50 protein-coding genes, 2 tRNA genes and 1 pseudogene are annotated in these 57,671 nt (G+C 60.3%); 15 read left to right on the top strand and 38 right to left on the bottom strand.

Annotation, left to right across the window (positions count from 1 at the left end):
- The first annotated feature begins 128 nt into the window (after window positions 1–128).
- From GL286_RS16470 to GL286_RS16460, 3 genes are read left to right on the top strand one after another with little or no spacing between them, the layout of a single operon-like run.
- A complete protein-coding gene (locus GL286_RS16470) occupies window positions 129–833 on the top strand; it encodes a type 1 glutamine amidotransferase (protein WP_155096674.1) in 705 nt (234 codons plus the stop codon).
- Window positions 830–2,188 carry a glutamine synthetase family protein gene (locus tag GL286_RS16465; RefSeq protein WP_155096673.1) on the top strand — a complete coding sequence of 453 codons (1,359 nt, stop codon included), beginning with the start codon at window positions 830–832 and terminating at the stop codon, window positions 2,186–2,188. Before GL286_RS16470 ends, GL286_RS16465 begins: the two co-directional genes overlap by 4 nt.
- The gene (locus GL286_RS16460) at window positions 2,185–3,495 is read left to right on the top strand and encodes an NAD(P)/FAD-dependent oxidoreductase (protein ID WP_155096672.1); all 1,311 of its coding nucleotides are present in this window, start codon (window positions 2,185–2,187) and stop codon (window positions 3,493–3,495) included. The genes GL286_RS16465 and GL286_RS16460 overlap by 4 nt, the downstream gene beginning before the upstream one ends.
- On the opposite strand, the gene GL286_RS16455 is transcribed toward GL286_RS16460, so the two are convergent.
- The 3 genes from GL286_RS16455 to folK form a co-directional block, all read right to left on the bottom strand.
- Window positions 3,492–5,609 carry a RelA/SpoT family protein gene (locus tag GL286_RS16455; RefSeq protein WP_155096671.1) on the bottom strand — a complete coding sequence of 706 codons (2,118 nt, stop codon included), beginning with the start codon at window positions 5,607–5,609 and terminating at the stop codon, window positions 3,492–3,494. The genes GL286_RS16460 and GL286_RS16455 overlap by 4 nt on opposite strands.
- A gap of 30 nt (window positions 5,610–5,639) precedes the next feature.
- Window positions 5,640–5,996: a DNA-directed RNA polymerase subunit omega gene (rpoZ, locus tag GL286_RS16450; RefSeq protein ID WP_155096670.1), complete on the bottom strand. Its 357-nt coding sequence runs from the start codon at window positions 5,994–5,996 to the stop codon at window positions 5,640–5,642.
- A 68-nt stretch (window positions 5,997–6,064) separates the two neighbouring features.
- Window positions 6,065–6,658 (bottom strand): 2-amino-4-hydroxy-6-hydroxymethyldihydropteridine diphosphokinase, encoded by a 594-nt coding sequence (gene folK, locus GL286_RS16445; RefSeq protein WP_155096669.1) that lies wholly within the window; start codon window positions 6,656–6,658, stop codon window positions 6,065–6,067.
- Window positions 6,659–6,670: 12 nt separating this feature from the next.
- On the opposite strand from folK, the gene GL286_RS16440 reads away from it, so the two are divergent.
- Together GL286_RS16440 and GL286_RS16435 are read left to right on the top strand one after the other, a co-directional pair.
- Entirely contained in the window at window positions 6,671–7,228 is a 558-nt protein-coding gene (locus GL286_RS16440; RefSeq protein ID WP_170295245.1) for an NYN domain-containing protein, read from the top strand.
- Window positions 7,229–7,321: 93 nt separating this feature from the next.
- Window positions 7,322–8,293, top strand: a complete 972-nt coding sequence (locus tag GL286_RS16435; protein WP_155096667.1) for a glycosyltransferase family 8 protein — start codon at window positions 7,322–7,324, stop codon at window positions 8,291–8,293.
- On the opposite strand, the gene GL286_RS16430 is transcribed toward GL286_RS16435, so the two are convergent.
- The 3 genes from GL286_RS16430 to GL286_RS16420 form a co-directional block, all read right to left on the bottom strand.
- Complete coding sequence (locus tag GL286_RS16430) at window positions 8,290–9,702, bottom strand: peptidoglycan -binding protein (RefSeq protein WP_155096666.1); 1,413 nt, start codon at window positions 9,700–9,702, stop codon at window positions 8,290–8,292. The two genes, GL286_RS16435 and GL286_RS16430, sit on opposite strands and share 4 nt — an antisense overlap.
- Window positions 9,692–11,362, bottom strand: a complete 1,671-nt coding sequence (locus tag GL286_RS22935) for a hypothetical protein (RefSeq protein ID WP_155096665.1) — start codon at window positions 11,360–11,362, stop codon at window positions 9,692–9,694. Before GL286_RS22935 ends, GL286_RS16430 begins: the two co-directional genes overlap by 11 nt.
- Before the next feature lie 87 nt (window positions 11,363–11,449).
- A complete protein-coding gene (locus tag GL286_RS16420; RefSeq protein ID WP_170295244.1) occupies window positions 11,450–12,022 on the bottom strand; it encodes a gamma-glutamylcyclotransferase in 573 nt (190 codons plus the stop codon).
- A 95-nt stretch (window positions 12,023–12,117) separates the two neighbouring features.
- Between GL286_RS16420 and GL286_RS16415 the strand changes: the two genes are divergently transcribed.
- Window positions 12,118–13,143: a DUF2125 domain-containing protein gene (locus tag GL286_RS16415; protein WP_170295243.1), complete on the top strand. Its 1,026-nt coding sequence runs from the start codon at window positions 12,118–12,120 to the stop codon at window positions 13,141–13,143.
- Here GL286_RS16415 and GL286_RS16410 read toward each other — a convergent pair.
- The 11 genes from GL286_RS16410 to yajC all read right to left on the bottom strand — a co-directional run bounded on the left by GL286_RS16410 (window position 13,140) and on the right by yajC (window position 21,412).
- A complete protein-coding gene (locus tag GL286_RS16410; RefSeq protein ID WP_155096663.1) occupies window positions 13,140–14,075 on the bottom strand; it encodes a prephenate/arogenate dehydrogenase family protein in 936 nt (311 codons plus the stop codon). The genes GL286_RS16415 and GL286_RS16410 overlap by 4 nt on opposite strands.
- A complete protein-coding gene (gene hisC / locus GL286_RS16405; protein WP_155096662.1) occupies window positions 14,072–15,178 on the bottom strand; it encodes a histidinol-phosphate transaminase in 1,107 nt (368 codons plus the stop codon). The genes GL286_RS16410 and hisC overlap by 4 nt, the downstream gene beginning before the upstream one ends.
- Window positions 15,179–15,317: 139 nt before the next feature.
- The gene (locus GL286_RS16400; protein WP_343038915.1) at window positions 15,318–15,857 is read right to left on the bottom strand and encodes a DsbE family thiol:disulfide interchange protein; all 540 of its coding nucleotides are present in this window, start codon (window positions 15,855–15,857) and stop codon (window positions 15,318–15,320) included.
- Window positions 15,850–15,993 carry a heme exporter protein CcmD gene (gene ccmD, locus GL286_RS16395; RefSeq protein WP_155096660.1) on the bottom strand — a complete coding sequence of 48 codons (144 nt, stop codon included), beginning with the start codon at window positions 15,991–15,993 and terminating at the stop codon, window positions 15,850–15,852. The genes GL286_RS16400 and ccmD overlap by 8 nt, the downstream gene beginning before the upstream one ends.
- The gene (locus GL286_RS16390) at window positions 15,990–16,715 is read right to left on the bottom strand and encodes a heme ABC transporter permease (RefSeq protein ID WP_155096659.1); all 726 of its coding nucleotides are present in this window, start codon (window positions 16,713–16,715) and stop codon (window positions 15,990–15,992) included. The genes ccmD and GL286_RS16390 overlap by 4 nt, the downstream gene beginning before the upstream one ends.
- 51 nt (window positions 16,716–16,766) lie before the next feature.
- Complete coding sequence (gene ccmB, locus GL286_RS16385) at window positions 16,767–17,423, bottom strand: heme exporter protein CcmB (protein ID WP_155096658.1); 657 nt, start codon at window positions 17,421–17,423, stop codon at window positions 16,767–16,769.
- Window positions 17,420–18,052, bottom strand: coding sequence for a heme ABC exporter ATP-binding protein CcmA (ccmA, locus tag GL286_RS16380; RefSeq protein WP_155096657.1), 633 nt, complete (start codon window positions 18,050–18,052; stop codon window positions 17,420–17,422). The genes ccmB and ccmA overlap by 4 nt, the downstream gene beginning before the upstream one ends.
- Window positions 18,049–18,405 (bottom strand): Mth938-like domain-containing protein, encoded by a 357-nt coding sequence (locus tag GL286_RS16375; protein ID WP_155096656.1) that lies wholly within the window; start codon window positions 18,403–18,405, stop codon window positions 18,049–18,051. Before GL286_RS16375 ends, ccmA begins: the two co-directional genes overlap by 4 nt.
- Window positions 18,405–19,391 carry a protein translocase subunit SecF gene (secF, locus tag GL286_RS16370; RefSeq protein ID WP_155096655.1) on the bottom strand — a complete coding sequence of 329 codons (987 nt, stop codon included), beginning with the start codon at window positions 19,389–19,391 and terminating at the stop codon, window positions 18,405–18,407. The genes GL286_RS16375 and secF overlap by 1 nt, the downstream gene beginning before the upstream one ends.
- 12 nt (window positions 19,392–19,403) lie before the next feature.
- Window positions 19,404–21,068: a protein translocase subunit SecD gene (secD, locus tag GL286_RS16365; RefSeq protein ID WP_155096654.1), complete on the bottom strand. Its 1,665-nt coding sequence runs from the start codon at window positions 21,066–21,068 to the stop codon at window positions 19,404–19,406.
- Window positions 21,069–21,082: 14 nt separating this feature from the next.
- Window positions 21,083–21,412, bottom strand: coding sequence for a preprotein translocase subunit YajC (gene yajC, locus GL286_RS16360; protein ID WP_155096653.1), 330 nt, complete (start codon window positions 21,410–21,412; stop codon window positions 21,083–21,085).
- A gap of 244 nt (window positions 21,413–21,656) precedes the next feature.
- On the opposite strand from yajC, the gene mazG reads away from it, so the two are divergent.
- Complete coding sequence (gene mazG / locus GL286_RS16355; protein WP_170295246.1) at window positions 21,657–22,451, top strand: nucleoside triphosphate pyrophosphohydrolase; 795 nt, start codon at window positions 21,657–21,659, stop codon at window positions 22,449–22,451.
- Here mazG and dusA read toward each other — a convergent pair.
- From dusA to GL286_RS16330, 5 genes are all read right to left on the bottom strand, one after another.
- Window positions 22,448–23,488, bottom strand: a complete 1,041-nt coding sequence (gene dusA / locus GL286_RS16350; RefSeq protein ID WP_155096651.1) for a tRNA dihydrouridine(20/20a) synthase DusA — start codon at window positions 23,486–23,488, stop codon at window positions 22,448–22,450. The genes mazG and dusA overlap by 4 nt on opposite strands.
- A 219-nt stretch (window positions 23,489–23,707) precedes the next feature.
- Window positions 23,708–23,791 (bottom strand) — tRNA-Leu (locus GL286_RS16345).
- 48 nt (window positions 23,792–23,839) lie between these two features.
- Window positions 23,840–24,790 (bottom strand): lipoyl synthase, encoded by a 951-nt coding sequence (gene lipA, locus GL286_RS16340; RefSeq protein ID WP_155096650.1) that lies wholly within the window; start codon window positions 24,788–24,790, stop codon window positions 23,840–23,842.
- Window positions 24,791–24,909: 119 nt separating this feature from the next.
- Complete coding sequence (locus GL286_RS16335) at window positions 24,910–25,650, bottom strand: TerC family protein (protein WP_155096649.1); 741 nt, start codon at window positions 25,648–25,650, stop codon at window positions 24,910–24,912.
- A gap of 73 nt (window positions 25,651–25,723) precedes the next feature.
- The gene (locus GL286_RS16330; protein ID WP_155096648.1) at window positions 25,724–26,932 is read right to left on the bottom strand and encodes a DUF6456 domain-containing protein; all 1,209 of its coding nucleotides are present in this window, start codon (window positions 26,930–26,932) and stop codon (window positions 25,724–25,726) included.
- A 210-nt stretch (window positions 26,933–27,142) separates the two neighbouring features.
- Between GL286_RS16330 and GL286_RS16325 the strand changes: the two genes are divergently transcribed.
- Window positions 27,143–27,487 carry a DUF6477 family protein gene (locus GL286_RS16325; protein WP_155096647.1) on the top strand — a complete coding sequence of 115 codons (345 nt, stop codon included), beginning with the start codon at window positions 27,143–27,145 and terminating at the stop codon, window positions 27,485–27,487.
- Here the strand turns inward: GL286_RS16325 and GL286_RS16320 are convergent.
- Window positions 27,450–29,024: a helicase HerA-like domain-containing protein gene (locus GL286_RS16320; protein ID WP_155096646.1), complete on the bottom strand. Its 1,575-nt coding sequence runs from the start codon at window positions 29,022–29,024 to the stop codon at window positions 27,450–27,452. The two genes, GL286_RS16325 and GL286_RS16320, sit on opposite strands and share 38 nt — an antisense overlap.
- A gap of 504 nt (window positions 29,025–29,528) precedes the next feature.
- On the opposite strand from GL286_RS16320, the gene GL286_RS16315 reads away from it, so the two are divergent.
- Window positions 29,529–30,248 carry an invasion associated locus B family protein gene (locus tag GL286_RS16315; protein WP_155096645.1) on the top strand — a complete coding sequence of 240 codons (720 nt, stop codon included), beginning with the start codon at window positions 29,529–29,531 and terminating at the stop codon, window positions 30,246–30,248.
- Window positions 30,249–30,344: 96 nt separating this feature from the next.
- On the opposite strand, the gene GL286_RS16310 is transcribed toward GL286_RS16315, so the two are convergent.
- The 5 genes from GL286_RS16310 to GL286_RS16290 all read right to left on the bottom strand — a co-directional run bounded on the left by GL286_RS16310 (window position 30,345) and on the right by GL286_RS16290 (window position 35,994).
- A complete protein-coding gene (locus tag GL286_RS16310) occupies window positions 30,345–31,892 on the bottom strand; it encodes a DegQ family serine endoprotease (RefSeq protein ID WP_155096644.1) in 1,548 nt (515 codons plus the stop codon).
- 833 nt (window positions 31,893–32,725) lie between these two features.
- Window positions 32,726–33,253 (bottom strand): 5-formyltetrahydrofolate cyclo-ligase, encoded by a 528-nt coding sequence (locus GL286_RS16305; protein ID WP_343038914.1) that lies wholly within the window; start codon window positions 33,251–33,253, stop codon window positions 32,726–32,728.
- A complete protein-coding gene (gene mgtE / locus GL286_RS16300; RefSeq protein WP_155096643.1) occupies window positions 33,250–34,635 on the bottom strand; it encodes a magnesium transporter in 1,386 nt (461 codons plus the stop codon). The genes GL286_RS16305 and mgtE overlap by 4 nt, the downstream gene beginning before the upstream one ends.
- A 63-nt stretch (window positions 34,636–34,698) precedes the next feature.
- On the bottom strand, window positions 34,699–35,550 hold the full coding sequence (locus GL286_RS16295; RefSeq protein WP_155096642.1) for an inositol monophosphatase family protein: 852 nt from the start codon (window positions 35,548–35,550) through the stop codon (window positions 34,699–34,701).
- Between the two features lie 84 nt (window positions 35,551–35,634).
- The gene (locus GL286_RS16290; RefSeq protein WP_155096641.1) at window positions 35,635–35,994 is read right to left on the bottom strand and encodes a helix-turn-helix domain-containing protein; all 360 of its coding nucleotides are present in this window, start codon (window positions 35,992–35,994) and stop codon (window positions 35,635–35,637) included.
- 434 nt (window positions 35,995–36,428) lie between these two features.
- On the opposite strand from GL286_RS16290, the gene GL286_RS16285 reads away from it, so the two are divergent.
- On the top strand, window positions 36,429–37,199 hold the full coding sequence (locus GL286_RS16285; protein WP_155096640.1) for a Bax inhibitor-1/YccA family protein: 771 nt from the start codon (window positions 36,429–36,431) through the stop codon (window positions 37,197–37,199).
- A 1,726-nt stretch (window positions 37,200–38,925) separates the two neighbouring features.
- On the opposite strand, the pseudogene GL286_RS16280 reads toward GL286_RS16285, so the two are convergent.
- Window positions 38,926–40,047 (bottom strand): annotated as a pseudogene (locus tag GL286_RS16280) (transposase).
- 89 nt (window positions 40,048–40,136) lie between these two features.
- On the opposite strand from GL286_RS16280, the gene GL286_RS16275 reads away from it, so the two are divergent.
- Entirely contained in the window at window positions 40,137–40,370 is a 234-nt protein-coding gene (locus tag GL286_RS16275; protein WP_155096639.1) for a helix-turn-helix domain-containing protein, read from the top strand.
- 568 nt (window positions 40,371–40,938) lie between these two features.
- Here GL286_RS16275 and GL286_RS16270 read toward each other — a convergent pair.
- The 7 genes from GL286_RS16270 to GL286_RS16240 form a co-directional block, all read right to left on the bottom strand.
- On the bottom strand, window positions 40,939–41,484 hold the full coding sequence (locus tag GL286_RS16270; protein WP_155096638.1) for a carboxymuconolactone decarboxylase family protein: 546 nt from the start codon (window positions 41,482–41,484) through the stop codon (window positions 40,939–40,941).
- A 27-nt stretch (window positions 41,485–41,511) separates the two neighbouring features.
- The gene (locus GL286_RS16265; RefSeq protein ID WP_155096637.1) at window positions 41,512–42,219 is read right to left on the bottom strand and encodes a hypothetical protein; all 708 of its coding nucleotides are present in this window, start codon (window positions 42,217–42,219) and stop codon (window positions 41,512–41,514) included.
- Window positions 42,220–42,238: 19 nt separating this feature from the next.
- Window positions 42,239–43,093 carry an alpha/beta fold hydrolase gene (locus GL286_RS16260; protein WP_155096636.1) on the bottom strand — a complete coding sequence of 285 codons (855 nt, stop codon included), beginning with the start codon at window positions 43,091–43,093 and terminating at the stop codon, window positions 42,239–42,241.
- Between the two features lie 95 nt (window positions 43,094–43,188).
- On the bottom strand, window positions 43,189–44,118 hold the full coding sequence (locus tag GL286_RS16255; RefSeq protein ID WP_155096635.1) for a helix-turn-helix domain-containing protein: 930 nt from the start codon (window positions 44,116–44,118) through the stop codon (window positions 43,189–43,191).
- A 15-nt stretch (window positions 44,119–44,133) separates the two neighbouring features.
- On the bottom strand, window positions 44,134–45,615 hold the full coding sequence (locus GL286_RS16250; protein WP_155096634.1) for a catalase: 1,482 nt from the start codon (window positions 45,613–45,615) through the stop codon (window positions 44,134–44,136).
- A gap of 1 nt (window position 45,616) precedes the next feature.
- Entirely contained in the window at window positions 45,617–46,258 is a 642-nt protein-coding gene (locus tag GL286_RS16245; RefSeq protein ID WP_155096633.1) for a cysteine hydrolase family protein, read from the bottom strand.
- A 102-nt stretch (window positions 46,259–46,360) separates the two neighbouring features.
- A complete protein-coding gene (locus tag GL286_RS16240) occupies window positions 46,361–46,924 on the bottom strand; it encodes a cysteine hydrolase family protein (RefSeq protein WP_155096632.1) in 564 nt (187 codons plus the stop codon).
- Between the two features lie 430 nt (window positions 46,925–47,354).
- Between GL286_RS16240 and GL286_RS16235 the strand changes: the two genes are divergently transcribed.
- Complete coding sequence (locus GL286_RS16235) at window positions 47,355–50,150, top strand: winged helix-turn-helix domain-containing protein (protein ID WP_155096631.1); 2,796 nt, start codon at window positions 47,355–47,357, stop codon at window positions 50,148–50,150.
- A gap of 124 nt (window positions 50,151–50,274) precedes the next feature.
- Here the strand turns inward: GL286_RS16235 and GL286_RS16230 are convergent, their stop codons facing one another.
- Window positions 50,275–51,786, bottom strand: coding sequence for an AbgT family transporter (locus GL286_RS16230; protein ID WP_155096630.1), 1,512 nt, complete (start codon window positions 51,784–51,786; stop codon window positions 50,275–50,277).
- A 446-nt stretch (window positions 51,787–52,232) separates the two neighbouring features.
- Here GL286_RS16230 and GL286_RS16225 point away from each other — a divergent pair, with 446 nt between their 5' ends.
- Both GL286_RS16225 and GL286_RS16220 read left to right on the top strand, forming a co-directional pair.
- The gene (locus tag GL286_RS16225; RefSeq protein WP_155096629.1) at window positions 52,233–54,038 is read left to right on the top strand and encodes an SLC13 family permease; all 1,806 of its coding nucleotides are present in this window, start codon (window positions 52,233–52,235) and stop codon (window positions 54,036–54,038) included.
- A 30-nt stretch (window positions 54,039–54,068) separates the two neighbouring features.
- On the top strand, window positions 54,069–55,445 hold the full coding sequence (locus GL286_RS16220; protein ID WP_155096628.1) for a M20/M25/M40 family metallo-hydrolase: 1,377 nt from the start codon (window positions 54,069–54,071) through the stop codon (window positions 55,443–55,445).
- 105 nt (window positions 55,446–55,550) lie between these two features.
- Here GL286_RS16220 and GL286_RS16215 read toward each other — a convergent pair whose 3' ends face one another.
- Window positions 55,551–56,498, bottom strand: coding sequence for an MYG1 family protein (locus GL286_RS16215; protein ID WP_155096627.1), 948 nt, complete (start codon window positions 56,496–56,498; stop codon window positions 55,551–55,553).
- Window positions 56,499–57,197: 699 nt separating this feature from the next.
- Here GL286_RS16215 and GL286_RS16210 point away from each other — a divergent pair.
- Window positions 57,198–57,273, top strand: a tRNA-Ile gene (locus GL286_RS16210).
- Window positions 57,274–57,671 lie beyond the last annotated feature (398 nt).

Raw genomic sequence — 57,671 nt, 5'->3', positions numbered from 1 at the left:
TTCCTCCGAATATTTCGGGGCGCAGCCTAGCTTGCAGAGTTCCCGGCCACCAGCCCCACGAAGGAACGAGGACTTGCCCGTGCCCACGCGCGCGACTACCTTTGATTCGAACAATCAACAGGCCAATCATGCGCATCGGCATACTGAAATGCGGTCAGTCGCCCGAACTACTTCGCGGCGAACTGGGCGATTACGACACCATGTTCGAAAAACTGCTCAGCGGACGCGGTTTCGACTTCACCAGCTACCATGTCGAGAACATGGACTTCCCCGGGGATGTCCACGACGCGGACGGCTGGTTGCTGACCGGCTCGCGGCACGGCGTCTACGAAGATCACGCCTTCATTCCTCCGCTAGAGGACTTCATCCGCAAGGCTTACGCCGGTCATATTCCGATGGTCGGCATCTGCTTCGGGCATCAGATCATCGCGCAGGCATTGGGTGGCAAGGTTACTAAATTCGACGGCGGCTGGGCGGTCGGGCCGCAGGATTACGAATTCGGCGACAGCCAGATCACTTTGAACGCGTGGCATCAGGATCAGGTGGTCGAGCGCCCGAAAGGGGCCGAGATCGCCGCCACCAATGATTTCTGCGAGAATGCGGCTCTTGTTTATGACGACCGCGCCTTTACGATTCAGGCCCATCCCGAATTCCACGACCATTTTGTCGAGGGCCTGATCGAGACCCGCGCCAAAGGCGTTGTTCCCGATCCCGTCCTGAAGGGCGCCCGCGCCCGCATCGGCACACCGCTGCAATCGGGAACCATTGCCGACCGTATCGAGAATTTCTTCAAGGCGCCCCGCTCCGCGCTGCGAACCCAAGGTGCCGCATGAAACCCCGCTGGATTGAAGAGACCCCTCAGGCAGCGCAGGACTTTGTCGCGGGCAGACGTCTGGATGAGGTCGAGTGCATCGTAGCCGATATCGCCGGAGTCGCCCGTGGCAAGGCCATGCCCGCCTCGAAATTCGCGCATCAGGAGCGGTTCTACCTGCCGAACTCGATTTTTCTCCAGACGATCACCGGCGATTGGGCGGACAACCCTTCGGGCGCATTCACCGAACCGGACATGATCCTGACACCAGATTTCTCCACCGCGACGGCAGCGCCGTGGACGGCGGATGTCACACTGCAGGTTATCCATGATGTCTCGACCCAATCGGGCGAGCCGGTCCCCACGGCCCCCCGCAACGTGTTGAAACGTGTTGTAGATCTGTACCGCCAGAAAGGCTGGAAGCCAATTGTCGCGCCCGAGATGGAGTTCTTCCTTGTTGCGCGCAACATCGACCCGAACCAGCCGATCATTCCGCCGATGGGTCGTTCGGGGCGTCGGGCTGCGGCAAAGCAGGCCTACTCCATGTCCGCCGTCGACGAATACGGCAAGGTCATCGACGATATCTACGACTTCGCCGAGGCGCAGGGTTTCGAGATCGACGGCATCCTGCAAGAAGGTGGCGCAGGTCAGGTCGAAATCAACCTTAACCACGGCGATCCGGTGCAGCTGGCCGACCAGATCTTCTACTTCAAGCGCCTGATCCGCGAGGCCGCGCTTCGCCACGATTGCTTCGCCACCTTCATGGCGAAACCCATCGAGGACGAGCCGGGCAGCGCCATGCACATCCATCACTCGGTGGTCAGCACGGATACCGGCCGGAATATCTTCTCGGATGAACAGGGTCGTGAAACTCCTGCTTTCATGCACTTCATAGCGGGGATGCAGAAGCACCTGCCTGCTGCAGTTGCGCTGCTGGCCCCTTACGTCAATAGCTATCGCCGATATGTCCCTGATTTCGCAGCACCAATTAACCTTGAATGGGGCCGCGACAACAGGACGACGGGCCTGCGCGTGCCGATCTCCGGCCCCGAGGCGCGTCGGATCGAGAACCGGCTGGCGGGTATGGATTGCAACCCCTATCTGGGTCTCGCCTCCAGCCTTGCCTGTGGCTACCTCGGGCTGATCGAGCAGGAAAACCCGCGTGCCGAATGTCTGGGCGATGCCTATATGTCGCAAGACGAACTGCCCTATAATCTGGGCGATGCGCTGGATCTGATGGATGAAAACGAGGCCATGCGCGAGGTGCTGGGTGCCGAATTCATCGCGACCTATCAGTCCGTAAAGCGCAATGAATACAAAGAGTTTCTTCAGGTTATCAGCCCGTGGGAACGGGAACATCTGTTGCTGAACGTATGAACCTGCTGCATTCCAACGACCGGCTGGGGGAATATCCTCCCAGTCTTTATGCCGACACTCGCGACCCTTTGCGGGGCTTTCCGGCCCTGCAAGGCGACGTGAGTGCGGATGTCGTTGTGATCGGGGCTGGTTATACCGGCCTTTCGGCGGCGCTGCATCTGGCCGAAGCCGGACGCCGCGTCGTCGTCCTTGAGGCGCATCGTGTGGGCTTCGGAGCTTCGGGGCGAAATGGCGGGCAGCTTGGCTCGGGGCAACGGCTTGAAGTCGATGATCTGGAAAAGATGGCGGGGGTCGATGTCTCGCACCGGTTATGGGATCTGGCCGAGGAAGCCAAACGCCTGACGCGCCAACTCGCCGCCCGTGCGAATGTTCCGATCACGAATGGGATTGCGCACGCCTTTCGCACGCCCGAGGAATTCGACCATGCGATGGACATGATCGAACGACTGTCGCGCGACTATGGTTATCACGAAATCGAGGCCCTTGCCGGCGATGGGTTCAAGGCGATCCTGCCTTCGGACGCCTATATCGCGGGCGAGTTGGACCATGGTGCGGGTCACGTCCATCCGCTGAACCTTGCCATCGGCATGGCAAGGCTGGCCGATGGTGCCGGTGCGCGGATCTACGAATTGTCCGAGGTGACGGGGATCGATCATGCGCAGCAGGCGAGCGGCAAGACCATCGTCACGACCGGACAGGGCCGCGTCCGCTGCGACCATCTGATCCTCGCCGCGAACGGCTATCTTGGCGAACTTGAGCCGAAAGTTGCGGCACGGGTGATGCCCATCAATAATTTTATCGTAGCGACCGAGCCCTTGGGTGACCGCGCGACCGAGGTGCTGACCCGCAATATCGGCGTTCACGACACCAAGTTCGTGGTCAATTACTGGCGTCTTGATGCTGAAGGACGGCTGATCTTCGGCGGTGGCGAGAATGTCAGCTACCGCTTTCCCAACGATATCGCGGCCAAGGTCCGCAAGCCGCTGCTGCAAATCTATCCTGGTCTCGCGGATGTCAAATTCACCCATGCATGGGGCGGCACTCTGGCGATTACCATGAACCGGATGCCCTGCTTCATCCGACCTGCGCCGAACTGCCTGTCGGCCAGCGGATATTCCGGCCACGGCTTGGCGCTGGCGACCTTGGCGGGCAAATTGATGGCTCAGGCGGTCGAGGGGCAAGCCGACGGTTTCGATGCGATGGCCGCCCTGCCCTGTCCGCCGTTCCCCGGTGGCGCAATGCTGCGTTGGCCGATGCTGGTCGCCGGAATGTCGTGGTACTCGCTGCGCGACCGGCTGGGAATTTAGTCCAGATTTGCCGATGGGTCGCGGATGCGCGCGACTTGCGCCACGTCGCTTTCAGCCTCGAGCGCGGTCAACAACGCATGCAGATGTTCGCTGTCGCGCAATTCGACCTCGATTCTCAGGCGGTAGAAATCCGGCTTACGATCAAGGAATTCCAGATCCGAGATATTGGCCCCCTGCCCGCCGATCAGCGTGCAGATGCGGCCCAGAACACCCGCGTCGTGGCGAATGGTCAACAGCAGATTGGTCGAGTATGCGGGCGGATGCTGCCCTTCGCGCCAATGCAGATCGACCCAACGCTCGGGGCTTTCCTCGTACTCGGCCAGCACGGGGCAGTCGATGGCATGGATCACCACGCCCTTGCCACGATAGGTGATGCCGACGATCCGTTCACCCGGCAAAGGATTGCAGCAGGGCGCGCGGGTAAATTCCTGATCGGCCTCAAGTCCGGCAACGCCGCGTCTTGCGTCAATCTCGCTGCGCTTGGCCGCAAGTTCGGGGTAAAGTGCGGATAAAACCTCATGCGCCGAGATTTCGGCACTACCGATGCGGGCCAAAAGCTCGTCCGTATCCGGCAAGGCCATGGTCCGTGCGGCAGTCCGAAGCGCCTTGTCGGTGACACGACGGCCAACGTGCTCGAACGCGACGCGGATCAGTTCCGAGCCAAGCCGGATAAACCGCGAGCGGTCTTCCTGCCGCAAGCTGCGCCGGATGGCTGCCTTGGCACGACCAGTCACGACGATATCCAGCCAAGTCGGCTGCGGACGCTGACCCGAGGCAGCAATGATCTCAACCGACTGACCGTTCTTCAATCGCGTCCACAAGGGCACGCGAATGCCGTCCACCTTGGCCCCGACACAGCTATTGCCCAGCCGCGTGTGAATTGCATAGGCAAAGTCGATCGGCGTCGCGCCTTTCGGCAGCGGGATGACGTCGCCCTTGGGCGAGAAGCAGAACACCTGATCCGAATACATCTCGAGCTTTACATGCTCGAGAAACTCGTCGTGATCTTCCTCGCCGAAACGCTCGGTAAGGCTGGCGATCCATTCCCCCGGATCGACGGCAAAGGGGTTTTCGGTGCGCACACCGTCGCGGTAAGCCCAATGCGCAGCCACGCCGGCCTCGGCAACCTCGTGCATCTGTCGGGTCCGCACCTGAACCTCGACCCGCTTCCCATCGCGCCCCGACACCGTGGTATGGATCGAGCGATAGCCGTTGGCCTTGGGCTGGCTGATGTAATCCTTGAACCGGCCCGGCACCGCGCGCCAGCGATGATGGATCACCCCTAGCGTGCGATAGCAATCCGGTTCGGTCCGCGTGATGATGCGGAAACCGTAAATGTCTGACAGACGCGAGAAACTCAGCTGCTTTTCCTGCATCTTGCGCCAGATGCTGAACGGACGCTTGGCGCGGCCATAGACATCGGCCTCGATCCCCTCGCGCTCAAGCTCGGCACGGATATCGGCAGTGATCTTGGGGATCACGTCGCCGGAATCGCGTTGCAGGCTGACAAAGCGACGGATGATCGAGTTTCGCGCCTCGGGATTGATGACCTTGAAGGCAAGATCCTCAAGTTCTTCGCGCATCCATTGCATACCCATACGACCGGCCAACGGCGCATAGATATCCATCGTCTCACGCGCTTTCTGGGACTGCTTTTCGGGACGCATGGATTTGATCGTCCGCATATTGTGCAGACGGTCGGCAAGCTTCACCAAAATCACGCGAAGATCGCGAGACATCGCCATGAAAAGCTTGCGGAAATTCTCGGCTTGTTTCGAGTGAGTGCCGGAAAGCTGCAGATTGGTCAGCTTGGTCACGCCATCGACCAGATCTGCGATCTCTCGCCCGAACATCTGCGAGACTTCGGCCCAGGTCGAGCGCGTATCCTCGATCGTGTCATGCAGCAGCGCGGTCACGATGGTCGCATCATCAAGTCGCATTTCTGTCAGGATGGCGGCGACGGCGATGGGATGGGTGAAATAGGGTTCGCCCGAATGGCGGAACTGACCCTCATGCATCCGGCGGCCATATTCATAGGCGTCGCGGATCAGATCCGAATTGGTCCGAGGGTTGTAGTTGCGGACAAGCGCGATGAGGTCTTCGACGTCGATCATATTTGCCGAAGACCCCGTATAGATTCAGCCTTAGTTGCGGCCTTGGGCTTCCAGCATCATGCGAAGCATGCGCTCTTCCGATTCTTCGTCGGCGGGCTTGGGACGATCGACTTCCGCGCCAAGCAGAAGCGCCATCGCGTCTTCTTCGGGCTCGTCGACTTCGATCTGGGTCTGCGTCGCTTCGATCATGCGCTCGCGCAGGTCGTCTACCGGCTGGGTTTCGTCAGCGATTTCGCGCAGCGCGACGACCGGGTTCTTGTCGTTGTCGCGGTCGATTGTCAGTTGGCTTCCGGAAGTGATCTCGCGGGCGCGATGCGCGGCCAGCATCACGAGATCAAAACGGTTCGGAACCTTGTCGACGCAATCTTCGACTGTCACGCGGGCCATCGGTCACCTTCGGCTTGGAATCAGGATGCAGGGCGAAGCAGGATATTTGGCGCTTCACCACAGGAATGTCAAGCATTCAAAGGCGCTATACCCTCGCGTGCCTCGGCTGGCAAGATGGACAAAAGCTCGGACACGCAACGTTTCAGTTGAGGATGTACCCAATTGGGCGCGATCTCGGCCAAGGGGAACAGAACAAAGCCGCGATCCTGCATGCGCGGATGTGGCAGGATCAGGGTTTCAGGGGCAGACAGCGCCTGTTGTTCCGGCGGCAAGCCCAGCCAACGTAGCTGAGTTTCCGCGTCCGGTAAGACGGCACCGCCATAGGCAATCAGATCTATGTCGATGCCCCGCGATTGCCAGCGCGGCCCCTGTCGCACCCGACCCAGATCGGCCTCGATCCGATGAAATGCTTCCAGAAGCGCCTCTGGTGCCGAATCCGTTTGCAAGCAGGCTGCCGCATTAACATAATCGGGACCACTGCCTTCCGGAAATGCGGGCGTTCGCCAAAAGCGGCTGACGCCTGTCAGAGCCACACTTGGAATACCGACAATTTGCCGTAATGCGGCGCGAAGCGTGTCCTCAGGGGTACCTGCCAAACTATGCAGGTTCCCGCCTAAAGCGATCAGGGCTAGCTTCGAGGAAAGTAAAGAATTCTGATTCATATCGAGGTTATCGTGTTTTACAAAGACGACAGGCTAGCTTTGTTTATTGATGGTTCGAATCTATACGCCGCGGCAAAGTCGCTCGGCTTCGACATCGATTACAAGCTGCTTCGCCAGGAATTCGAACGGCGTGGCAAGTTGATCCGCGCATATTACTATACTGCCCTGCTTGAGAACGAAGATTACTCACCCATCCGTCCCTTGGTCGATTGGCTCCATTACAACGGTTTCTCGATGGTGACCAAGCCGGCCCGCGAATACACCGACGCTTTGGGGCGCCGCAAGGTCAAGGGGAACATGGATGTCGAGCTTGTCGTGAATGCGATGGAGCTTGCCCCGCGGCTGGATCATGCGGTCCTGTTTTCGGGCGACGGAGATTTCAGGCCGCTGGTTGAATCCTTGCAGCGGCAAGGTGTGCGGGTTTCGGTCGTCTCGACCATGCGCAGCCAACCACCGATGATCGCCGACGAGTTGCGCCGTCAGGCCGATAATTTCATCGAGCTCGATGCGCTGCGCGAAGTGATCGGCCGTCCGCCGCGCGAAGTGACGACCCCGAATCCCGAGGCTTGAGCTAGCCGTTGGACAAGTCACGGCCAAGAACCTAGAACTGCCGCACCAATACTTACGTGCAAAGGTTCCAGCCGTGATGCCAACGAGGGCCGAATGAGCCTGACTCCGATTTTCAGCCCCGGCTTCAAGCCTGCATCCGATCTGGCCGTGATCGTGGCCTGCGATGCGAATTATCTGCCATATGCTTCGGTTCCGGCCTTGGCGATGGCAGCGGCAGGCTATCCCCATGACATTCTGATCGGCGGCCCCGAACCGGTCGAGTTGCCAGAGGTGCTGATGCAGGCCGGTATCGGCCATGTCGCCGCGCGCGATGAAGCTTTGCTTGACGCGCTGCCGCTCGACGCGCGGCGTTCGCTTGCGACTTATATGGAACTGTTTCTTGGCAACGCCTTGCGTGGCCATTATCGCCGCATTCTCGTGATCGATGCCGATATTCTGTATGAACGCGGCGATCTATCGCAATTGCTTGCCTCGGATATGCTGGGACATGCTGTCGCGGCTGTCCGCGACAACCGGCAATGGCGCACGCCGAACCGCAAGGTTCAGGAATTCAGCAAGCTCGGCGAGCCTGCCCACCCCTATTTCAATGCGGGTGTCGTCATGATCGACACCGAGGGCTTTGCGACACAGGACATGCCTGCGCGCGCGGCAAGCTTCGCGCGCAAGCATCTTGCCGGTCTGGGACGGGATCAGGCCCTGATGAATGGTATTCTGAAAGGCGATTGGGCGGAAATGAGCCCGCTTTGGAATTGGCAGTTCACGTCGGCATCGGCGCATCTGACGGCGATGGCAGACCCCTGCCTGATCCATTTCATCGGGACCCGGAAGCCTTGGCTTTCGATCTCGCAGGGAATTGTCCCTATGCGGATGAGGGAAGCATTTTCCCGCATCATCAGCCAACACTTTCCCGACGCGCCGCAGGTCAAGGCGGCAAGCAGCAGACACTGGCCGGACGTCAATGACTTGCGCTCGACCCTGTTCCGGCAATGGCGGGCGGCGGGTCCAATGCTGCGCTATCTGAACCGTTTTCCCGACCAATATGCGATGGTCGATCCGCGCGCCTAGCGTTCCGTCAGCTTCAACTCGATCCGACGGTTAGCGGCCAGCGATGCCGGATCGGTCCCATCGGTAACCGGACGGGTATCGGCAAAGCCAGCCGGCAGCAGTCGGCTGGCGGGGAAACCCAGTTGATCGACCATATATCGAACGACGGACAACGCGCGCGCCTGACTTAATTCCCAATTGTCGCGGTAGCGCCCCTGTCCCGACAATGGCTGGCTGTCGGTATGGCCGTCGACGCGGATGATCCAGTCGATTTCGGACGGGATCTCACCCGAGATCTGCTTCAATTGCTCGGTCACCCGCGCGATTTGTGTTTCGCCTTCGGCTGACAGGGTTGCTTCTCCGGCAGGAAACAGCACCTCCGAGGAGAAGACGAAGCGATCACCGACCACCCGAACGCCTTCGCGACCGGCAAGGATTTGCGATAGGCGTCCGAAAAACTCCGAGCGATAGCGGGCCAGATCGCGGGCCTCGGATTCGGCCTTGGAGCGGGCCTCCTCTTCCAGCGAGCGACGTTTGCGTTCTTCTTCGGCGGCGCGCACCAACGCGACGTTCAACTGGCGGCCCAGATCCTCGACCTTCAGATCTGCGTCGCGCTTGTCGTCGCTGGCGACATCAAGGACCGATTGCAGACTGCCAAGCTGGTCGTTCAACTGGGCGACCTGCTGGTTCAACAACGCCACGCGCCGCTGATCTTCGGTCGAAAGCGCTTCCTGTTCAGAAAGCTTTTGCTGGGCGACGGCAAGCAAGCCGGCTTGCTTGTCGGCTTCGGTCGTTTGCGAGGACAGCTTGTCGCCAAGTTCCTTCTTCGCGGCATCGGCTGCGGCGAGCAGGGTCAGCGTTTCTTCGGCCTTTTTGCGTGCCTGGTCCAAGGCGAGCGTGGTCGCAGTCAGTTCCGCACCAGAACTGTCCAACCGTTCTTGTAATGCTTTGGCGGCGGCGGCATCGACCAGTCGCGCGGCTTCGGCGTCGGACAATTTCAACTGCGTCTCGCTAAGACGCTGATCCGTGTCCTGATTCTTGGTCCTCAGATCAGTGACCAAAGCCTCCAGTGCCTCGCGTCTCGCGGCGGCCAGACGGGCCGCCTCGGTCTGCGCATCGATCTCGCCCCTTGCCTGAGCGACGGCAGCTTCCGAGGCTTTCAACCGCGTGCGCTCTGCCTCAAGATCACGATCAAGGTTTTGCGCCTGATCCTGCGAGCTGGAAAGCGCGTTGCTGAGTGCCGCGACACGATCCCCCAGTTGCTCCAATTCGCTGTCTTGCGTCGAGATGCGCTGGCGCAAGACCGATTGCAGCACCATGAAGATGGTCAGCGTAAAGATCAGCACCAGAAGCAGGGTCGACATCGCATCGACAAAGCCCGGCCAGATATTAGTCGAGAAGCGTTCGCCCCCTTTGCGGCTAAGCCCCATCACGTCCCTCCAGCGCCCGGATGGCGCGGGTCAGGGCGGCCATGTCCTCGCGCAACTCGGCGATCAGCCCGTCGCGGCTGCTGGCGGTTTCCTCCAGCAATCGACCCAATTGCACGTCGATCGAGCGCAACCGCATCCGCGATTCCGGATCATCCTGCGGCGCAGGTTTCGCCTCGGCCAGTTCGACCAGACGCGACTGTCCGTCGGCCAAACGGTTCAAAGCACGGGTCAACGATTGATGCTGCGCCGCATCGGCTTCCCGATCACCCACGGCAGGTGTGGACGGGGATTGCGCCATCAATGCAAGGCGTTGCTGGCTTTCCGTGATGCGCGCCAGAGCATGAGAAAGCTCGGGCGGCAGATGCACGGTCGGCGCAGTCTGGGCCAGAGAAATCAGATGGTCCTGCCCATCGGCAAAGCGGGCCAGAACCTGTTCGAGCCGCGCGGTCAGATCTTCGGATCGCGCGGTTTCCGATGCGGCAACGGTTGTCGCATCCACCAGACGTGCCTGCTGATCGGAAATGCGCTCAAGGATGCTGGTCAGGCGATAATGGCTTTCTGCCTGAGCCTGCCGCTCGGCGGCAAGCTCGGAAGCCATTGCGTCACGATCCGAACCGATCAGGTTGGTCAGGCGATCGACGCCGCCGACTAGCGCAAGAGAACGCGCATCGGCGTCGGTCGCTTCCTGATCGCGCAATTCATCGCGCTGAACGTAGAACTCCTGCAAATCGACAAGCTGGTTCTGCATGCCGGACATGAATTCGGCCAGATGGGCCTCATTCAACCCGCCATCGCCGCCCGACAAACCGATGCGGGTAAAGGTCGACAGCCATTCCTCAAGCTCGCGGTAGAAGCGGTTCTGGCCGTGGCTGGCAAACAGTTCCAGCAGGCCGACGACCAGCGAACCCGCCAGACCCAGCAGCGAGCTGGAGAACGCCGTGGCCATGCCGCCAAGCTGCGTCTCAAGTCCGTGCATCAGCTTGTCGAACACCTCGACGCCCGATTCGCCCTGTTCGGGGGCAAGCGTCCGGATGGTTTCGACGATGGCAGGAACGGTTGTTGCAAGACCGTAGAAGGTTCCCAGAAGTCCCAGAAAAATAAGAAGATTGCCCAGATAGCGCGTGATATCGCGCGCCTCGTCGATACGGGTCGCCAGTGATTCAAGGATCGAGCGCGCCGAGTCGGTTGTAATCGTCGCGCCGACCGGCCCCCGCGAGCCCAACAATTGCGCCAAAGGTGCAAGCAGTCGCGGCGCGGTGCTTCCCGGCGCCTGCTCGTTTGTTCCATATCCCAGTTTACCTGCAGCAAACCGCTCGATCCAGCTGACCGAGTTGATCAACTGTGCCACCTGCCAGAAGCAGGTCAGCACTCCCAATGCGAAGACCACTAGAATTGCGCCGTTCAGCAAGGGGTTCGCCGCAAAGATCGGCAGGATGCGGCCATAGGCGAACCACGCACCGACGCCGACCAGCGCCAGCACGATCAGCATGAACACGACCTGACGCACGGGCTGCGAGAAATGCGGTTCAGCCGCAGGCTGACCAGCCCGCCGTGCATTGCGGGTCGCGGTTAATCGCGACGCCCGCCCTTTGCGGTTGTAGCTGTTATCGTCTTCCAGCGGGTACTCCGCGCCGGTGTCGTCGGTGTCGGCCTGGGACAACTCCGCCCCCTCTTGATGCAATCGGGACCGAGTGTAGAGCCGAAGCGCTCCGATGCAAGCGGAACGGAAGCATTTGCACGGAAAGACTTAATCCGGCTTCCCGCCATGCCCCGTATCGTGCGAGATCAGCCCGCGAACAAGGCGGGCCAGCGCATCCATGTCCAGATCGGTGACGCCCATTTCGGCCAGATGCGAGGCGGTGTTGAAAAGATACTCGTAATTCGGTCCACGCCCGCCCCGGGCGCCCGCAATGATCCGGGCCTGCTCGTCCAGATCAAGCTCTCCGGCATATTGGTCATGGTCGCGGCGGATGACATAGCCGACCGCGCTGACGTGGCGCCCATCGGTCAGCGTCAGCGGCAGGATCCGTTCCTCATAGGCGTTGGTGGTCAGTTCCCGTAGGCGAAGCCCCTGGATCGCGTCAGGCCAATCGGCATCTGCCACGCGCAGCGCCAGACCGACACAATCCGCCCCGCCATCCGCATCAAGTCCAAGCACCAATCCCGGTGCATCGACCGTCCCGCGATAGACAACCGAGCGCAGACAGAACCGTCGGCTGAACCCGTCCAGCCGCGCGCCGACAGCCTCGGCCACAGGGAAACCCGGATCCCACATCAGCGAGCCATAGGCAAAGACCCAATGTTCGCTTTGTTTTGCCACCTTGTCGTCGACCTTTCGATGCGTCCTTTCGTTCAGCTAAGACTTAGGTCAGGATGTGGCATGTTCCAAGCCACCCGAAGCTGCATGAGGGGAAATTGCGCGGATTCATCATCTTGCTGGCCATTCTCGCCGTGTTTTTCGGCGGAATCTGGTTCGGCATCCAATCATTCATGGCCCGAGAGATCGGCAGATTGGCCGAAGCAGGGACCGGTTTCACGGTCGGTTCCATCACCAAGCTAAGTGATCCAAGCCGGATAGGGGTCCACCTGACCGAGCCTCGGATTGTGACACCGAATGGCAGCCTTTCCTTGCCGGAGGCCTATTTCTCGGTCGGGCCGTTGTCACCCACCACTGCAACGTTGACTCTGCCTGCAACGGCAACGCTTGATCTGGGGACCGGTCCGCATGAACTGGGCATGGCAGACCCCAAGGCGAGCGTACATTTTATGGCCTTTTCCGGTCTCGCTCCGGGGCGGGCGGTTATCCGGACTGGTCCGCTGACTCTTGACGGTCAACCATTGGCCGCGTCGCTAGAGGTTGACACAAAGCTGGGCGAATTGGCGCAGGACATGCCGCAGGGTTCGCAGGCCGTATATGACCTGACGTTCGATCTGGCAGGATTGAACCCTGCAGCCTTGCCCCAGATCGCCGGTTTGGCCGAGCGGTTCTCGATCAGCGATCCGGTGGCATTTCAGGGCAGCGGCAAGATTTGGCTGGATGCGCTCCCGACGTCGAAGGCGCTTCAAACCCCGCCGACACCGTTGCCGACCGGCTTGCAGATCGACTCGGCCGATCTGAAAATCGGCACCGTCGGAGCGCGCCTGATCGGCCGACTAGAAGCAGATGAAACAGGCCGCGCAAAGGGTGCGCTGGCACTTTACACCAGCGATGCTCAGGCGCTGCTTCAGACTGCGGCGGATGCGGGAATGATCCCGCAAAGCGTCGTGATGATCGGGCGCACGATGATCAGGACGGTATCGTCCCTGTCCATGGAGCCCGCCCCCAACATCAGTTTTCCCGAACCGCAGGCAGGCGAACTGCGCCTGCCGATCACCTTTGCCGAGGGCCGGATGCGGCTTGGTCCGATTCCGATCGGCCAAGCCCCATTGTTGCGGCCTTAGCTTTTGGCGTTTTCTCCGGGCTTCTGGCTGCGCCCGAAATCGGGTGCGGCCGTGTCCTGACCGGCCTCGATAATGCCGCGCCGGATCGCCCGCGTGCGGGTGAAATAATCGAACAGATGCTGTCCATCCCCCATGCGGATGGCGCGTTGCAGCACGAACAATTCCTCGGTGAAGCGACCAAGGATATCCAGCACCGCGTCCTTGTTTTGCAAGAACACATCGCGCCACATGGTCGGGTCCGAGGCGGCAATCCGCGTAAAGTCCCGAAAACCTGCGGCTGAATATTGAACGACTTCGCTTTCGGTGACACGTTTTAGGTGATCGGCGACCCCGACCATTGTATAGGCGATCAGGTGCGGCGTATGGCTGGTGACCGCCAGAACAAGATCGTGATGCGCCGCATCCATCCGCTCGGTATTCGCACCCATTGCCTGCACCAGAGTTTCAAGGCGGGTGATTGCGGTCTCGTCGACATCCTCGGCGGGGGTGAACAGCCACCACCGGTTGCAGAACAGGCTGGCGAAGCCCGAGCGTGGACCGGAATGCTCGGTTCCGGCCAAGGGATGGCCCGGCACGAAATGAACGCCTTCGGGCAAATACGGCGAGACCGCATTGACCACGGCCTGCTTGACCGAACCGACATCGGTAATGGTCGCGCCAGCTTGCAGATAGGGCGCTATTTCCTCGGCGACAGCAGCCATGGCTCCTACGGGTACGGCCAGCACGACAAGATCAGCGCCCTTGACCGCTTCGGCAGCCGTATCGAAGACGCGATCGACCAGACCTATTTCCAGCGCGGTTTCACGGGTCTCAGAGCTGCGCGCGTGGCCGACAATCTCGCGCGCAAGGCCTTTCTCGCGCATCGCCAGAGCCATCGAGCCGGCGATCAGTCCCAAACCGATCAGCGCAACGCGGTCATAGATAAAGCTCATGCCCCGATTCCCGCCCGCTCGGCCATAAACTGGCCGATGACATGCGCCACGCGGCGGCACGAGGCCTCGTCTCCGACAGTGATCCGCAGGCAATTCGGCAGGCCGTAACCGGCGACCTGCCGGACGATCAACCCCTGTGCCTTCAATGCCTCGTCGCAAGCACCAGCCGTTTCGGCATCGGCAAAGCGGGCAAGAATGAAGTTCGCGCAGGATGTATCGGTGGGTACGCCTTTTTCGGCCAGCGCCTCGGCCAGCCATGCGCGCATCCGCGCGTTCTCGCTTTGGCAGCGCGCGACATGGTCACGGTCGCGCACGGCGGCTTCGGCCGCGTCCATTGCGACCGAGGACAGGTTGAACGGGCCACGAATGCGGTTGAGGACGTCGATGATCTCGCGCGGACCGTAACCCCAACCGATCCGAAGACCGCCGAGCCCGTAAATCTTCGAAAACGTGCGCGTCATTACGACATTCGGAAGGCGGGTCGCGAGTTCCGCGCCACCGTCATAATCCTCGACATATTCGGCGTAGGCCGCGTCGACGACGATGATGGCCTGCGGGACGGCCCGTGCGAGCCGCTCAAGCTCGGGTAGCCCCACCATCGTTCCGGTGGGGTTATTCGGGTTGGCCACAAAGATCAGTCGGGTCCGCTCGGTCGCACCCGCGATCAGCGCGTCGACATCGGTCACGCGGTCACGTTCCGCCACCTGTACCGGCGTCGCCCCTGCTGCGTGGGCACTGATGCGGTACATCAGGAAGCCGTGTTCTGTGAACAGGACCTCGGTTCCCGGACCGGCATAGGCCTGACACAGGAAGTGGATGATCTCGTCCGAGCCAACGCCGCAAATGATCCGGTCGGGGTCTAGCCCGTGCACCTCGCCGATGGCCGCGCGCAGGCTGGCGTGATCGGTATTGGGATATCTATGCAGGGAATGGGCGGCGCGGATAACAGCTTCGCGCGCCTTGTCCGAAGGACCAAAGGGGTTCTCGTTCGACGACAGCTTGGTGACGTTCTCGATCCCGGCAACCTTGGCGGCACCCCCTTGATAAAGGGAGATTTCCATGATGCCAGGTTGAGGGACGATGTTCGATTGGTTCTGCGACATCTCGGGCCTCTTGCATGCCCGGTCGTCTTAGCCGCAGCAGTTGGGCTTGGGAAGACGTCTCGGCCCAACGCGCGATGATCGGCAGGTCTGCGTTTCCCAAATACCCGTGGGACGGCACAAATCCGCAAAGCGGTAAGCGCTATTCCGCGGCCCGCGCCTGTTCCAGTTGCGGCAGGAAGCGATTGGTGAAGTCTTCGCGGATCAGTGGCCCGACATGCCGGTAGAGGATCTGGCCGTCACCATCGATGATGAAGGTTTCGGGCGGCGCGGTCACGCCCCAATCAATGGCCGTGCGGCCGCGCGGATCGGTCGCCAGCGCGCGGAAGGGGTCGCCATGTTCAGACAAAAAGGAGGAAGCCGCCCCCTCGGGGTCCTTCAGGTCGATCCCGTAGACCGGAAGCTCTTTCGCAAGCTCGGTCAGGGTCGGATGCTCGGCGCGGCAAGGCGGACACCAACTGGCCCAGAAGTTCACGATCTTGACGCCGGGTTGTCGCAGCATCTCGTCGGTCAGTTGCACTTTCCCCGACAAAGTCTGCTGTCCGATTGGCGGAGCCTCGCGACCGACCAGAGCCGAGGGCAATTCGCCAGGATTCTCGCGCTGCATTCCCCAGAGGAACATCACCGCCAAGCCGCCAAATACCAGCGGAGGCAACGCGATCAATGGATTGATCCTAGCCACGGTTGTCATACTCCTCAAGCGCACGGCGGGCGCGGGCGTTGGCGCGCACCGTTTGCAGAACGATGGCCACCAGCAACACAAGGCTGATGCCATAGGCGGACAGAACCGTGGTGGCGTATTTACCAAGCTCGATCATGCGCGGTGCTCCCGTGCCAGCAATGCGGCCAATCGACGACGGCGGATCTCGGTACGGGTGCGGATCAGCACCAAAGCCAGAAACAGCAGGAAAAAGCCCAGCATCGAAACGTAAAGCGGATAGCGATAGACCGAGGACATCCGCTCGCCCGGCGCAACCGAAAGCGAGGCCCCCTGATGCAGGCCCTGATTCCAGAAATTGACCGCGTAGCGCGACAGGAAGGCGAATACCGAACCGACAAGGCACAGAAGGCCGGTCAGATCGGCGGCACTGTCGGGATCCTCGATCGCCTCCCACAAGGCGATATAGCCCAGATAGAACAGGAACAGCACAAGAAACGAGGTCAGACGCGGGTCCCATTCCCACCACGTCCCCCACATCGGTTGCCCCCAGATGGCACCGGTGATCAGCGCGATCAGCGTCATCACGGCTCCGACCGGCGCGGCGGCTTTCGCGGCCAGCGCGCTGACATGGTGACGGCGGATCAGCCAGACCAAGGACGCGACAAGCATCATCATCCAGGCATTGATCGCCATAAGTGCGGCCGGAACATGCAGGAATACGATCTTGACCGTTGCGCCCTGCCGGTAATCGTCAGGCGTCAGAAATCCCCAGACCAACCCGACGACCGTACACAGCGCCGCTCCCGCCACGATCCATGGCAAGACAATGCCCGAGGCACGCAAGAACTTGACGGGGTTGGCATATTCCCAGATCGACATGTGTTCCTCCCTACCCCTTCGCGCTGGCCCGCTCAACTGTCGGTACGTGATTCATCGCAGATTGACCCGCAAAGCCGCTGCGGCAGCAAAGGGAACCAATGCCAAGGTGGCAAAGGTGATTCCGGCCAGAAATACCAGCGGTGTTGTGACCTCGGTCCCCATCAGACCACGACGTACGGTCTCGGCGCCGAAGATCAAGGTCGGCACATACAGCGGCAGAACCAGCAGAGAAAGCAGCAGGCCGCCCCGACGCAGACCGACCGTAAGAGCAGCGCCAAACGCCCCCAGCATCGACAATGCCGGCGTCCCGACTGTCAGAGACAAGACCAGCCACGGATAGGCAGCGCCCGGAAGGTGCAGCAAGATCCCCAGAACGGGCGAGCAGATCACCAGCGGCAGACCGGTCGTCAGCCAATGCGCCAAGGCTTTGATCGCGACCATGCCCTCTAGCGGCAGCGGAGCGGTCGCCAAAAGGTCAAGGCTGCCATCCTCGTGGTCCAGCGCAAAAATGCGGTCGAGCGACAGCAGGCAGGACAACAGCGCGCCGACCCACAGAATGCCCGCAGCAATTCGGGATAACTGCCCGCCATCGGCTCCGACGCCAAAGGGGACAAGAGTGCAGACGATCAGGAAGAAGGCCAGTGACAGGCCAAAGCCGCCTCCGGCCCGAATCGCGAGTTGAAGATCACGCCACAGCAGCGCCTTCATGCAAAGGCCTCGTTGAAACCGGCAGGGCGGTCATCGCGCCGCGTCAAGTTCGCGCGATATGGCGTCAGATCCAGCAACCCCGCTTCAGGCAGGCCCAGATCAATATGGGTCGCAACAAGTGCAGCGCCGCCAGCCGCCAAATGGGCGCGCAGCATGGCTGCAAACAGCGCGACCGAATTGCTGTCCAGCGAGACGGTCGGTTCGTCCAGTAGCCAAAGCGGACGTCCTGTCACCATCAACCGTGCCAGTCCCAAACGCCGCTTCTGGCCCGCCGATAGGGTATGCGCGGGGCGCGCCGTCAACTCCGTCAGGTTCATCGCCACAAGAGCGGGCCCGATAGCGGGGCCACCAAAGACGGACGCCCAGAAACTCAGGTTTTCGGACACGGTCAATGCGGGTTTCAGCCCGTCCGCATGGCCAGCATAAGCGATTGAATCGGGGGGGCAGTCGATCTGGCCCGCGACGGCGGGTTGAAGTCCCGCCAGCGTGCGCAGAAGCGTGGTCTTGCCCGAACCGTTCGGGCCGCGCAAAACCAAGGCCTGCCCGCCCGACAAGGAAAAATCCAAACTCTCGATCACGCGCAGGCCGCCGCGGGCGACGGCCAGATCACGGACCGAGATCAACGTCATAGCGGCAGCAAAGCGCAGGCGACGCGCCTGCCCTCGGACAGGGTGACATTGTAGCTGCGTGCGGCCGAGGGCGAACCCATCGGCTCGGGCATGACACCGGCAGCCTCAAGGGCCGAGGTCAAGGGGCGCGGAGGAAACGCGACATCCGCCCCCATCCCGATGAACAGGACATCGACCGAACCGGCGAGGTCCAGAAGCGGTTGGACATCATCCAGCCCGCCCCAAGGCAGCACACCGTCCTGAGTGACGATGATCGAGCCGTGATGGACCTTGCCCCCGACGCGGAAGAACCCGGGGCCATAGCCGTCAATCGGAACGGCCCCAAGGAACTCGGTAGGTGTCATCGCCGACATCAGGGCGCGTCCCGGAAGGCGGCCGGAATGTCGTCCTTGGCCTCTTTCGGATCGGGCTTCGACCAGTCACGTTTCACGCCCAGCCACAACACGATGTTCTTGGCGACATAGACCGTCGAATACGCCCCGACGAACACGCCCCAGAGCATCGCGAAAACGAAGCCACGAATGACGTCGCCGCCAAAGACATACATCGCGGTCAGCGCCAGCGCCGTGGTGACAGCGGTCATCACCGTGCGCGACAGCGTTTCGTTCACCGTCAGGTTCATCACGTCGATCAGTGGCATGGCCTTGAACTTGATCAGGTTCTCGCGCAGCCGGTCGAAAACCACGACCGTATCGTTGACCGAATAGCCCAAGGTCGTCAGCAGCGCCGCGATGGTGGTCAGGTCGAACTTAAGCTGGAACACAGCAAAAATCCCGACCGTCAGCAACACGTCATGCATGATCGAGACCACCGCACCGATGGCGAACTGCCATTCGAAGCGCAGCCAGATATAGAACATGATCGCAATCGTCGCCGCACCAACCGCATAGATTGCGGTTTTGATCAACTCTCCCGAGACTTTGGGGCCGACCGACTCGACTGCGGCGAAGCTGACTTGCGGGTCCACGGTTTTCAGCGCGGCCTCGACCTTGTTCAGTTCTTCTGGGGTAACCGAACCTGTCTCGTCCGTGGTGCCGATGCGGATCATCGCCACATGCTTTGATTCGCCGAAGCTCGGGTCGAACACTTCGGTGATCGAGACATCGCCGATCTGCAGATCATCCAGCACGCGACGGTAATCGCCGACCTCGAAAGCCGCAGGGCTTTCGGTCCGGATCGTGGTGCCGCCCTTGAAGTCGATACCGAAATTCAGACCCATGAACAGCACGGCGAAGATCGAGCCGACCATTGCGACGGCCGAGATACCGAAGGTCAGCCACTGCCAGCGGAAAAAGTTAACATTGGTCTCATCGGGGACCAGTTTCAGACGGAATGCCATATCCTCGCCCCCTTACAGAACCAGTTGCTTCGGTTTGCGCCAATCGAGCCACAGCACGATCAGCAAGCGGGTCAGGAAGATCGCGGTAAAGACCGAGGTGACCAACCCGATGGTTAGCGTCACGGCAAAACCTTTGACCGGACCCGAGCCAAGGAAGAACATCACCATCGCGGCAATGAAGGTCGTCACGTTCGCGTCGATGATCGCGCTCATGGCTTCGCTGAAGCCGTCATCGATGGCTTTGACCACGCGTTTGCCACGCCGCAATTCCTCGCGGATGCGTTCGTAGATGATGACGTTCGCGTCAACCGCCGTACCAACGGTCAGCACGATCCCCGCGATACCGGGCAGCGTCAAAGTCGCGCCCATCATCGACATGATGGACAGAATCAGGATAACGTTGACGATCACCGCGACCGAGGCGAATACGCCGAACAGGCCGTAGCTGGCGATCATGTAGGCCACGACCGCAACCGTCGCGATGATCGAGGACAGACGCCCTGCGTCAATCGAGTCCTGCCCGAGTTCGGGACCGATGGTCCGTTCTTCAAGGAAGGTCATCTCGGCCGGAAGCGCACCAGCACGCAGCAGGACCGCGAGACGGGTCGAGCTTTCGACATCCATCGAACCAGAAATCTGGCCCGAACCCGTGGTGATGGCCTGCCGGATGACCGGCGCAGAAATCACCTGATTGTCCAGAACGATGGCAAACGGCTGGCCGATATTCGACGAGGTATACGAGCCGAAACGCTTGGCGCCCGTGGGACCAAAGCGGAAATCGACCGACGGTTGGCCGTTCTGGTCGAAGCTCGGGCGCGCATCGGTCAGATCCTCGCCGGTGACGACGGGGCTTTGTTCGAGCGTGTAATAGACGCCCTGCTCGTCCATCGAGGGCAGCACGACCTGCCCTGCCGCGACGCGCGCATTCGCGTCGGTGCCACGGCTGACGACGGGGTTGAAGGTCAGTTTCGCGGTCGTGCCGATCAACTGCTTCAACTCTTCGGCGGAACCGATGCCGGGCACCTGAATCAGGATGCGGTCGGCACCCTGACGCATGATGGTCGGCTCGCGCGTGCCGACCTCGTCGATACGACGGCGAATGATTTCCAGCGATTGCTGGACAGTGCGGTCGTCCGTCGCGGCTTTCTCGGCGTCGGACAGTTGTACCGTCAGACGGTTTCCGCTGCCCTTGATGTCCAGATCGCTTTGACCCGCGCCGCTGATCGAGGTGACCGGCACAGCCAGACCACGCGCGATCTCGACCGCTTTCGCGATCTGCTCGGCATTCGAGATTTCGACGATCAGCTGGCCATCCGGTGCCGTGACACGGCGCACCGCACCGATGGTGTCGCGCTGAGCAACCAGCGCGTCACGAAGTTCCGGCCAAAGGCTGTCCATCCGCGCTTTGTAGACGTCGGCGACATGGACTTCGCCCAGCAAGTGAGCCCCCCCGCGCAGGTCGAGACCAAGATTGACCAATCCGGACGGAAGCCAGTCGGGCCATGCCGCACGGGCGGCAAGATCCTCGGGCGTCTCGACCCCGGAACGTTCCATATTGGCGATGGCGTCGTTATGCGATTCGACCTTGCCGTAAAACAGGTTCGGCATCGCAAACAGCAGACCCAAGGCGATCAGCCCCAGGATCAGCACACGTTTCCAGGCGGGGATTTGAAGCATGGCGAGCGGTTGTCTCAGCTATTGGCAGCGGCGGGTGCGGTTTTGTTCACGACGCCGGTGATGGTCGAGCGGACGACGCGGGTTTTGACGCCCGGTGCGATTTCGACTTCCAACTCGTTGTCGCGGACCGAGGTCACCTTGCCGATCATGCCGCCCTGGGTCACGACCTCGTCGCCTTTCTTGACCGCTTCGACCATGGCGCGGTGTTCTTTCATGCGCTTCTGCTGCGGGCGGATCATCAGGAAATACATGATGACGAAGATCAGGATAAGCGGCAGGAAGGAAGCAATGCTGGCTGCGCCCGAGGGGGCGGCGGCTTGGGCATAGGCGGGGGTCACGAACATGGGTTGATCCCTTTCTCAGGCATTATCCGGGCGGTCCCCCGGCGGAGTTGGCGCGCACCGTATCTGCCTGTCCGATGGATGGCAAGAAAGCGTGGAATAACGACTCCGCCAGCAGGCAGGGTGGCAGCGTGGACTTGGACCGGCACCTGTGGCAGTTCAAGGGCACAGAATGAATTCCTCTGATCGGGAAAGGTAGATCATGGCACATGACGCATTGCATCCGGCGTTGGCGGACAGATCTGCCATGGCGGACGAAACCGGTATTCCCCGGCTTCTGGCGATCATGGCGGCGCTGCGCGACCCGAAATCCGGCTGCCCGTGGGACATCGAACAGAACTTTGGCACCATCGCGCCCTACACCATCGAAGAGGCCCATGAAGTCGCCGATGCTATCGCGCGCGAAGCGTGGGACGAGTTGCCCGGTGAGTTGGGCGATCTGCTGCTGCAGGTTGTGTTCCATGCCCAGATGGCCGACGAGGCCGGAATGTTCGGCTTCGACGACGTGGTGAAGGCGGTGTCGGACAAGCTGATCTCGCGCCATCCCCATGTTTTCGGCGACGAATCCCGCGACAAGTCGGCCGAACAGCAGGTCAAGGACTGGGAAGCGATCAAAGCGCAGGAACGCGCGGCAAAAGCCGAGAAGGGCGTGCTGGATGGCGTCGCGCTGGGGCTGCCCGCACTAAGCCGTGCGTTGAAATTGCAGAACCGCGCCGCTCGCGTGGGCTTTGACTGGCCTGGGCCTCAGGACGTTCTGGCCAAGATCCAGGAGGAAGCTGCCGAACTGGTCGAGGCGCGAGAAACCACGGACCACGCGCACCAAACCGAAGAGTTCGGCGACCTGTTGTTCGTCATGGCGAATCTGGCTCGCCATCTCGACATCGACCCCGAAGAGGCGCTTAGATCCGCCAATGCCAAGTTCACTCGCCGCTTCCGTTCGATCGAGGCTCAGCTTGCAGCTGAAGGCCGTCGTCCGGAGGACAGCAATCTGGCCGAGATGGACGCGCTTTGGGATAAGGCCAAAGCCGCAGAGAGGGCCTAAATGGCTGTAATTTCAGCCACTTCCGCAAGGGCGGCGTCGTAAACTGCCAAGGCTTCAACGCGGGTTGTGGCCTTGGATGCACCCTCGGACAGCAATCGGCGCCAACCGCGCGCACCGGCCCGACCGTGGAACATGCCCAGCATATGGCGACTGAACTGGTGCAACCTGCCAGCATTTGTCACATGCTCATCAATCATGGCCCGCATGACACGAGCAGCGTCGATCGGATTGGAGAAATTCGGCTCTTCGCCCCATAGCCGGTCGGCCGCACCCAGAATATCCCAAGGTTGATGATAGGCCGCGCGACCAACCATGGCGCCGTCCATGACCTGCAGGTGCCCCTGCACCTCATCGATTGACGCAATGCCTCCGTTGATCGACAGGTGCAGATCGGGGAATTCGGCTTTCATGCGATGAACCAGAGGATAGTCCAACGGAGGAATCTCGCGGTTTTCGCGCGGCGACAGACCCTGTAGCCATGCCTTGCGTGCATGCACGGCGATCCGCCGCACACCGCTATCACGCATCAACGACAGGAATGCCGGAAGGACGTCCTCGGGGATCTGGTCGTCCACGCCAATGCGGCATTTCACGGTAACCTCGACCGGACTGACCCGCATCATCGCCTGCACGCAATCTGCCACCAGTTGCGGCATGGTCATCAGGACCGCGCCGAAACAGCCCGACTGCACGCGATCACTCGGGCAACCGACATTCAGGTTGATTTCGTCATAACCCCAATCCGAGGCGATCCGTGTCGCCTCGGCGAGCATCGCAGGATCGGAACCGCCAAGTTGCAGGGCCAAGGGATGCTCGACCGCGTCGTAATCCAGCAAGCGGCCACGATCGCCATGGATCACCGCCTGCGCCGTCACCATCTCGGTATATAGCAAGGCCCGCCGCGACAGCGTGCGATGCACCAACCGACAGTTACGGTCGGTCCAATCCATCATCGGGGCAACCGAAAGCTTGGCGGCGTCGGTGGTGGTTTTCGCGGTCACTTCACGTTCGATCTTGTTGCTATTCGGCAGTGTCATTGGGGCCTCGATTATGTCCCGAGCGGCGATGGCGCGAAAACGAGCCGATTGGTCAGCGGTCGCGAGACAACTTGAATACCATTGAGATCGGGATCGCGCGGATACCAAAATGCCACGATCTTCGCAAGATGCGGGTGACGGACGGATAAGGCTTGGCCAGAACGACAAACGCGACCCGATGGGTCGCGCCGGTATCGCTTCAGCGTCAAATCCGAAGGTTGGTACCCGAGGTCGGACTCGAACCGACATACCTTGCGGCGGCGGATTTTGAATCCGCTGCGTCTACCATTCCGCCACTCGGGCCTTCTGCCACCCGACTAAGGTGCTGCGAAAGCTTTTGCAAGAGGCAGTTTACGCCCGCCCCAGCTTCTTGAGCCGTGCCGCGCGCAATTGTGCGAAATCGTCCCCCGCATGATAGGACGAGCGCGTCAAAGGAGTCGCCGAAACCATCAGGAAGCCTTTGCCATAGGCCGATTTTTCGTAGCCCGCGAATTCCTCGGGGGTGACAAATCGGTCAACGCGGTGGTGCTTCGGGGTCGGCTGCAGGTACTGGCCGATGGTGATGAAGTCGATATCGGCGGCGCGCATGTCGTCCATGACCTGCAGAACGCCCTGACGGTCCTCTCCCAGTCCGACCATGATGCCGGACTTGGTGAACATCGTGGGGTCGAGCTCCTTGACCTTTTGCAACAGGCGCAGCGAATGGAAATAACGCGCGCCCGGACGGACCTGCGGATAAAGGCCCGGAACCGTTTCGAGGTTGTGGTTGAAAACATCAGGACGGGCTTCGACAACGATCTCCATCGCTCCGGCATCGGATTTGAGGAAATCGGGAACCAGAACCTCGATGGTCGAACTGGGCGAGCGATGCCGAATCGCGCGAATGGTCTGGGCGAAGTGATCCGCACCGCCATCCGACAGATCATCACGGTCAACCGAGGTGATGACGACATGCTTCAAGCCAAGCTTCTGCACGGCATGGGCAACGCGACCCGGCTCGAACACGTCCAGGGCCTGCGGCTTGCCGGTGGCGACGTTGCAGAAGGTGCAACCGCGCGTACAGATCTCGCCCATGATCATCATGGTGGCGTGGCCCTGCGACCAGCATTCGCCGACATTCGGGCAGCCCGCTTCTTCGCAGACCGTCGAGAGCCGGTTGTCCCGCATGATGTCGCGGGTCTGCTTGTATCCTTCCGATGTCGGAGCCTTCACACGGATCCACGAAGGCTTTTTTGGCTGGTCCTGATCGGGCCGATGAGCCTTCTCGGGGTGTCGCTGGTCGGGTATCCGGAGATCGCGCAAGGTCCTGTCCTTTCGGTCGCGGTTGGCGAAGAAATAGACCTTTGCAGTCGCGAACGCAACGCCGTGTCCGGAATGCAAAACGCGAGGGAAATTCCCCCGCGCCGCGATCGGTTTCTGGCTTATTTGTCTTCGCGCCTCATCCGGCTGTTTCGGGCCCACATGTTCAGCGCCTCTACACCGGCCGAGAAGGCCATCGCGGCATAGATGTAGCCCTTGGGAACATGCGCGCCGAAGCCTTCGGCGATCAGTGTCGTGCCGATCAGCAACAGGAACGCCAGTGCCAGCATGACGATGGTCGGGTTCTTTTCGATGAAGTTTGCCAGCGGATTCGCCGCCAGGAGCATGACCGTCACAGCCGCGACAACGGCCACCACCATGATTTCGACATGAGGGGTCATGCCGACGGCGGTGATGATGCTGTCGATCGAAAACACCAGATCCAGAATGAGGATCTGGACGATCACGCCGCCGAAAGTCGCGACGGCGGCACCTACCAGAGTATCCTCGCGATCATTGGGATCAACGTGGTGGTGGATTTCCTTGGTGGCCTTCCAGACAAGGAACAGACCACCTGCAATCAGGATGATGTCCTTCCACGACAACTCATTGCCAAGAATGGTCACGACCGGTTCCGTCAGACGTACGATCCAGGCGACGGTCGCAAGCAGACCCAGACGCATGATCAGGGCCAGACCGATTCCGATGCGGCGGGCACGCTCGCGGTGCTGCTCAGGCAGCTTGTTGGTCAGGATCGAGATGAAGATCAGGTTGTCGATGCCAAGCACGACTTCCATCACCACCAGTGTTGCAAGTGCAACCCACGCGGCGGGGTCCTGTAAAAGGGCGAGAATGCTTTCCATAGTCCTTCCGGCAAATGTTTCCGGGGCCTTAGTTGTGCATTGCACCCCGCAGGGACAAGCGCCGCGTGTGCAATTAACCGATCAGCGGTGCGCCCGAGCCATAGGTCTGGCGGTAATGCATCTCGAGCCGCATTAGCGCCAATCGCAGCACGATCTTGCCGGAACGGGCCGACCAGCCAAGGCGACGTTCGGTCATTTCGATGCCCTCAAGGAAGCAGCAAACGCGCAGGCACATGTCGCCCAGGCCAGGCCCCAGTTCGCGCAGCGCTGCGGCGACACGGTTACGGGCGTTTTCAGAACCGCCGCCGAAACCGGTGCTACTGCGCGACACATCTATGCCGGCGGTCAGAAAACCGTCCCAGTTCTGGGTGATGCGCGGCCCCATCTGGGCAAGTTCGAAATCCTCGCGCAGACGCTCTCCTGCCGCGACAAGTTCGGCGGCAAGAAAGGGCGTCCCGTTCTGTTCGCGACGGCGGGCCAGCATCAGAAGCGGGCTTTCGGCCAGATTGACACGCGTGCGGCGGCGGCGGCCATCCTCGGGGTCGGTGATGACGCGGTCTTCCCACTGGCGATGCTGCTCGGCATGGGAAAAGCTGGCGGCTTCTTCGGCGCAACCGGCCAATTCCCCGACCGGCGAGGCATTGGCGAAGTCAGGCTCTTGCGGCAGCATTCCTGCCCCGCGCGACGCGATCAGCCCGCGCAAAACTTCGCGTCCTTGCGGCGAGATCACATAGCGGCAGACCTTGCCCTGACCCGCCATCTGTACCCATGACCGGATCGCCATATGCTCGGCCAGTTCCCGATCGAGAATGGCGGTGCGGATTTCATTGCGCACAACAATGGCTTTCTCCAACCCGTCAGCGACCACGAGTTGCGCCGCCGGTTCTGCCAGACGCCGCAGAATGCGGACGATCTGGTTCATGCCGGTACGGCCAAGCTTGAGCGATGCTTTGCTATCTTCGACCGACGTCGCGCCCTGCGCGACCCGATCGACGCCTTGATCGACAAGCGGATCGTCGCGGCGCGACTCGAAACGGCGGATACGGCGCAGGATGGTCGAGGCATGGCAACCCAGTTCCCGTGCCAGTGAGCGGATCGTTTCACCGCCTTCGACATGGCGCAGATATAGACCGAGGTCGCCATCCTCGGACGGGGCCGGAAAAGGGACGGGCAGCGGCTGTTGGATGCTGAGCGGTGTACCAAGTGCGGCCCGAACGCCGGACGGTATACCAGCCAACGCAGCACCCACGATCAAATCACCCGCTTGAATGGTCATCATCATTCCTTCGCTTTCCGGAGGCGAGCCGGCGATCACTCGCCTTTTGGTTGTTTGGTGTCGTATCGCCAATCGGTCATAGGCGGCCGAGACCCTTAGATGATTCCTAACAATCCCTAAAGAATTCTTGCTGCTCCGCGCGGCGCTCGGGATGAATACGCAACACACGTTATGGTTGTTAAACGATGGTTACACCAATGAGCCGGAGAAACCGACATGACGATGATGCCCAATGTGATCCAGTTCCAGCCGCGGCCACAAACCGCAGTCCTGCGTCGGCCGCGATTGCTGGTTCAGGCCGCGCGACACGGCGCGGCCTCGTTCAATCGTAGCAAGGAGTTGAAGAGAATCCTGCGCTGCGAGGATCTGCCTGCTCCCGCGGCAGCCCTGCCTCGTTTATACGCGCAAGAGCAGGAACTGAATGATGCGCGGCTGGAGGTGAAGGCGGATTACGATCTGCAGCGCCACATCATGCTGCTGATCGCAATCCTTGCGGAAACCGCTCTGGCCGCGCCTAGCGCTGTTACTTGCCCCGGAAAAGCGATCCCAGCACACCCCTGACCAGCGCCTGTCCGGTCTTGGTTCCCAATTGTCGGGCGAGGCTTTTGCCAAAGGCCGATGCGATCGTGTCCCGATTGGACGAACGCGCAGCAGGCTTGGCCTGATCGCGGATCTGGATCGACGGATCATAGCGTCGCCCGCGCTTGTGCTCGGGCTCGATATTCCACAGATCGGCATCCGAGGCTTTCGCCTCGGCCTGCTCACCCTCTTTTGCGGCTTGTTCAGCGCGCTTGGCCAGCAATTCCGAAGCCGATTCACGGTCCAGCGTCTTTTCGTATTTTGCGGCCATGGCCGAGGCCTTCATCATCGACACCCGATCCTCGTCGGGAATCGGGCCAAGCTGCGCTAGCGGCGGACGGATAAGCGTACGCTGCGCGATCCCCGGCACGCCCTTGGCTTCTAGCAGCGATGTCACTGCCTCGCCGGTGCCGACGGCCTGAATTGCCTCGGCGATGTCGAATTCAGGGTTGGCGCGATAGTTCTGCGCGGCAAGCTTCAGCGCCTTTTGATCCTTGGCGGTGAACGCCCGCAGCGCGTGTTGCACGCGGTTCCCGAGTTGTCCCAGCACGGATTCCGGTAGGTCAGCGGGGTTCTGGCTGATGAACCACAGGCTGACCCCTTTCGAACGGATAAGCCGCGCCACTTGCTCGATCTTGTCGACCAATGCCGGAGGCGCACCGTCAAACAGCAAATGCGCCTCGTCGAAGAAAAACGCGATGCAAGGTTTGTCCGGATCACCCACCTCGGGCAGCTGCTCGAACAGTTCCGACATCAGCCACAGAAGGAACGTCGCATAAAGGCGCGGCGAGCTCATCAGGCGTTCGGCGGACAGGATATTGATCGTGCCCTTTCCCGACGCATTTACCCGCATCATATCGGCAAGCTCGAGCGCGGGTTCTCCGAACAGAAACGAGCCTCCTTCGTTTTCCAGTACCATCAGCGAGCGTTGGATCGCGCCCACCGACGCTGTCGAGACATTGCCGTATTTCAGACTCAGGTCTTTGGCGTTCTGACCGACCCAGACCAGCATGGATTGCAGGTCTTTCATGTCAAGCAGCGCCAAACCTTCCTCGTCGGCCACGCGGAAGGCAATATTCAGGACACCTTCTTGCGCATCGGTCAGCCCCATCAGACGCGACAGCAGCAGCGGTCCCATCTCGGCCAATGTGGTGCGAACGGGATGACCGCGTTCACCCCAGATGTCCCAGAAGGTTACCGGGAAGGACTGGTAATCAAGCGTGATGCCGATTTGGGCCGCACGTTTCTGGAACGCTTCGTTCAACGGCGCGTCGGCGCTGCCCGCCTTAGCGATTCCGGCCAGATCGCCCTTTACATCGGCCATGAAGACCGGCACGCCAGCCAGCGAAAAGGATTCGGCCAATGTCTGCAACGTGACCGTCTTGCCGGTACCGGTCGCGCCTGCGATCAACCCGTGACGATTGGCATATTTCAGCAGGATTTGCTGGGCGGTGGCGTAGCCTTCCGAGCCGCCTCCGACGAATAGGGTTCCGGCATCCAGATCGACGATTTCAGTCATTCGGTTCCTCGGGCACAGAAAATTTCAGTCGCGCAACAGAAAAGAAGAATACAACTGAAACCTTTTTGTGCCAGTGTAGTTATGCCGGAGAGTCGGGTGTTTATCCCTCCCCGGCTTTCCTCCCTGTTGGACTGCCGCGCCTTCGGGCGCGGTTCTTTTTTCTGCAGATTTCATCACCTTAGAGGCAGTCCATCGAGTGATTCTTAGGTCATTTTCCGGATGCGACAATATGGCGAATAGGACAGTTGACGGCTTGGATAGCCGCAACTAGTTTTCACGCCAATGAAGACCGGCTAGTCCGGCAGGGAAGGGAAGCGAGGGGGTCCGGGCATAGAAGTGCTCGGGCCCTTTTCAATATTTGACCTTGGCTGCGTTATTTGAGCAACTCGTTTCTGACACGGAAATGAAACGCAAAGTTGACGATCCGGCACGCAAACCCGACTGACAAGTAAAAATGCGCGTGATAGGACCAAGCCCACAAACTTGGACCAAAGGAAGATTACCATGGCCAACAGGACGTCCGCGGCGCTGATCGCTGCCATCTTCTCCATCGCCACTTCGGCAGGAGTCGCAATGGCGCAAGAGACGCCGGCACCTGCTCCGGCAACCGAAGCGCCTGCTGCTGCGCCGGCGGCCACCACCCCTGCCCCCGCAGCCGAAGCGCCCGCTGCCGCAGCCCCCGCCGCTCCGGCAGCAGCAGCACCGGCAGCCACCGCCGAGGCACCGACCAATGTTGAGCCGAAGGTCGGTCAGGCCTACGCCAAGGAAACCCATGGCGACTGGACCCTCCGCTGCATGAAGACCGAGGATGGCAAGGATCCTTGCGAGCTTTACCAGTTGCTGAAAGACCAGAACGGCGCGGCAGTGGCAGAAACCTCGATCCTGCCGATGAACGGTGACGTCAAAGCCGTGATCACCTTTGTGTCGCCGCTGGAAACCGATCTGCAGGCCGGGCTTGGTCTGCAGATCGACAGCGGTAAAGTCGCGCGCTACCCGTTCATGCTGTGCGCCCAGGTCGGCTGTATCTCGCGCGTGGGGCTGACCGACGCCGAACTGACCCCGATGAAAAAAGGCAACAAAGCCACCGTTTCGCTGATGCCCTTCGGGGCGCCGAAAGAGCAGATGGTGAAACTGTCGCTGTCGCTGTCGGGCTTCACCAAAGGTCTCGACGCGCTGGCCGAAGCAAACAAGGATCTTGCGCCGCAAGCGGCCCCGAAGCCCTGATTTTGGCAGTTACGGAATAGCAAAAGGGGCGCTCATCGGGCGCCCCTTTTCGCGTTTCGGGTAAGCGGCCCCGATCAGGGGCCGCTGATATCAAGTTCAGCCGATTGGCAGCGCGACAAACCGCGGTTCACCCGAACGGCGCACCATCAGCAGGATCGACTTGCGACCGGCCTCCTTGGCCTCATCGATCCGGGCCGAGAGGTCTGCCATCGACACCACAGGACGCTGCCCCGCTTCGGTGATCAGATCGCCGGGAGCCAGCCCTTTGTCGGCCGCGGCACCTTCGGGATCGACTTCACGCACCACAAGGCCCTTGGAATCGGTCGGGATGCCGATCTCGGCGGCGAGTTCCGGCGTCACTTCGGTGACCGACATACCCATCAACTTCGACGGCGAAGCCTCACCCGGTTTACCCGGTTTGGCCGATTCGCCGCCTTCGGCCAGTTCGCGGCGTCCGAGCGTGATTTTCAGGTCCAAAGGCTTACCGTCACGTTGTACGGTCACGTCGACCGCTTCGCCCACCGGAGCGTCCGCAACGCGACGAACCAGATCGCGGGGATCTTTCACCTCACCACCGGCAAAGTTGGTGATCACGTCGCCCGATTTCATGCCCGCGTCAGCAGCGGGACCGGTCGGAACATCGGTCACCATCGCGCCTTTTGCCTCGGCCAAGCCCAGCGATTCGGCGATATCTTCGGTCACGGGCTGGATCTTGACGCCAAGCCAACCGCGACGGGTCTCGCCGAATTCCTCCAGTTGATCGACAACCTTGCTGACCACATTCGACGCCATCGAGAAGCCGATCCCGATCGAACCGCCATTCGGCGACAGGATCGCGGTGTTCACGCCGATGACCTCGCCATCCATGCTGAACAGCGGCCCGCCCGAGTTGCCGCGGTTGATCGCTGCGTCGGTCTGGATGAAGTCGTCATAAGTCCCCGACAGGGCGCGGTTCCGGGCCGAGACGATACCGGTCGAGGCCGAGAAGCCCTGCCCCAGCGGGTTGCCCAAGGCCAGAACCCAATCGCCGACACGAGCCTTGTCGCTGTCGCCGAATTTGACGAAGGGCAAGGGCTGCGGGCTTTCGACCTTGAGAACCGCGATATCGGTCTTGTCGTCTTTGCCGATCACCTTCGCAGGCAGGGTCTTGCCCGAGAAGAATTCGATCTCGATTTCATCCGCGCCCTCGATCACGTGGTTGTTCGTGACGATCAGACCGTCTGCCGAGACCACAAAGCCCGAACCGAGTGCATTCGAGCGTTGTTCCTGCATCGGACCACCGCGCGGGCTGCCATCGGGGCCTTGCGGGAAGCCGGGGAAGCCGAATTCACGGAACAGATCCGAGAAAGGGCTGCCCTCGGGCAATTGTGGGCCACCTGCAATCGGAGAGGCTACGGTCGAAGTCGTGGTGATGTTCACGACCGCCGGACTGACCTGCTCGACGAGGTCGGCAAATGTCTCGGGCATGACCTGCTCTTTGCGGGCAGTGCTATCGGCTGCGGCCAACGGCTTATTGTCGTTCGCTGCGGCTTGGGCGGCGTCGGCCTGCGATGTGGCAGGCTGCTGGGCATGGGCCGCTGAAAGCGCCACGAGCAGAGCAATGCTTGAGGCGGTTAGGAAATGACGGGGTGAGAGGTTCTTCATCGCATTGGTCTCCTTCGATACCGCGCGGCCTGGCGTGGCCCTAGCAATATGCTCACTTTCAATGATATTTTCAGGTGCGTTGCAAATGAACCACGCTCGCAAAGAATGAACTGATCGTGACTTGTTCGAGGCGCTTCTGTGAAGCGTCAAAGCAGCCCTTTGGTTCCCCGTATTCGTGTTTCCCGTAAAAGATGGACGAAAAAGGCGGCCTGCCAACAAGGCAAGAGCCGCCAGTTTCTTTACTGTCCCCGCGATGCCGATCTGGCGGATCACGTTTAGGGTGGCATGTCATGCCCCTGCTCAATGTCGGAACGATCCTGAAACAGATCGCCTTCCTTGGGTCGCTCCGGATCGTGACGTCCGGTTTATCGCGCCCCTGTGCGGTCTTCGCCGCCCGACCTTCTTGCCCTCCCGTTCAAGGGATCAAGAGTTCTTCGCTATCGGTGCATTCAGCACCCCTGATGACCAAACCAGGTGGAGCAGACCCGGCCAGCAATCTGACGATGCCAGCAGACCAGACATCCATTTGTTCTTGTTCCAATTCAGGACGCCCAGCTTTGCTACCAGATTTGGTGGGCAGCCCCTTCGGTGACCACAAACTGCCGTGTCCCCCGACACATTTCAACTGAAATATTTCAGGGAAATGACATCGAAAACGTTGACAGAAGCACCATGCCATTCGCTGAAAAGATTCGAATCCACCCTGTCAAAAGAAGTGAATTCTCAGGAGTTGGCGAAAAATTCCGCAATCCGGCCAGCTTCGAGAAAGGGCCTGAAAGTTTTCCACAGTTCCGCCCACAGGGCCGCCGGAAGCGGATGGAATGCCGGTTTTCTTACGGAAACGCCAGAATTTCGCGATCGGTCACAATGAAGTCCAGCCGCTCGTCGGTCGACTCGAAGGGAATCGCGGGGATTTCTTGCACGGCAAAGGCGAATCCAATAGCCGTCACCGTTTTTCCGGCCCGCAATCGGTGCAATGTCCGGTCGTAATAGCCACCGCCATAGCCCAGACGATGACCAGCCCTGTCAAAGCCTGCTAGTGGCACGATCAGTACGTCGGGTTCGATCTCGGGCGCGTCAGCGGGAGGATGGCTGGTACCGAAGCCCCCGCGATCTAGCCGACCGTCGAACAGACGAAAGACCAACGGGCGCGCTGGACCTGTCACAACCGGCAAGCAGACGGCACCAGAATATTCGCGCATCGCCGTCCGCGGGTCTGCCTCGTCGCGCATCGGCCAATAGCCCGCAAGAACCTTGCCGCGATGAGGAGCCAGAACCTGCATCAGGTTGCGGGTCAGTGCCTCATTGTCACCGCCGGCACTTCTGGCGGCCAGCGCCATATTTCGCAGTTCGGACTTCACAGCAGCACCACCGAGGCAAGGCCGAGGAAGGTGAAGAAGCCCACGACATCCGTCACCGTCGTCACGAACGTCCCCGAGGCCAGCGCGGGATCAGCGCCTGCCTTCACCAGTCCAAGCGGAACCAGAATGCCCCCGAGCGCTGCAACGAACAGGTTCACGATCATGGCCATTCCGATCACAAGGCTCAGCTTGAGATCGTGGAACCAGAGGTAGGTAACGGCCCCCATGATCAGGCCGAAAATCAACCCGTTCAGGACACCGACCAGCATTTCGCGGCGCACGATCCGCATCGTGTTGGCGCGGGTCAGACTTTTGGTGGCCAGACCGCGCACCGCGACTGTCAGGGTCTGCGTGCCCGCATTTCCGCCCATCGACGCGACGATCGGCATCAGCACCGCCAAAGCGACCAGCTTGGCGATAGCGCTCTCGAACAACGAAATCACCGAGGCCGAAATCATCGCCGTGCCGATATTCGCCGCCAGCCAGGGCACGCGCTGACGTGCGGTCTCGATCACCGAGTCTGAGATCGAACTGTCATCACCAACACCGGCCAGACGCAGGATGTCCTCTTCGTGCTCCTCATCCAGAACCGCCATCGCGTCGTCAATTGTGATGACGCCGACCAACCGGTCATGCTCGTCGACGACCGGGGCCGAGATCAGGTGATACTTGTTGAACGCATGCGCGACGTCCCCCTCATCCTGGCGGGCCGAGATCGTGCGGAAGCTGTCCTCGGTGATCTCGCGCAGCAAGATATGCCGCCGCGAGGCCAGCAGTTTACCCAAGGTGACATAACCGACCGGATGTCGGCGCGGATCGACCAGGATGACGTGATAGAACTGATCGGGCAGCCAGTCCTCCTGACGCAGGAAGTCGATGGCTTCGCCCACGGTCCAATGCTCGGGTGCCGTCACGACCTCGGACTGCATCAGACGACCAGCGGAGTATTCGGGATAGGTCAGCGATTGCTCGACCGCGACACGGTCGGATTCGTCCAGAGCGGCAAGGATCGCCTGCTGCTCGGGTTCCTCCATGTCCTCGATCAGATCGACGACGTCATCACTGTCCATCTCGCGGACTGCGTCCGCAAGAACGTCGCGCGGAAGCTGCTCGATGACCTCGTCGCGAACGGATTCGTCGATCTCGGTCAGAATGTCGCCGTCGATCTCGCCCGAGTAAAGGCTCAGGAACTGCCGCCGCCGCTGGGCGGTCAGTTGTTCGATCAGATCCGCGATATCGGCGGCGTGCATCGGCTCGAGAAGCGCATCAAGGCCGGGACCATCGGCTTCGTCGATGGCCCTGTTGATGGCATCCAGATCCTGCCGGCTCATTTGGAAATCGTCTTCAGAGGAGTCAGTCTCGGCTTCGCGTTGCTCGATCATGGCTGGCTCCTCTTATCGGGCGTTTCGTGCTTGCAGGCACCTTAAACGCTGCGCCCGAAAGCCTCAATCGCCTGTCGGCTGGGCGGCCAAAAGTTCCAGCGCCTCGGCGTGAAGCTCGGCAGAGCCTGCGGCGATAATGCGGCCACCCTGATGCGCAGGTCCACCTTTCCAATCGGTGACAATCCCGCCCGCTGCCTGAACGACAGCGATCGGCGCGACAACATCATAGGACTGCAATCCGGCCTCGATCACCAGATCGACATGCCCCGCAGCGAGCAAAGCGTAGGCATAGCAATCCAGCCCGTACCGCACCAATCGTGCCTGAGTGGCGACACGCTGGAAGGCCGCCTGCTCATCGGCACTGCCAACTTCGGGATAGGTCGTCATCACGGTTGCCTGCGACAGGTTGACCCCTCGCCGAGCCTTCAACGCCGAATTGCTTTCGCGCCCGATAAGCATCGCACGACCGAAGCCGCCTTCGAACCGCTCGCCCAAATGGGGTTGATCGACGATGCCATAGATCGGCCCATGTTGATCGGTGACGCCGATAAGCACGCCCCAGCTAGGAGCGCCGGACATGAAGGCACGTGTCCCGTCAATCGGGTCCAGCACCCATGTCAGTCCGGTTGAGCCGGGGCTTGCGCCATATTCTTCGCCCAGAATTGCGTCATCGGGACGTTCTGCCCCTAAAATCGTGCGCATTGCACGCTCGCTGGCCTTATCGGCCTCGGTTACCGGATCGAAACCGGTAGTTGCCTTGTTGATCGGGCTAAGTTCCGGACTGCGGAACAGACGCAAGGTTTCGGTCCGGGCGGCATCTGCCAACCGGTGTGCCGTTGCCACGATTTGATCGATCGTCTCGACCGGGATCGTGGGCCTGACCGTTGCATCGACCGATTGCTGTTCCTGTCCCATTGCTATCCCCGTAAGCCTGCTTCGGTTGCAGGATTAGCGGCGGCGCGCCGAAAGCGGAACCCCGTCACATCGTTACCGACCGCTTCAGGCCGCGTCCGAGAGCACCCTTGCAAGTTCGAAGATCTGGCGGCGCTGCGCTTCTGGCATCGCATAATAAGCACGTACCAGTTGCAAGGCTTCCTTATCGGCCAGAATATCGCCTTCGACCGCCTGATGGGTCTGACCTTCTTCGAGTCCTTCGAAGAAGAAGCTGACCGGCACGTCGACGGCTTGGGCAATGTCCCACAGACGCGACGCAGAAACCCGGTTCATTCCGGTCTCGTACTTCTGGATCTGCTGAAATTTGATGCCCACCTTCTCAGCCAGCTGCTGCTGGGTCATTCCGATCATCCAGCGGCGATGACGGATGCGCTTTCCGACATGGACATCGACATTATGCTTCATGGTAACACCTCACTCAATCTATAGGGGCGCTATACCAAGGAGTCGCAATTATCGAGCGTAAAACCCAAGAACCTGACGAAAAAGATACTGTCACCTTCGATCAGTGGCTCGAACCCGAATTTGCAATCCCCCGCGACACCTTAGCGGAAATATGGCATCGTAAATCTTGTGTGAATACAGGAAAATAGTTCGGTTGTCCTAAAAGGCATGTTTGCACCCATTAGGCGAGTTTCCGCCAGTGCTTTTCTCTTTTTTGCACTAGTTCCGATAAGTTACCGAAATCGGTCCGCAACAAAGCGCAATTTTACGTATCCAAAGTGCTCGGACACCGATTCCGGCACGAGAAACATTGAAAAATATCGAGACTCTGCCAATATCTGTGCGGATGGTGGGTCGGATCGGCCGCACCGCGAATTTCGACCGGGGAGAACCTGATGCAAGACTATAACACGATCCGCACGGCCGGGACCGCGACGCGCTCGGCTGCCGTGGATGAAGGGCTTCGGGCCTATATGAACAAGGTCTACGGCCTGATGGCCGTGGGCATGTTGGTCACTGCAGGTGCTGCTTGGGGCATGGCCGGATTGGCCCTGTCCGAGGTCCAAACCCCCTACGCGCTCGGCAATGGCCAGTACCTGACCGAGTTCGGCAAGACGCTTTACCTATCGCCGCTCAAATGGGTGGTGATGTTCGCGCCGCTCGCAATGGTCTTCGCTTTCGGAGCCGCGTTGAACCGTCTTTCGGTGCAAGGCGCGACCACCCTGTTCTACGCCTTCGCCGCCATGATGGGCATTTCGATCAGCTGGATCTTCGCGACCTATACCTCGGTCTCGATCGTGCAGACCTTCCTTGTGACGGCAATCGCCTTTGCTGGCCTGTCGATCTGGGGCTACACGACCAAAAAGGATCTGTCCGGTTTCGGCACCTTCCTGATGATGGGCGTCATTGGTCTGATCGTCGCGTCAATCGTGAACATCTTCCTGAAATCGAGTGCGATGCAGTTCGCCATTTCGGGTCTGGGTGTGCTGATCTTTGCTGGTTTGACGGCTTATGACACGCAGAACATCAAGAACACCTACCTGCAACTGGCAAACTCGGACCGCGATTTCCTTGGCAAGGCCGCGATCATGGGCGCGCTACAACTGTATCTGGATTTCCTGAACCTGTTCATGTTCCTGCTGCAGTTCATGGGTAACAGAGAGTAAAGTTTTCGGAACACTTTCGCTTCCAGAGACCCCGTCAGCGCAAACTGGCGGGGTCTTTTGGTTTTCGCGAGTGCCCCTCTTTAAGATAAACTGCTCAACAACCTTTGCCTCGCACCGTTTGGAAAATGCGGCTGTAGGCAGGATGGGCTTGCCTTCTCCACCGCGACCATCGAGCAATGAAAGTAAAGGAGGCAAACCCACGAGAGCTACTGCCGACAATAAGATCTTGGTGAGCCACCTTGCGTGGTTACATCGCGATACGTGACTATGTCTTGGCTCGTGCCGCGATGTATCGCCCAGCTGAAAACCCGCTCCCGCTGCAGGTATTGAAACGTGGTGATGAGCGAACTATTGGAATATGTCATAAGGAGGTGGATGGCCAAGCGCAACTGAGGCGGTGACCGCCATGGGTCCAAGTGCCCCCCCGAAGGGCGTGTGGTCGAGATCACTCAGGGCATTTACGCGGGACCTTGTCCGCAGTGCGGCTGTGTAAGCCTCGTAACAGACCCTGCCGACCAATCCGCCTATGTCCGTCGGGAATACAAGAAGCAGCTGCGCGACCTGCAGGAAGCCCACGGCGAGGCTATTCTGGAACTGCCCGCGAAAACGGGGGATCGAGCCATGGATGCGCCACTGGTTCGAGCGACCATGGCGAGGAATAGATCCGGATGTTCCATGAGGGTCTGCTCGTGGATAGCTTCAAGGTACCGCTGGTGAAACTCTGCGCCTGGGCCGGCCTGCCCCGGCGGCCGGTCTATTACCAACCGACCGGCATCCGCGCCGAAGATCGATCCGCGCTTCGCCGAGCCGCCTAGGCAATGATCAAGGAGAACCCCTCTTTCGACTTTCGCACGATGGCGTTCCTGCTGGGCTCAAAGAGAACACCGAGCAGGGGGTATTCCGGCGTAGGAACTGGCCGTTCTTCGGGACAACAGCCCCCGGACTGTTCCCCGATCCTGCGAACCCATCGATTGCCACACCCGCGAACTTCCTCGCTGGCACCTGCTTTCGCATTGGCAAGGCGATAGCCGCCGCCCGCGCATTGGAGCACGCCTTGATAAACCGCTTCGGCAACCTGAGTCGTGTCAATCGCGAGTTCCTGTTACGATCAGACAATGGCAATCGCCATCGGGCCAGACCGATGGTGTCTTCGGGCTCACTCAACAGCAACCGCCATTCCGCGGCCTTGATCCGCTGCCGTGGTCAGAAGCAGGAGTTCTTCACCTCGCACTACCCGCAGCAGAACGCTTTGGTCGAGCGCGTGATATGGACGCTGAGAGAGCACCGCATGCATCGCTATCGCTTCGAAAGCATCCAACACGCCGTCGCGCCATCGGGGGCTAAACCCAGTTCTACAATACACAGCGCCCGCATCTGGCACTTGTCATGCGCATGCCAGCAGAGGCATTCGGATTAGCGGGTTAACCCGTACAGATCCCGCCGGGTCGATACGTTCCCGACAAAAGGTTTAGAAACCACTGCAACGATCTTTGCTAAGCTGTTTACCAGATGCTTTTCGCATATCGCGTGTCAAGTAATAGCGCGCGAGAGATACTATGACGAACACAATCCGGACTGCGGGTTTCCAAGCGGTGACCCCAAAACTGGTGAGAGCGCGGTTCCTAACACGTCGCTGAATAACCCGCGGCAGGTGGATATTGCTCGTCAATAACCCGTGAGGGCTGCCGCACCCGGCGGCTGGCCCGCCGACATGGCGGGCTCCGCCTTATGCAGCGAGCAATCCGGGCAGGCGCACAAGATTGCAGGCTGCCATCGTCAGGGTGAACTGGGCAGCGATCCGTTTGACTCCTCGCAGCATGGTTTGTGTAATGGGCCCCACCATCTTGCCCATCCGAAGGGCTCGTCGATCTTTTTTCGGCGCCGCTGCGAGATCGCATAACCTGCATGGCGGGTAGTCCGGCCGTCGATCGCCGAGCATTTCGTCTGTGCCACGCCGCATGCGGTGTGTGTGGCACAGGCATTCGGGAGAACGGTCCCCCGGCCCGTTTTCTGACCCTCCTCCACCCATGAAGCAAAGGATTGCACGGGCACCGGGGACTTTTTGTAGAGCCGCACCTCCGGATCCGTGAGTGATGCGTGTGTCGCATTCGAGCGCTTTTCGCCCCAGAAAATTTTCTCCGGCCTTCCCGGTGTCAGGCTTCGGCGTGGTCATCCGGGTCGGCTGAGGATGGGATCATTCGTAGGTTTCAAGGTCGATAGGCTGAGGGTGGCGGATTACCGGATCCACCGTCATCGCAGGGCGCGGTCGTCGCCTGCTTCGGTCGGAAGCCTTTCGTCGACGCCCATTCGCCACCGGGCTCGGACCGATAGCACCTAGATGGCTCACTTGATGAGCGTGCCATCGAACAGAATCGAAGGTCCGCGTCAGCGAAATGCCTGTCCGACAAAAGCGGTCCCACGTCGCGATCCGCGAGGATTGCTGCCATCACTTTGTGCGACATCTCGGTCGTCAGCCGCCGGTCGCGGTTCTTGGTGAAGACTGTCGGCCTTCGCTCCGGGGCGTCGCGCGTCCTTCACCCGAGACCGGATCATTGATCCCGAGATCGGCGAACCAGCGCAACAACAGGTTACACTGCATCTGTTCCGTCAGTTGCCGCTCGGAGCGGACCGAGAACAGGATCTGCAGCAGGCCAACCCGGATCGGACGTTCAGGTGCGATCATGGGGCCACCACCCATGGCATGAAGCCGGTCGAATTCATCATCGAGGCTGACGAGCGCGCCATTCACCACCTGTTGGACCTTGCGCAACGGATGCCGGGCAGGGATGCGCTGCTCAAGATCAACATAACTGAAGATCGAACCGCTCGCCTCGTCCGATCCCCGCATTCACTTTCCCTCTCGTCGTGCAGGAAGCGTGAATCAAGTTTCGCGGACAGCGGCGACACCGGTGTTTTGCAGCGATGAGTTAGGGCGTGATGACCCAACGCGACCTTGCCGATAAACTGGGATGCTATCCGGCCAAAGTTGGCTACATTGTGCGCGGTCAGAGAAGGCTGGACGTTATCGAAATGTTTTCACTGGCCCAAGCAATCGGAGTATCACCAGCACGATTCTTCACCGCCGAGATGGCGGGCATGCAGCCCGAAGAGCGCATTGAAAACTTCAGTGAGCCGCTGTCATCCCGATCCAGAAAGAGGACCGAGGAATAGCAATCCGGCATAGTGAATTCATTGTCGTTGGGTCGGCTTAGCTGTTGCTCGGCGGGGGCAGGAGGATTTGATTATCGAGCTGTCCATAAGTCAAGCAGCCGGACCCTGGAGCCAAAGGTGAAGGGAACTCCGACGCGAGGCGGTCGAAAGTGAACTGGTCCGTCGCCGCGCTTTCATAAGAGTTGGCGGCAGCAAGCCATTTCTTGCGGAACTTTACACTCGTGAGGAAACAACCGTTTTACGCCCCTGGAAATCTTTTAGATCAAGCGATTGATTTATAGGTGCATTGTGCCAGAAATGCACATTCTCCTCATATATAAGGCGTGCAGTTCACGGGCAACAAGGCGTGCAGTTCACGGGCAACCGCGACTAAGATCTTCACCAATAGGCCGACCACCTGCCCCACGGCTCCATGCCGGCGGGGTTTACTTTAATCGTTCCCTTAGGCGCGATCTAACAATTCAAACCAATGCAGCAGCCTGATCGAAAGACGACTAGCGTCGTCGTTCATGATAAGTGGGCGCGGATCGCGGGGGGCTGGGGAGGATGGCGATCCGCGCCCTTTCCCTCATGCAGCGCGGGTCAGTTTCACACCGGGAAAATCAACCGGCACCTCCAGCGCGACATTGAGGTAATTCGTGAACAGGTTTAGGGCGACATGGGCGACGATCTCGACCACCTCCTCGTCGTCGAAATCCGCTGCCCGCAGGGCATCAACATCGGCAGAGGCGATATCCGCCCGGTTCTCGACCAGCTTGATCGCGAAGGTCAGCGCGGCGGCGGTACGTGGATCGGCCGGGCGTTCGGCCTGTGCCTCGGCCATCTCGGTGCTGCTGGCTCCGACCTTGCGGCCCAAACCGGTATGCGCGGCAAGGCAATAGTTGCAGTTGTTGCGATCGGCGATGGCCACGGCGATCTGCTCGCCCAGTTTCGCGCCGATCCGGCCCGAGCTGAGCGCGGCAAACGATCCCCACAAGCTGGTCAGCGCGGCAGGGGAATTGGCTGCGGCCTTGAACATGTTCGGGACCATGCCGAATGCGGCCTTGATCTGGGCCAGTTGCTCGGCGGTGGTGCCCGTGGTGCTGGACGGGTCAACAAGATTGATCCGGCTCATTTGTGATCCTTTCCTCTCTGGTAATGGTCAATCCAAGGGCGCGACCTTGCCCGGTAGGCTAAGATCGCCCGACGCTACCTTGAAAACATCGCTGACGCAGAGCAGTGGCGCGTGCAGGTTGCCGTTCACCTTCAACCCCGCCGTCACCCCGTCATATGACGCGCCCGAGATGCCGCCGATCAGATGCAACGGGATTTCCACATCCACCGCATCTCCCTTGAAGGTCGTCGGGTATTCGGGACTGTCGATCAGCAACGGTACGCCCGGCCAAGTCGCGGGAAGTTTAGGTTTGGGGCCCTCGGGGATGTCGATGACCTTTAGGCCACCCCCGCAAGCCTCATCCTTGGCAAGCACGACCCAATGCGGATGCCAGACGTCACGGTTTACGCCGCCATTCGCCGCATCGTCGAAATCGGGATGAAAGGTCACGGCCAGCGCAACGATGCCTTGTTTGGCCTCGAAACCGATTTCGGCGCTATCGAGCGAGGTCGGCCAGACATAGGCATAGACATCCGAGCCCTCGAACTTGCCGGTGGCGGCAGGCTTTTCCGCGCCTGCCGCGCCACGGACGCGGGTCGAGAAAATGGCCGTCTCGTCCTTGATCGCGATGCGCGTCTCGATGATATCGAAGGCGGCATCCACGGCTTCGGCTGGTTCGGATTTCACCGAATGGGCGTTAGCCTGCCCGATCACGGCGAGCAGCGCCAACGGAGCGTAAAGCAGGATACGGGTCATGGGGATGGCTCCGCTTGGATCACTGGTTGCGTACGAAACTGGCGATGATATCCGCTGCAAGCTGGGGATGTTGGTGCTGCGGCCCGTGGCCAGCCTGCGGGAAGGTGACAAGGGTGACGCTCGGCAAAACCTCGTTCAGGGCGTACCAATTCTCGACCGGGAAGATGATGTCGTGATCGCCGCCGATATGCAGGATCGGGATCTGCGTCGATTTCAGCATCTGCAGGACAGGTTCTGCGGGAAAGGCCGGGCTGCGGGGGCCGTGCACCAGCAGGGGGCGGGCGAACTCGACGGGAACCGGAGGTGACAGTTCCTCGTGCCGGTCGTCGATGCGGGCCTGAGACCGGACCGCCGCCGCGCGGCTTGTCGCGGATTTGGGCTCGAGAAACAGCGCGGTGATATCCTCGATCGAATAGCTTTCCTTGCCCGCGAGATCGTAGAAAAGCTGTTCAGCCAGTTTTGCCAGATCTCCCGGAGGCGTGGTTCCCAGCAGCACAAGGTGGCTGATATGGTCGGGGTAAAGCGTCAGCGCCGCCTGCGCGGCCATGCCACCCAGCGACCACCCGCCAACGACAACATCGCGCAGACCCAGTCCCGCGATCAGATCTCGCGCGTCGGCGGCCATATCTATCGGATTATAGCTCGGGGTCCCGTCCGAAAGGCCAAGACCGGTATAGTCGAAGACGATGACCTGAAATCCCTGCCCCGCCAAGGCATCCAGAAAAGCCGGATCCCATAGGTTCATCACGCCACGGAAACGGTGGTACAGGATGATAGGACGCCCCTTGCCCATCGTGCGATAGGCTAGTGTCCGGCCATTGATAGAGAGGTATTCTGTGGGCGAGGTCGTCGCGGAAATCTGCTGGATATTCATGCGTCTCCTCCGTTTGGTAAGGATTTGGCATCAGCCTTTGAGCCAGACTAAGCCATCGCGGATTCGGGCGTATTGTACGCAATTGCTGCGCCGTCTCAGGCGCTGCGCGCCCGTAACCATCTGCCCGGAGGCAGACCGACGACATTGCGGAAATATCTGGTGAAATGCGCCTGATCGTAGAAACCGACTGCCAGCGCGACATCGGCAAGGGACGCATGCGCTTCTTGCAGCAGGGATTGTGCCACGCGGACCCTTTCACGGATCAGCCAGATATGCGGCGAGACCCCCAGCGAAACCTTGAAGGCGCGGCAGAAGTGAAAAGGTGACAGTTGAACCAGATTGCAAAGCTCGCTCAGGCGGATGTTCTCGGTCAGGCGGGCGCGCATGTATTCGATGACCACGCGCCGCTCGGACGGTGAAAGTCCGCGCGGGTGGTCCTCGTGCGGACGCTCGATCCGTGCGAGACTTTGCAGCAAAGCCAGTGCAAGCATGTCGTCGCGCAGCGTCTCGTGCTGTTCGCCATCTCCGCAGGCGGCCTCGTATTGGCGGGCGAAATGCAGCAACGCGGGGTCATGAAACATGTAACGGGGTCTGAAATCCGACGGTTCGTAGCCCTCGCCAAGCTGGCGACCCAGATTGGCGACGTCGAATTGCAGCACCAGCCAACGCAGCGGCCCCGAGGGTTGATCGAAGAATCCCCATTGCCGTGCGCCAGGGGCAGCCATGGTCATCTGGTGCGGTGTGTCATGGGTCGGGATCGGCCTGCGACGGCCATGCGGGCCGATGGTCACGCGAGTATCCGGCTGCGACAGCATGACGATCAGCCGCGAGCAATCCGCCTCATCGGAATTGACCGAGGGGCGCAGGCACGACGCCTCGACCACCTTGGCGCTAAGGTAAGCCCATGCCGAAACCGACTTGATGGCATAGTCGATCCCTTCGTGCCGGATCGCCGAGACCTGTCGCCATGCCTCGGGTCCGAAACGCTGCTGCGGATGGGCGGTTGGGCCGCGGCTCGGGCGCATGGTGTTTTGACCAGCTTACGGATCGACGGCCGCCAGCCGGTCGGACAGGGCGCTCTCGGGCGCGGGACCGAAGGAAAGCGCGGCCGCAACGCCTGCGCCATAGGATGGATCGGCACGCAAGCAATTCGCGACATGGCGTTGTTTGACCTCGGTCCCGACCCCTGCCATGGCGCGGGCCGTGTTTTCGAACAGGCGCTGGCGTTCCTCGGGGGACATGAGGCGAAACAATGCACCGGGCTGTTCGAAATGATCATCCGCCACGCGATGATCGTAGTGATCCGCCACCCCCTCAAGTGCCAAGGGCGGCTCCGACTGCCCTGTGCTGGCCCATTCATCCGCCGAGTTCGGCCAATAGGCGACCGTCGATCCGGCATTGCCATCGACCCGCATCTGCCCGTCCCGATGATAGGAATGGGCCGGGCAGCGGGGGGCATTGACCGGGATGCTCATATGGTTGACGCCCAGACGATAACGCTGCGCGTCGCCATATGAGAACAGCCGCGCCTGCAACATCCGGTCGGGCGAAAAGCTGATGCCGGGGACGATATTGGCGGGGCTGAAGGCGGCCTGCTCGACCTCGGCAAAGACGTTGTCGGGGTTGCGGTTCAACTCCATCACGCCGACCTCGACCAGCGGGAAGTCGCGTTTGGGCCAGACCTTGGTCAGATCGAACGGATTGTGGCGATGGGTCCGCGCCTCGGCCTCGGTCATGATCTGGACGCACAGTGTCCAGCGCGGGAAGTCGCCGCACTCGATGGCGGTATAAAGATCGCGCTGATGGCTTTCGCGGTCATACCCGATCAGCGTCGCGGCCTCAGCATCGTCAAGGTTTTCGATCCCCTGCCCGCAGCGCCAGTGGAACTTGGTACAAACCCGTTCATTCGCGGCATTGATCAGGCTGAAAGTGTGGCTGCCGAAGCCGTGCATATGGCGATAGCTACGTGGGATGCCGCGATCGCTCATCACGATGGTGACCTGATGCAGTGCCTCGGGCAGCAAAGTCCAGAAGTCCCAATTGCTGTGGGGGTTGCGCATGCCCGTCCTTGGGTCACGCTTGACGGCGTGGTTCAGGTCGGGAAAGCGCAAGGGATCGCGGAAGAAGAAGACCGGCGTGTTGTTTCCGACAAGATCCCAGTTGCCCTGTTCGGTATAGAACTTCACCGCGAAGCCGCGAATGTCACGCTCGGCGTCCGCAGCACCGCGTTCGCCCGCGACGGTCGAGAAGCGCACAAACACCGGCGTCTGCTTTCCGATCTGCGAGAACAGTGCCGCCTTGGAGTGCCTTGTGATGTCGCCGGTCACGGTGAAAATGCCATAGGCCCCCGAACCTTTGGCATGCATGCGCCGCTCGGGGATGACCTCGCGGTCGAAATGCGCGAGCTTCTCGATCAGCCAGATGTCTTGCAGCAGCGCCGGACCTTGAGGACCGGCAGTCTGGATGTTCAGATTATCGGCGACCGGCGCGCCATTGGCATGGGTCAGGGGCGTATCGCTCATGTCATGTGCCCTTTCCGAAGGCGTCCAGCGCCTCGATGAAATCGCTTGTGGTCAGGATCGCATGGGCAAAGGTCGGGCCGTTGACCTCATGCGCGCTATGCATCGCCTCGTGGCTGGCAGCGGCGGTGGCGTCGCGGAGCAGCGTCACGTGATAGCCAAGTTCCGAGGCGAAGCGCCCTGTCGCCTCGATGCAGGTATTGGCGATCAGGCCGATCAGCACGACATGCGTGACCTTGCACTGCTTCAGAAGTAGGTCGAGATCGGTATTGGCAAAGCCGCTCGCCCCCCAATGTTCCTTGACGACGATCTCACCGACCTGCGGCGCGAAATCGGGGAACCATTCCGCACCCCAGCTTCCTTTGGCAAAGACCTGATGACGCGCAGCGCCCAACTGATAGGGCGTCGGGTGGTCCCAGGTCTCGAAATCCCCCGCCTGCCATTGGTGATGGGGAACGATGAATACGTGCAATCCGGCCGTTCGCGCCGCCGCAAGTGCACTGCGCAGTTTGTCATGCAAACCGATGCCGCTCGCCACTTCTTGCACCAAGGGCCACAGCTTGCCACCCTCTGCCAGAAAGTCGTTATAGGGATCGACGAACAGCAACGCGGTCCGCGTCGGATCGTAAAAGGCGGATTGGGACATGGGGAGCGGTCCTGAGCCTGATTTTCGCGGAAAGTCTGGTCCCGCGCCGCGTCAAACGAAATTCTACGACCGTGTGGCGGGACCAAACCTTCGGATAGAAGATCAGGCGGCCTTGGCGGCTTGGCCCAGATATTCATCGGTCGACAATGCCTTGGCATAGGCGAATGACAGGGCCGACATAAAGGCCGCATGGGCCATCTCTGCGGGAACGCGGGTACCGTTGAACTCCAGATCGCGAGAGGCGCAGGCGTCGTGGATCAGCAGCACGCGATAGCCGAAATCGGCCGAGGCGCGGGTGGCGGCATCGACGCACATATGGCTCATATTGCCGCAGATCACGAGTTCCGAGACGTTACCCTCGTCCAGATGCGCCTTGAGATCCGTGCCGAGATAAGAGTTGATCTGGTGTTTCAGGACGACATGCTCGCCTGCCGCCGGAGCGATCGAAGGATGGATCGCCGCACCTTCACTGCCCGGACGAAAGAACGGTGCATCGACGCTTTCGAATTCATGCCGGATATGGACGACAAGATCACCCGCGGCCCGCGCTGCCGCGATCAGGCGCGCGGCATTGGCCGCCGCTTCCTTGACCCCGACCAATGGCCAGTCGCCATCGGGAAAATAGTCGTTCTGGATATCTATGACGATCAGGGCTTTCTTTGGCATTGCGGCGTCCTCGGTTTGGTTGATCGGCGTTAGACAAGTTGGGACAGATAGATCGGTATGCCTTGACGGGTTTCATCCATCCGCATTGCACCGGCTTGGCTGCTGGTCACGGGCGCCGGCATTGCAGGACAGCAGGTCGGGATCCGGTCATCTTCGGAGTCCCGAATTCTCATGACGAGTAAATCGTCGCAAAAAATTGCAAACCTTGCCCCCTGAGCGCACAGCCAGGCATTTAGATACTGCCTGGCTGGGGCTCAGGCGCGATGGCCATAATGCCACCATTCTGCGGATCATCGTTGCCGCAGGGGTCGTAAATTTTAGAACCGAAGGCGGTTCAACTCAATATCTTACTTCGGTAAGGCGACAGGATCGGACCGGTCCACTAGCATACCACGACCAATGGCGGATTTCCGCAGCAGCGAGGTGGAAGGTGGACGACGCGTTTCAACCCTCGGCAATGCAGCATGAGGTCCGTTTCGGGGAATATCGTTTCTTTCTCCGCTCGGGCGTTCTGCTGAGGCAGGATACTCCGATCAGGATCGGCAGCAGAGCACGGGTTCTGCTGCAGGCGCTCGCACGGAATCCAGGCGAGACCATCGCATATTCCGAGTTGATCGCTGCGGCCTGGCCCGGCATCCGTGTCGAAGAAGCGAATTTGCGGGTTCAGATGTCGGCGCTTCGGCGTCTGCTGGATGCTGGCTCGTCTGGTCCGTCCCACATCGCGAACAGTCCCGGTCGGGGCTATGCCCTGACCTGTCTGCCCACGCTCGACAATGACGACCAGAAAATCCCCGCAGCACCGATAGTCGGACTACTTTCGCCGCTTTCCTCGATGATCGGTCGGGGCGAGGATGTCGCCATCGCGCTTGACCGGTTGCAGCGTCACCGCTGTCTCAGCGTCGTGGGTCCCGGGGGCATCGGCAAGACCCGCCTTGCTATCGAACTGTGCTGGTGCTTGGCCGAGAATGCCGAATGCCGGATCTGCTTCGTCGATCTGGCTCCGCTCGGCTCGGGCGAACTTGTGTCATCGACCATCGCGGCGACCCTTGGCGGAACCGAGGATCCGCACGCCCCCGTCGAGCAGCGTATCCTTGCGGCGGTCAGATCCGTGCCGACCCTGTTGGTCCTCGACAATTGCGAGCATGTGCTGGAAGCAACCGCAGGGCTTGCCGACCGTCTGTTGCGGCAGGCACCTAACCTGCGCATTCTGGCCACCAGCCGCGAGCCGTTCCTGATCGACGGTGAGGCGGTTCTGCGCCTGTCCGGACTGGCGCTACCACCAGAAGATGCCCTGCCCGTCTCGCTGGCCGAGGCGCTCGACTATCCTGCAATCGAATTGCTGGTCGAACGGGCGATGGCGGCGCAAGGCGTTTCCTTTTCTGGACCGGATGTGCCTGCACTGGTCAGGATCGTACAGCGCCTTGACGGCATCCCGCTGGCCATCGAACTGGCCGCCGGACGGATCGAAGCAATCGGCCCCGAGGCCTTGGCCCATGCGCTTGAAGGGCAAATCAGCCTGCTTGACCGCGGCAGGCGTCCGGCCTTGCCTCGCCATCGCACCTTGGCGGCGACGCTCGAATGGAGCTTCGATCTGCTGTCCGAGGACGAACGCAGTCTGCTGGTCACGCTCAGCGTCTTTCAGGGTGAATTCCAGTTGGAAGGCGCCGGACAGGTCTCGCAGATAGAATTCGAGAGCCTGTTGCGCCTTGTCGCCTCGCTGGTCACGAAATCCTTCGTGATCGTCAGCCGCTCGGGTCAAGCGGTGCGTTACCGGTTGCTCGAAACCACACGCACGTTCTGCACCTCGCAACTGGCGAAGCGTGCCGATGCGTCCGAGATCCTGCACCGCCACGCCACCCATATGGTCGCCGAACTCGCGCCCGCCATCAGGACTAGCGGCACGGATGCTCAAGGACATGCCGAATTGCGCCGGATCGCCGCCGATATTCGCGCGGCCATGGTTTGGGGACTGCGCGAAGGCGGCGATGCGCGACTTGCCGTGCAACTGATCGTCGAAAGTGGGCCGCTATGGCTGCGCCTGTCGATGCTCAAGGACTACGCGCTCATCATCGAACGGGCAATCGACATTTTCTCGACCCATCCCGAACTGGACGAAACCGATCTGGTCTGGCTTGCCCCCAGCTTGCACAAGGCATGGTACAATTCGTTGGGTCTGTCGCCAAAGGTCCAGCCGATGCTGATCAAAGCGATCGACGTGGCGCGTCGGACGGAAAACCGCAGTTGCCATCTAGATTGTCTTTGGGCGATGTTCGGCACGCGCCTGACCGAGGCCAGATATGGTGGCGCCTTGTCCTACGCCCGCGAATTCCAGAAGGTGGCCGAGGCCTCGGGCGATGCGGCGCAGATCGCCATGGCCCATCGCATCGTGGCGCTCAGCATGTGGCGGGACGGCAATCTGGGCGATGCCGCGCGGCATGGACGTGCGGCTTTACGCTCGAATGCGCAGATGACGGCGCATGTCCAGCTGGACCTGATGTACAAGCAGGGCGTGACCTCGCGGGCGAATATGTCGAACCTGCTTTGGTTGACAGGTCAGGCGGATGCCGCGTTGGATTTGGCGCATGAGGCAGTCACGGTCGGGCTTTCGGGCGATATGCTGGGGCTGGCTTACGGGCTGGGGATGATGATTATCCCGCTGACCTTCTGGGTCGGCGATATCGAGCAGGCCGAGTCGCTTTCGGCGCTGCTGCTGAAGATCTCGGCCGAGAATGATTACAGCTATTGGGGGCGCTGGGGCCGGACCTATCAAAGTGCGGTCCACCGCCTGCGGCATGGCACGGCCGCCTCCGACGATGCAATCGAGGCCTATTCCGAGGAAATGGACGGGCTGCACCGCCATATCCTTGCCACGATCCTGCCCGATCTGCCGCTCGAATGGGTCACCCGGCACGACGCTGACGAGAAGCGCGATCACCCCCATTGGTGCACCGCCGAATTACAGCGTATCGTGGCATTGCAGCTTCTTGCCCGTGGCGACACCGAGGGAGCGCGCACCCAGCTTGAATTTGCCTTCGAGACCGCGCGTGGTCAGGGTGCCTTGGCTTGGGCGCTTCGCATTGCCACCAATCTGGCCGATCTGGACTTGCGCAACGGAGAGTGGATGCTCGCGCGGGACCGGCTTTCCCAGACATTGCTGCGCATTCCCCAAGGCACCAAGACAAGGGATGTCAGGCAAGCAAGAAATCTGCTGGCAGCCATGCGGTAAAATCTGCTTCTGGCTTTCTTCTGGCGGAACGCCATTTCACCGTCGGTTTCGAAATGAATGGAGCCCACAGCACCGGAGTTACCCCTAGATTTCTGGCGTGATTGTTTCGTCGCCGTCTGGTTGCTCAGGCGGGGCCGAGTGGCAGACCTACGGCGTACCAAACGACAAGCAGAAGCGTCCACAAAACCAGCAGTGTGATCGTATAGGGCAGCATCAGTGCGACAATTGTGCCGATCCCGGCATCTTTCTGATATTTTTGCGCAAAGCCGACCATCACAGCCAAATAGACGTTCAACGGAGTGATGACATTCATCGGGCTGTCTCCGGTTCGATATGCGGCCAGCACAAGGTCCGGATTTCCGCCAAGCCGCATGAAAAGCGGAACGAACACAGGCGCAAGGATGGCCCATTTCGCAAGTGCGCCAGTCAGAATGATGTCGATGATCGCGACCACCAGTACGAACAGGATGATATACCCTGTCGCTCCGATCGGTACGGTTTGCAGGAAATCGGCCAGATTGACCGCAAGCACCGTCGCGAGATTGGTGAAGTTAAAGAAGGCAATGAAGTTCGCGATGACGAACAACAGGAAAATCATGCCAGAAAGATTGCTCCATGTTTTCACTACCAATCCGATTGCGGCCGTCACATTCGCAATCGTCCCCGCCCCCCGCCCGTAGGCATAGCCGACACAAAGAAACAGAAGGCTGATCAACACGATCAGTCCGCTCATGAAAGGCGAACCGGCCATGATGCCACCGGTCTCCTGATTGCGCAGGATGCCCCATGGCAAGGGCGGCGCGGTCAATGCTCCAAAGACCAGAACAAAGACCAGCAGCGCGCGGCCAGCGAATTTCAACCCGCGTTGCTCTGCCTCGGAAAGCCCAGTCGAGGCCTCGACCGGCAACCCGCCATGATAAGGGCCAAGCCTTGGCTCAACGAAGCGCTCGGTCAAAAGGGTGCAGATGATGGCCATGATGATCGACGATGCGATCATGTAGAATAGGTTGCCCACGACAGTAATCTGGGCGTTCGGGTTCACGGTACGGATAGAGTCGTTCGTCACCTCGACCAGCAGCGCATCAGTCGGCGTCACGAAGACGTTCACCAGAAAGACAGCTGCAACGCCCGAGAATCCGGCCGCCAAACCCGCCAAGGGATGCCGTCCCATGCTGTGAAACGCCGCAGCGGCCAGCGGCACAAGCACCAGATATCCCGCATCAGCCGCGATCGAAGACAGCACCCCGACCATCACAATCATGAAGGTGAAAATCGACCTCGGCGCAGCGGCCACCAGTTTGCGGACCAGCGTCGCGATAAGACCGGATTCTTCTGCCAGTCCCACTCCGATCATGGCAACAAGAATTACACCGACACCGGTAAAGCCCAGAAAATTGGCGACCGGCGAGGTGATCATGAAACGGATTCCGTCGGGCGAAAGCAGGCTGCGCACGGTCGCAGTCTGGGTTACAATATCGCCTATGGCAGGATCATATCCCTCATAGGTGACTGTCGAACCAAGGGCCGAGAATATGACGGATAGGACGATCACGATCCCGATCAACATAAAGAATATGATCGCCGGATGCGGTACCATATTGCCCACCCGCTCTATCGTGCCAAGAAAGCCGGACATTCCGGGATCCGCACTATCTGCCGCAGGGTCTTTAACGGACTTATTTGCCACCCCACCCTCCGCCTTAAAGTCAGACTGCAGGGGTTTCCGCAGTCTATATCGAGGCATTATCTACCCAATGACCGTGCCTTAATTCATAAGGCTGCTATATCGCGATCATGACTCAGGACGAAACCGGTCCAAATTTCACAGTAGATTCATACCTTTGTCGAGGGCCCTACTCCTCGAAAAAGATGCCGCTATATTAATACAGAAATCCGCGTAGAACCATATTCAGCGCGGAATTGAAGATGGTATCGCGATGGATGGACGCAGCGCCTATCCACCCCTTCTCAAGGAGATTGAATTTCATTCAGCCAAACTGGACATGCGTCTTTTACGAAATACGTTGCCGATTTCATCGGCATTCGTCAAGATTGATCAAGCCTTAGCCACGAGGTCTTTCCTTGACAGATATTTGGATCGTCTTTGCTGTCATCGCGGCAATCGTCATCTTGTTCATCTGGGACAAACTTCCTGTCATCGTGGTGTGCATTGCCGCGGCATTGGCTCTTTGGGCGACGGGTATCCTGACCGTACAGGAGGCGCTGGCCGGTTTCGGCGATCCGGCTGTGATCTTCATCGCCGCATTATTTGTGCTTAGTGCAGGACTCGAGGCTTCGGGGGTCACGGCTTGGGCCGGACAGCTTCTCATCTCGCAGGCGGGCTCCAGCCGCACGCGGCTGATCGTCCTGATGATGGGATTTGTCGGCGTTCTTTGCGCGTTGATCAGCGTGAACGGATCGGTGGCGGCGCTGTTGCCGGTCGTCGTGGTCATGGCGATCCGGCTTGGCAGATCGCCGTCGCAACTGTTGATGCCGCTGGTTTTCGGCGCGCATGCCGGTTCGCAACTGATGCTGACCGGCAGTCCGGTCAACGTGCTGGTGGCCGAAGCATCTGAATACGCAGGCGGCGGCGGATTCGGCTATTTCGAATTCGCTCTGGTCGGCCTGCCGATCGTGATCGGCTGCATTGCCATCGTTGTTCTGTTCGGGCAAAAGTTGCTGCCCGAACGCAGCAGTACATCGCTGCCCCCCGATCTGAGCCGCCATGCGACCACGCTGTTCGAACAGTATCTACTGTCGAGCGATCTGCACCAGTTGCGCGTTCGCAGCGGCTCTCCGATCAGCGGAACTAACCGGGGATCGTTAGCCTTCACCAATCAACCCCAGCTAGCGCTTGTGACCATAAAAGACGCAAAGGGGCAGACGACCCTCGACGATATCGTAAAGGTCGGCGATATCCTTGTCATTCGCGGGCCGGCCGATCAGGCAACCGAACTTGCCAACGAAATGAAGCTTACATTCCGGCAAGACCCACGTCCGGACGGCATCTCCGAGACATTGTTCAATCGCGATTCCGGTCTTGCCGAGGTCGTTATTCCGCCGCGCTCGCCGCTGATCGGGATGCGGTTCTTTCCGGGCATGGTCACAGAAAGTGGCGATCTGATCGTGCTGGCAATCCAGAGGCAAGGCGATGATGTTCCGCGCGGGGCCGTCCTTGCCGCCGGAGATACGCTGCTGTTGAAAGGCACATGGTACGCGCTTGAAACTCGCCTCGCGCAACGTGAGGTTCTCGTCGTCAACGCGCCCGATCTGGTGCGCCGTCAGGCCGTGTCGATGGGGCCGGGTTCCAAAACGGTTCTGTTTGCGCTTGGGTTGATGGTCCTTTTACTGGCAACGGGCCTTGTTCCACCCGCCGTCGCTGGGCTTCTGGCCGCAGGTATCATCCTGATCGCAGGCGTGCTCAGCGTCGAGCAAGCCTATCGCGCCATCGGCTGGACGACCGTCATCCTTGTCGCGGCACTCATGCCGCTTTCAACGGCGATGCAGGTCACAGGGGCGGCGCAGCTTCTGGCGGATGGGCTGGTCTATGTGGTCGGCGATATGGGCCCCTATCCGCTGCTGGCGGGACTGTTCATCCTGTCCGCCATTCTTGGACAGGTTATCTCGAACACCGCGACATCCCTGATCATCATCCCCATATCGGTCGTGGCCGCGCAGAAGATGGGGATCTCGGTCCAGCCGGTGCTGATGTGCGTCTGTATCGCCTGTGCCGGGGCCTTCCTGACGCCCGTCGCCACGCCCACCAACCTGATGGTGATGGAGCCGGGGGCCTACAAGTTCGGTGATTACTGGAAGCTGGGGCTTCCGATGTTGATCTGGTTCTTCATCATCGCCGTTTTCCTCGTGCCACTAATCTGGCCGTTCTGATCTGCAACTGACCTGAGGGAGGTTTCGTTGATGTCCGATCTTGATAAAGTTCTGGCCCATATCGACGCCGATTTCGACAATGCACTGGATCGGCTGTTCCAGACCGTGCGGATGAAATCGATCTCGACCGATCCGGCCTATGCTGATGAAACCCGCGCCTGCGCCGAATGGCATTCGCAGGACCTGGCCTCGATCGGCTTCGCCTCCGAGGTGCGGCCCACCCCCGGCCATCCCATCGTTCTGGCCAAGAACCACGATGCCACGGGAACCAAGATCCTGTTCTATGGCCATTACGACGTGCAGCCCGCCGATCCGTTGGAACTGTGGGACGGCGATCCGTTTGAACCAAAGATCGCCACCCTTGCCGATGGCAGCAAAGAGATCCGCGGCAGGGGCGCATCCGACGACAAGGGCCAGCTGATGACCTTTGTCGAGGCCTGCCGCGCCTGGAAGGCCGTCACCGGCAAGCTACCGCTGCCGATCACCATCCTGCTGGAGGGCGAGGAGGAATCCGGCGGCGCGAACCTTCCGGGCTTCCTCGAAGCGGCCAAACCCGAACTGGGGGCCGATGTCGCGATGATCTGCGACACCAATATGTGGGATAAGCAGACGCCCGCGATCACGACCAGCCTGCGCGGTCTTTGCGCCGAGGAAGTTCACATCCATGCCAGCGATCGCGATCTGCATTCCGGCTTCTATGGCTCGGCTGCCGCCAACCCGAACCACGTTCTGGCCCGCATCCTTGCCGATCTGCGCGACGCCGATGGCCGCATCACGCTGCCCGGTTTTTATGACGGCGTGCCGGAGCTTCCGCAGTCCCTGCGCGACAGTTGGGCCAAGCTGAACTTCTCGGAAGCCGCGTTTCTGGGCGAGGTCGGGCTTTCCCTACCCGCAGGCGAAAAAGGTCGCTCGGTGCTGGAGCAGACTTGGTCGCGCCCGACCTGCGAGGTGAACGGCATGATCGGCGGCTATACCGGTGACGGGTTCAAAACGGTGATCCCCGCCGTCGCCTCCGCGAAGATCAGCTTCCGGCTGGTCTTTAACCAAGACCCCCACAAGATCCGCGCCGCCTTCCGAGACTTCGTCAATGCCCGCATTCCTGCGGATTGTCGCGTCGAGTTCACCGAATTCGGCTCGGGCAGCGCGGTGGCCTTCGAGGTTTCTGCTCCGGTCTTCCAGAAAACCCAGCAGGCGCTGAGCGACGAATGGGGCAAGGACGCTGCTTTCGTCGGCGGAGGCGGCTCGATCCCCGTCGCCACCATGATCAAAGAGATGCTGGGACTGGACGTGGTCATGGCGGGCTTCGGCCTCAGCGACGACCGCATCCACAGCCCGAACGAGAAATACAGCCTCACCAGCTTCCACAAGGGCATCCGCTCTTGGGCAAGGGTGCTCGCCGCGTTGTGACAAAGGTCCGGTTTGACCGCGACGACTTATTCAAGATGCTTGCGAACTTTGTTCCCAACCGGAATCGAGAGCCAAGGCCACATCACCCCGGGGACCCGACGTGCTTCAGGACTGGTGCTGGCCCTCGGCTTCGATCACCGCAATGCGGGCCAACTCCAATATTGCGTCACGGCTTGCCGCAACCGCAATGAAACGCCCGTTGTGGCAGAACTTGGCACCGGCCACGCCCGAGGCTGCTTCGAATGCCTCATCCGTCAGACCTGCCCAGCTTTCGGGAAGGTCGGCGCGAAGTTCGAACCCCTCGTCGTTCAGCCGGATACCGGTCAGCGTCCAGTCCCGATCACGCGGATGGACCACAAACAGCAGATGGTCTGCTCCCGCCTTTACCACCGCCGAGCGGAACGGCATGCCCATCGGCAGTTCAAGGACGCGGCCATCCCCTGCCCTCGCCACTGCCTCGAGCACCATGGCTTCGGCACGGTACTTGGCAGACTTGCGATTGATGCTCGCTTCGACGAATGCGCGAGCGACACCAAGTGCAGACTGGAAAGCGCGATCCTCGCTATCGGGTGACGTGTCATCGAATACGGGCTTCAAGCTCTCCATTAGCGCGGGCAACGTCAGGTCCGACAGCAACGGCCCAGCCGTTGACGGGCTAAGTGCGCCGTTATCGACCAGATCCACCGGCAATACAAAGCCCGCGTCGAACGAGGCGTGGATGGACTCGATGTCTCTTGCGGGAACATTCATCGCTGCCAGATAGTCGCGACCGAAGTGCTTCCAGATCAATCCGAACGAACTATAGGGCTGTCCATCGTCCCGCAGCGGCGCGTTGCGTTGATGGTGATCGAAGATTCTTGTACCCGCATCATAGTCGCGACCTACATCATAAATGATCCTGTCGGCACCCGGCGTGATGCATTCCGAGGCCCTTGTCCTGATCAATTGCGCATCGGGAAACAGCCGCGTCAGCACAACCGACGACAGCAGCTCGTCAGCATGAAAGCCGCCGTTATGCGTTACAAGATAGTCGGGTATAGATGCAGCAGTCATGCCAATCACGGCCTTTCATAAGGCCACAGGTTGGCCGTTCAAGAGTACAGACAGCAGCGATTTACGTCGTTCGCGCTGAATCAGCAACCGGTTGGGCCTTGGTTCCGATCGTCTTAGAAGCGGACGAGAGACCTGCAGATTATGGCGAACAGGCTTACCTTCGCACTACATCGCTGTCGAAAAGCTAGGCAGCGACTCCGGGTCTGGCAGAAGACCATCGTGGCGAACGAAGTGAGGAGTGCCGGAGCTACCCCAATTCGCAACGATCTATTGCAAGATCTGCACGCCCCCATGATCGTCCTGATGGATCGCACTGATCCGCGACAGGTGGGCGCACATCCGATGGGCCCTTTTCGGTACGAGTTTCCCGGCGGGCAGATCGAGTTCGTCCGGGCGTTCGGGCGCCGCCCCCTCGCTTTGGTCGTGAAGGTGCTTGGATACTCCATCATCGTTCATCGTGGCCTAATGCGTTAGCGACCTGTGCGTTGGTCCGATATGTATCCGACCGGGTAGTTCCCGCGCAAAACGACGACCTATCACCCGATTCAATCCATCTGACGATGTTCAGAAGTTCCGTCTTCCAATTCCAATGGCAGTAGTCTGATGGACTCGGGTCCAGTTCTGCATGGAAATCAACAGGACGCGTTACGGGCGCTATTGACCCCTAGATGGGTTCCGTATTAGGCGAAGCAGAGGTAGGGGCGTGTAGCTCAATGGTTAGAGCAGGGCGCTCATAACGCCTTGGCTGGGGGTTCGAGTCCCTCCGCGCCTACCATTATCTCAGATAAATCATCGCTCTATGCGTTGAAGTGCGTCCGCAGAATCGAGCGATTGCCCAGCTTGGGTCAGGGCAGTTAGGCTGCAGTGCCCCGCATGGTTTCGGCGCGATCAAAGACCCCATGTTCGATCTTTTTCTATTGCGTCGGTGTAATGCGCCTCGAGGACATGAGCGGTCCAAAATCCTCTAGAACGTTCAGAAACGCTACAGCCAGATGGAAGTACTTAGTCCGCTCTGAACACCTCCCGACGCATTGATTTTGGGTGATCAACCTTAGGCTTCATTCGCTTTGAATTGCAGGGTTTCGTATGCTTTGGCGAGAAACCCTGCAATTTCCGGTCGCCGATGAAGCCCCGTTCCCGCAGCCCTGAACAGGTGACCTGCTCCGCCCGCGG

The organism is Paracoccus aestuariivivens (genome assembly GCF_009711225.1).
GTDB lineage: Bacteria > Pseudomonadota > Alphaproteobacteria > Rhodobacterales > Rhodobacteraceae > Paracoccus > Paracoccus aestuariivivens.
The sequence above is the reverse complement of the archived record's forward strand: the minus strand, read 5'-3'. Positions and strand labels throughout refer to the sequence as shown.

What these genes read in the sequence shown, in the direction of transcription:
- GL286_RS16285 (WP_155096640.1), top strand. Translation starts at nt 36,429, where the DNA reads ATGCAAGACTATAACACGATCCGCACGGCCGGGACCGCGACGCGCTCG.
- GL286_RS16320 (WP_155096646.1), bottom strand. Translation starts at nt 29,024, where the DNA reads ATGACTGAAATCGTCGATCTGGATGCCGGAACCCTATTCGTCGGAGGC.
- GL286_RS16215 (WP_155096627.1), bottom strand. Translation starts at nt 56,498, where the DNA reads ATGACTGCTGCATCTATACCCGACTATCTTGTAACGCATAACGGCGGC.
- dusA (WP_155096651.1), bottom strand. Translation starts at nt 23,488, where the DNA reads ATGACACTGCCGAATAGCAACAAGATCGAACGTGAAGTGACCGCGAAA.
- secD (WP_155096654.1), bottom strand. Translation starts at nt 21,068, where the DNA reads ATGCTTCAAATCCCCGCCTGGAAACGTGTGCTGATCCTGGGGCTGATC.
- GL286_RS16270 (WP_155096638.1), bottom strand. Translation starts at nt 41,484, where the DNA reads ATGAGCCGGATCAATCTTGTTGACCCGTCCAGCACCACGGGCACCACC.
- GL286_RS16290 (WP_155096641.1), bottom strand. Translation starts at nt 35,994, where the DNA reads ATGAAGCATAATGTCGATGTCCATGTCGGAAAGCGCATCCGTCATCGC.
- GL286_RS16260 (WP_155096636.1), bottom strand. Translation starts at nt 43,093, where the DNA reads ATGAATATCCAGCAGATTTCCGCGACGACCTCGCCCACAGAATACCTC.
- GL286_RS16275 (WP_155096639.1), top strand. Translation starts at nt 40,137, where the DNA reads ATGACCCAACGCGACCTTGCCGATAAACTGGGATGCTATCCGGCCAAA.
- yajC (WP_155096653.1), bottom strand. Translation starts at nt 21,412, where the DNA reads ATGTTCGTGACCCCCGCCTATGCCCAAGCCGCCGCCCCCTCGGGCGCA.
- ccmB (WP_155096658.1), bottom strand. Translation starts at nt 17,423, where the DNA reads ATGAAGGCGCTGCTGTGGCGTGATCTTCAACTCGCGATTCGGGCCGGA.
- GL286_RS16220 (WP_155096628.1), top strand. Translation starts at nt 54,069, where the DNA reads ATGTCCGATCTTGATAAAGTTCTGGCCCATATCGACGCCGATTTCGAC.
- GL286_RS16255 (WP_155096635.1), bottom strand. Translation starts at nt 44,118, where the DNA reads ATGCGCCCGAGCCGCGGCCCAACCGCCCATCCGCAGCAGCGTTTCGGA.
- GL286_RS16265 (WP_155096637.1), bottom strand. Translation starts at nt 42,219, where the DNA reads ATGACCCGTATCCTGCTTTACGCTCCGTTGGCGCTGCTCGCCGTGATC.
- GL286_RS16250 (WP_155096634.1), bottom strand. Translation starts at nt 45,615, where the DNA reads ATGAGCGATACGCCCCTGACCCATGCCAATGGCGCGCCGGTCGCCGAT.
- ccmD (WP_155096660.1), bottom strand. Translation starts at nt 15,993, where the DNA reads ATGATCGAGCTTGGTAAATACGCCACCACGGTTCTGTCCGCCTATGGC.
- GL286_RS16335 (WP_155096649.1), bottom strand. Translation starts at nt 25,650, where the DNA reads ATGGAAAGCATTCTCGCCCTTTTACAGGACCCCGCCGCGTGGGTTGCA.
- GL286_RS16430 (WP_155096666.1), bottom strand. Translation starts at nt 9,702, where the DNA reads ATGGGGCTTAGCCGCAAAGGGGGCGAACGCTTCTCGACTAATATCTGG.
- GL286_RS16410 (WP_155096663.1), bottom strand. Translation starts at nt 14,075, where the DNA reads ATGAGCTTTATCTATGACCGCGTTGCGCTGATCGGTTTGGGACTGATC.
- GL286_RS16325 (WP_155096647.1), top strand. Translation starts at nt 27,143, where the DNA reads ATGACGATGATGCCCAATGTGATCCAGTTCCAGCCGCGGCCACAAACC.
- GL286_RS16315 (WP_155096645.1), top strand. Translation starts at nt 29,529, where the DNA reads ATGGCCAACAGGACGTCCGCGGCGCTGATCGCTGCCATCTTCTCCATC.
- GL286_RS16435 (WP_155096667.1), top strand. Translation starts at nt 7,322, where the DNA reads ATGAGCCTGACTCCGATTTTCAGCCCCGGCTTCAAGCCTGCATCCGAT.
- GL286_RS16330 (WP_155096648.1), bottom strand. Translation starts at nt 26,932, where the DNA reads ATGATGATGACCATTCAAGCGGGTGATTTGATCGTGGGTGCTGCGTTG.
- GL286_RS16310 (WP_155096644.1), bottom strand. Translation starts at nt 31,892, where the DNA reads ATGAAGAACCTCTCACCCCGTCATTTCCTAACCGCCTCAAGCATTGCT.
- mazG (WP_170295246.1), top strand. Translation starts at nt 21,657, where the DNA reads ATGGCGGACGAAACCGGTATTCCCCGGCTTCTGGCGATCATGGCGGCG.
- mgtE (WP_155096643.1), bottom strand. Translation starts at nt 34,635, where the DNA reads ATGATCGAGCAACGCGAAGCCGAGACTGACTCCTCTGAAGACGATTTC.
- GL286_RS16245 (WP_155096633.1), bottom strand. Translation starts at nt 46,258, where the DNA reads ATGTCCCAATCCGCCTTTTACGATCCGACGCGGACCGCGTTGCTGTTC.
- GL286_RS16465 (WP_155096673.1), top strand. Translation starts at nt 830, where the DNA reads ATGAAACCCCGCTGGATTGAAGAGACCCCTCAGGCAGCGCAGGACTTT.
- rpoZ (WP_155096670.1), bottom strand. Translation starts at nt 5,996, where the DNA reads ATGGCCCGCGTGACAGTCGAAGATTGCGTCGACAAGGTTCCGAACCGT.
- secF (WP_155096655.1), bottom strand. Translation starts at nt 19,391, where the DNA reads ATGGCATTCCGTCTGAAACTGGTCCCCGATGAGACCAATGTTAACTTT.
- GL286_RS16230 (WP_155096630.1), bottom strand. Translation starts at nt 51,786, where the DNA reads ATGTCCGGCTTTCTTGGCACGATAGAGCGGGTGGGCAATATGGTACCG.
- hisC (WP_155096662.1), bottom strand. Translation starts at nt 15,178, where the DNA reads ATGTCGCAGAACCAATCGAACATCGTCCCTCAACCTGGCATCATGGAA.
- GL286_RS16390 (WP_155096659.1), bottom strand. Translation starts at nt 16,715, where the DNA reads ATGTCGATCTGGGAATATGCCAACCCCGTCAAGTTCTTGCGTGCCTCG.
- GL286_RS16455 (WP_155096671.1), bottom strand. Translation starts at nt 5,609, where the DNA reads ATGATCGACGTCGAAGACCTCATCGCGCTTGTCCGCAACTACAACCCT.
- GL286_RS16295 (WP_155096642.1), bottom strand. Translation starts at nt 35,550, where the DNA reads ATGGGACAGGAACAGCAATCGGTCGATGCAACGGTCAGGCCCACGATC.
- ccmA (WP_155096657.1), bottom strand. Translation starts at nt 18,052, where the DNA reads ATGACGTTGATCTCGGTCCGTGATCTGGCCGTCGCCCGCGGCGGCCTG.
- GL286_RS16460 (WP_155096672.1), top strand. Translation starts at nt 2,185, where the DNA reads ATGAACCTGCTGCATTCCAACGACCGGCTGGGGGAATATCCTCCCAGT.
- GL286_RS16240 (WP_155096632.1), bottom strand. Translation starts at nt 46,924, where the DNA reads ATGCCAAAGAAAGCCCTGATCGTCATAGATATCCAGAACGACTATTTT.
- folK (WP_155096669.1), bottom strand. Translation starts at nt 6,658, where the DNA reads ATGAATCAGAATTCTTTACTTTCCTCGAAGCTAGCCCTGATCGCTTTA.
- GL286_RS16470 (WP_155096674.1), top strand. Translation starts at nt 129, where the DNA reads ATGCGCATCGGCATACTGAAATGCGGTCAGTCGCCCGAACTACTTCGC.
- GL286_RS16375 (WP_155096656.1), bottom strand. Translation starts at nt 18,405, where the DNA reads ATGTCGGCGATGACACCTACCGAGTTCCTTGGGGCCGTTCCGATTGAC.